This is a genomic window from Oscillibacter sp. (genome assembly GCF_032018205.1).
GTDB lineage: Bacteria > Bacillota > Clostridia > Oscillospirales > Oscillospiraceae > Oscillibacter.
On record NZ_DALZOY010000002.1, the window covers coordinates 203592 to 261262 of the forward strand.

Annotated in this window: 51 protein-coding genes and 5 tRNA genes (1 of these 56 only partly in view); 33 read left to right on the top strand and 23 right to left on the bottom strand. The window is 55.2% G+C overall.

Features of this window, described 5'->3' with window-relative positions:
* Positions 1-23: 23 nt before the first annotated feature.
* From RTU96_RS02415 to RTU96_RS02425, 3 genes are all read right to left on the bottom strand, one after another.
* Positions 24-2993 carry an ATP-binding protein gene (locus RTU96_RS02415; RefSeq protein WP_312634747.1) on the bottom strand — a complete coding sequence of 990 codons (2970 nt, stop codon included), beginning with the start codon at positions 2991-2993 and terminating at the stop codon, positions 24-26.
* Positions 2994-3065: 72 nt separating this feature from the next.
* Positions 3066-3698, bottom strand: a complete 633-nt coding sequence (locus RTU96_RS02420; protein ID WP_312634748.1) for a cytidylate kinase-like family protein — start codon at positions 3696-3698, stop codon at positions 3066-3068.
* A 25-nt stretch (positions 3699-3723) separates the two neighbouring features.
* On the bottom strand, positions 3724-4443 hold the full coding sequence (locus tag RTU96_RS02425) for a hypothetical protein (protein WP_312634749.1): 720 nt from the start codon (positions 4441-4443) through the stop codon (positions 3724-3726).
* A gap of 243 nt (positions 4444-4686) precedes the next feature.
* Between RTU96_RS02425 and RTU96_RS02430 the strand changes: the two genes are divergently transcribed.
* From RTU96_RS02430 to RTU96_RS02470, 9 genes are all read left to right on the top strand, one after another.
* Positions 4687-4977: a YerC/YecD family TrpR-related protein gene (locus RTU96_RS02430; RefSeq protein ID WP_293010008.1), complete on the top strand. Its 291-nt coding sequence runs from the start codon at positions 4687-4689 to the stop codon at positions 4975-4977.
* On the top strand, positions 4974-5768 hold the full coding sequence (locus RTU96_RS02435; protein WP_312634751.1) for a methyltransferase domain-containing protein: 795 nt from the start codon (positions 4974-4976) through the stop codon (positions 5766-5768). Before RTU96_RS02430 ends, RTU96_RS02435 begins: the two co-directional genes overlap by 4 nt.
* Positions 5765-6649 (top strand): Hsp33 family molecular chaperone HslO, encoded by an 885-nt coding sequence (gene hslO, locus RTU96_RS02440; RefSeq protein ID WP_312634752.1) that lies wholly within the window; start codon positions 5765-5767, stop codon positions 6647-6649. Before RTU96_RS02435 ends, hslO begins: the two co-directional genes overlap by 4 nt.
* Before the next feature lie 118 nt (positions 6650-6767).
* Positions 6768-6844 (top strand) — tRNA-Val (locus tag RTU96_RS02445).
* Positions 6845-6871: 27 nt separating this feature from the next.
* Positions 6872-6948: transfer RNA gene (locus tag RTU96_RS02450), tRNA-Asp, on the top strand.
* Between the two features lie 32 nt (positions 6949-6980).
* A tRNA-Phe gene (locus tag RTU96_RS02455) sits at positions 6981-7056 on the top strand.
* 3 nt (positions 7057-7059) lie between these two features.
* Positions 7060-7135, top strand: a tRNA-Gly gene (locus tag RTU96_RS02460).
* A gap of 101 nt (positions 7136-7236) precedes the next feature.
* Positions 7237-7310, top strand: a tRNA-Cys gene (locus RTU96_RS02465).
* Positions 7311-8158: 848 nt separating this feature from the next.
* Positions 8159-8983, top strand: coding sequence for an enoyl-CoA hydratase-related protein (locus RTU96_RS02470; RefSeq protein WP_312634753.1), 825 nt, complete (start codon positions 8159-8161; stop codon positions 8981-8983).
* Positions 8984-9796: 813 nt separating this feature from the next.
* Here RTU96_RS02470 and RTU96_RS02475 read toward each other — a convergent pair.
* A complete protein-coding gene (locus RTU96_RS02475; protein WP_312634754.1) occupies positions 9797-14962 on the bottom strand; it encodes a DUF3783 domain-containing protein in 5166 nt (1721 codons plus the stop codon).
* Between the two features lie 89 nt (positions 14963-15051).
* On the bottom strand, positions 15052-15444 hold the full coding sequence (locus RTU96_RS02480; RefSeq protein ID WP_312634755.1) for a hypothetical protein: 393 nt from the start codon (positions 15442-15444) through the stop codon (positions 15052-15054).
* Between the two features lie 469 nt (positions 15445-15913).
* Here RTU96_RS02480 and RTU96_RS02485 point away from each other — a divergent pair, with 469 nt between their 5' ends.
* Entirely contained in the window at positions 15914-17053 is a 1140-nt protein-coding gene (locus RTU96_RS02485) for a DUF4317 domain-containing protein (RefSeq protein ID WP_312634756.1), read from the top strand.
* 540 nt (positions 17054-17593) lie between these two features.
* Here the strand turns inward: RTU96_RS02485 and RTU96_RS02490 are convergent.
* Together RTU96_RS02490 and RTU96_RS02495 are read right to left on the bottom strand one after the other, a co-directional pair.
* Entirely contained in the window at positions 17594-17815 is a 222-nt protein-coding gene (locus RTU96_RS02490; RefSeq protein WP_312634757.1) for a hypothetical protein, read from the bottom strand.
* A 35-nt stretch (positions 17816-17850) separates the two neighbouring features.
* On the bottom strand, positions 17851-18432 hold the full coding sequence (locus tag RTU96_RS02495) for an SOS response-associated peptidase (RefSeq protein WP_312634758.1): 582 nt from the start codon (positions 18430-18432) through the stop codon (positions 17851-17853).
* A 272-nt stretch (positions 18433-18704) separates the two neighbouring features.
* Here RTU96_RS02495 and RTU96_RS02500 point away from each other — a divergent pair, with 272 nt between their 5' ends.
* Positions 18705-19064: a hypothetical protein gene (locus tag RTU96_RS02500; RefSeq protein WP_312634759.1), complete on the top strand. Its 360-nt coding sequence runs from the start codon at positions 18705-18707 to the stop codon at positions 19062-19064.
* Here RTU96_RS02500 and RTU96_RS02505 read toward each other — a convergent pair.
* Genes RTU96_RS02505 through RTU96_RS02515 form a run of 3 tightly spaced genes read right to left on the bottom strand, consistent with a single transcriptional unit; the run spans position 19058 to position 22383 of the window.
* Entirely contained in the window at positions 19058-19918 is an 861-nt protein-coding gene (locus tag RTU96_RS02505) for an isocitrate lyase/phosphoenolpyruvate mutase family protein (RefSeq protein ID WP_312634760.1), read from the bottom strand. The genes RTU96_RS02500 and RTU96_RS02505 overlap by 7 nt on opposite strands.
* Before the next feature lie 20 nt (positions 19919-19938).
* Positions 19939-21177: an SLC13 family permease gene (locus RTU96_RS02510; protein ID WP_312634761.1), complete on the bottom strand. Its 1239-nt coding sequence runs from the start codon at positions 21175-21177 to the stop codon at positions 19939-19941.
* 24 nt (positions 21178-21201) lie between these two features.
* Complete coding sequence (locus RTU96_RS02515) at positions 21202-22383, bottom strand: M20 family metallopeptidase (RefSeq protein ID WP_312634763.1); 1182 nt, start codon at positions 22381-22383, stop codon at positions 21202-21204.
* A 126-nt stretch (positions 22384-22509) separates the two neighbouring features.
* Between RTU96_RS02515 and RTU96_RS02520 the strand changes: the two genes are divergently transcribed.
* Positions 22510-23439 (top strand): LysR family transcriptional regulator, encoded by a 930-nt coding sequence (locus tag RTU96_RS02520; RefSeq protein ID WP_312634764.1) that lies wholly within the window; start codon positions 22510-22512, stop codon positions 23437-23439.
* A gap of 373 nt (positions 23440-23812) precedes the next feature.
* On the opposite strand, the gene RTU96_RS02530 is transcribed toward RTU96_RS02520, so the two are convergent.
* Positions 23813-24316 carry a pyridoxamine 5'-phosphate oxidase family protein gene (locus RTU96_RS02530; RefSeq protein ID WP_312634765.1) on the bottom strand — a complete coding sequence of 168 codons (504 nt, stop codon included), beginning with the start codon at positions 24314-24316 and terminating at the stop codon, positions 23813-23815.
* A gap of 289 nt (positions 24317-24605) precedes the next feature.
* Here RTU96_RS02530 and RTU96_RS02535 point away from each other — a divergent pair, with 289 nt between their 5' ends.
* Both RTU96_RS02535 and RTU96_RS02540 read left to right on the top strand, forming a co-directional pair.
* Complete coding sequence (locus RTU96_RS02535) at positions 24606-25748, top strand: glycerate kinase (RefSeq protein ID WP_312634766.1); 1143 nt, start codon at positions 24606-24608, stop codon at positions 25746-25748.
* 92 nt (positions 25749-25840) lie between these two features.
* On the top strand, positions 25841-26692 hold the full coding sequence (locus RTU96_RS02540; protein WP_312634768.1) for a DegV family protein: 852 nt from the start codon (positions 25841-25843) through the stop codon (positions 26690-26692).
* Positions 26693-27612: 920 nt separating this feature from the next.
* Here RTU96_RS02540 and fliB read toward each other — a convergent pair.
* Both fliB and RTU96_RS02550 read right to left on the bottom strand, forming a co-directional pair.
* Entirely contained in the window at positions 27613-28638 is a 1026-nt protein-coding gene (fliB, locus tag RTU96_RS02545) for a flagellin lysine-N-methylase (RefSeq protein ID WP_312634769.1), read from the bottom strand.
* Positions 28639-28656: 18 nt separating this feature from the next.
* On the bottom strand, positions 28657-29820 hold the full coding sequence (locus tag RTU96_RS02550) for a MalY/PatB family protein (protein WP_312634771.1): 1164 nt from the start codon (positions 29818-29820) through the stop codon (positions 28657-28659).
* Between the two features lie 401 nt (positions 29821-30221).
* Here RTU96_RS02550 and acpP point away from each other — a divergent pair, with 401 nt between their 5' ends.
* The 12 genes from acpP (at position 30222) to RTU96_RS02610 (ending at position 39905) form a co-directional block, all read left to right on the top strand.
* Positions 30222-30452: an acyl carrier protein gene (gene acpP, locus RTU96_RS02555; protein ID WP_293008302.1), complete on the top strand. Its 231-nt coding sequence runs from the start codon at positions 30222-30224 to the stop codon at positions 30450-30452.
* Positions 30453-30588: 136 nt separating this feature from the next.
* A complete protein-coding gene (locus tag RTU96_RS02560; RefSeq protein ID WP_312634772.1) occupies positions 30589-31005 on the top strand; it encodes a biotin/lipoyl-containing protein in 417 nt (138 codons plus the stop codon).
* A 2-nt stretch (positions 31006-31007) separates the two neighbouring features.
* Complete coding sequence (gene accC / locus RTU96_RS02565; RefSeq protein ID WP_312634773.1) at positions 31008-32396, top strand: acetyl-CoA carboxylase biotin carboxylase subunit; 1389 nt, start codon at positions 31008-31010, stop codon at positions 32394-32396.
* Positions 32393-33253, top strand: a complete 861-nt coding sequence (gene accD, locus RTU96_RS02570) for an acetyl-CoA carboxylase, carboxyltransferase subunit beta (protein WP_312634774.1) — start codon at positions 32393-32395, stop codon at positions 33251-33253. Before accC ends, accD begins: the two co-directional genes overlap by 4 nt.
* On the top strand, positions 33246-34061 hold the full coding sequence (locus RTU96_RS02575) for an acetyl-CoA carboxylase carboxyltransferase subunit alpha (protein WP_312634775.1): 816 nt from the start codon (positions 33246-33248) through the stop codon (positions 34059-34061). Before accD ends, RTU96_RS02575 begins: the two co-directional genes overlap by 8 nt.
* Positions 34058-35005, top strand: a complete 948-nt coding sequence (locus tag RTU96_RS02580) for a beta-ketoacyl-ACP synthase III (RefSeq protein ID WP_312634777.1) — start codon at positions 34058-34060, stop codon at positions 35003-35005. The genes RTU96_RS02575 and RTU96_RS02580 overlap by 4 nt, the downstream gene beginning before the upstream one ends.
* A gap of 36 nt (positions 35006-35041) precedes the next feature.
* Positions 35042-35974, top strand: coding sequence for a nitronate monooxygenase (locus RTU96_RS02585; RefSeq protein ID WP_312281473.1), 933 nt, complete (start codon positions 35042-35044; stop codon positions 35972-35974).
* Complete coding sequence (fabD, locus tag RTU96_RS02590) at positions 35971-36909, top strand: ACP S-malonyltransferase (RefSeq protein WP_312634779.1); 939 nt, start codon at positions 35971-35973, stop codon at positions 36907-36909. The genes RTU96_RS02585 and fabD overlap by 4 nt, the downstream gene beginning before the upstream one ends.
* Complete coding sequence (fabG, locus tag RTU96_RS02595) at positions 36906-37649, top strand: 3-oxoacyl-[acyl-carrier-protein] reductase (RefSeq protein WP_312634780.1); 744 nt, start codon at positions 36906-36908, stop codon at positions 37647-37649. The genes fabD and fabG overlap by 4 nt, the downstream gene beginning before the upstream one ends.
* A gap of 50 nt (positions 37650-37699) precedes the next feature.
* Positions 37700-38941, top strand: coding sequence for a beta-ketoacyl-ACP synthase II (gene fabF / locus RTU96_RS02600; protein ID WP_312634781.1), 1242 nt, complete (start codon positions 37700-37702; stop codon positions 38939-38941).
* Positions 38942-38944: 3 nt separating this feature from the next.
* Positions 38945-39379: a 3-hydroxyacyl-ACP dehydratase FabZ gene (fabZ, locus tag RTU96_RS02605; protein WP_312634783.1), complete on the top strand. Its 435-nt coding sequence runs from the start codon at positions 38945-38947 to the stop codon at positions 39377-39379.
* Positions 39380-39446: 67 nt separating this feature from the next.
* Complete coding sequence (locus RTU96_RS02610; protein ID WP_293009437.1) at positions 39447-39905, top strand: MarR family winged helix-turn-helix transcriptional regulator; 459 nt, start codon at positions 39447-39449, stop codon at positions 39903-39905.
* 62 nt (positions 39906-39967) lie between these two features.
* Here the strand turns inward: RTU96_RS02610 and gap are convergent, their stop codons facing one another.
* Entirely contained in the window at positions 39968-40981 is a 1014-nt protein-coding gene (gap, locus tag RTU96_RS02615) for a type I glyceraldehyde-3-phosphate dehydrogenase (RefSeq protein WP_293009436.1), read from the bottom strand.
* A gap of 395 nt (positions 40982-41376) precedes the next feature.
* On the opposite strand from gap, the gene RTU96_RS02620 reads away from it, so the two are divergent.
* Complete coding sequence (locus RTU96_RS02620) at positions 41377-42393, top strand: LacI family DNA-binding transcriptional regulator (RefSeq protein WP_312634784.1); 1017 nt, start codon at positions 41377-41379, stop codon at positions 42391-42393.
* Positions 42394-42519: 126 nt separating this feature from the next.
* Here RTU96_RS02620 and RTU96_RS02625 read toward each other — a convergent pair whose 3' ends face one another.
* The 3 genes from RTU96_RS02625 to RTU96_RS02635 all read right to left on the bottom strand — a co-directional run bounded on the left by RTU96_RS02625 (position 42520) and on the right by RTU96_RS02635 (position 45177).
* Positions 42520-43446, bottom strand: a complete 927-nt coding sequence (locus tag RTU96_RS02625; RefSeq protein WP_312634785.1) for a transketolase family protein — start codon at positions 43444-43446, stop codon at positions 42520-42522.
* Position 43447: 1 nt separating this feature from the next.
* On the bottom strand, positions 43448-44263 hold the full coding sequence (locus RTU96_RS02630; RefSeq protein WP_312634786.1) for a transketolase: 816 nt from the start codon (positions 44261-44263) through the stop codon (positions 43448-43450).
* A gap of 119 nt (positions 44264-44382) precedes the next feature.
* Positions 44383-45177 carry a hypothetical protein gene (locus RTU96_RS02635; protein WP_312634787.1) on the bottom strand — a complete coding sequence of 265 codons (795 nt, stop codon included), beginning with the start codon at positions 45175-45177 and terminating at the stop codon, positions 44383-44385.
* A 327-nt stretch (positions 45178-45504) separates the two neighbouring features.
* On the opposite strand from RTU96_RS02635, the gene fumC reads away from it, so the two are divergent.
* The gene (gene fumC / locus RTU96_RS02640; protein WP_312634788.1) at positions 45505-46863 is read left to right on the top strand and encodes a class II fumarate hydratase; all 1359 of its coding nucleotides are present in this window, start codon (positions 45505-45507) and stop codon (positions 46861-46863) included.
* Positions 46864-47055: 192 nt separating this feature from the next.
* Here fumC and RTU96_RS02645 read toward each other — a convergent pair whose 3' ends face one another.
* The 3 genes from RTU96_RS02645 to RTU96_RS02655 all read right to left on the bottom strand — a co-directional run bounded on the left by RTU96_RS02645 (position 47056) and on the right by RTU96_RS02655 (position 48683).
* Positions 47056-47610 carry a DUF5050 domain-containing protein gene (locus RTU96_RS02645; protein ID WP_312634789.1) on the bottom strand — a complete coding sequence of 185 codons (555 nt, stop codon included), beginning with the start codon at positions 47608-47610 and terminating at the stop codon, positions 47056-47058.
* A gap of 189 nt (positions 47611-47799) precedes the next feature.
* Positions 47800-48171 (bottom strand): ATP-binding cassette domain-containing protein, encoded by a 372-nt coding sequence (locus tag RTU96_RS02650; RefSeq protein WP_397356308.1) that lies wholly within the window; start codon positions 48169-48171, stop codon positions 47800-47802.
* A gap of 53 nt (positions 48172-48224) precedes the next feature.
* Positions 48225-48683, bottom strand: coding sequence for an iron chelate uptake ABC transporter family permease subunit (locus RTU96_RS02655; protein ID WP_312634836.1), 459 nt, complete (start codon positions 48681-48683; stop codon positions 48225-48227).
* Between RTU96_RS02655 and RTU96_RS02660 the strand changes: the two genes are divergently transcribed.
* The 4 genes from RTU96_RS02660 (at position 48672) to RTU96_RS02675 (ending at position 52085) form a co-directional block, all read left to right on the top strand.
* Positions 48672-49118 (top strand): ABC transporter transmembrane domain-containing protein, encoded by a 447-nt coding sequence (locus RTU96_RS02660; RefSeq protein WP_312634792.1) that lies wholly within the window; start codon positions 48672-48674, stop codon positions 49116-49118. The genes RTU96_RS02655 and RTU96_RS02660 overlap by 12 nt on opposite strands.
* Positions 49022-50011, top strand: a complete 990-nt coding sequence (locus tag RTU96_RS02665) for an ABC transporter ATP-binding protein (RefSeq protein ID WP_312634794.1) — start codon at positions 49022-49024, stop codon at positions 50009-50011. Before RTU96_RS02660 ends, RTU96_RS02665 begins: the two co-directional genes overlap by 97 nt.
* Positions 50012-50066: 55 nt before the next feature.
* Positions 50067-51293, top strand: coding sequence for an ABC transporter ATP-binding protein (locus RTU96_RS02670; protein WP_312634795.1), 1227 nt, complete (start codon positions 50067-50069; stop codon positions 51291-51293).
* A gap of 174 nt (positions 51294-51467) precedes the next feature.
* The gene (locus tag RTU96_RS02675; RefSeq protein WP_312634796.1) at positions 51468-52085 is read left to right on the top strand and encodes a lactate utilization protein; all 618 of its coding nucleotides are present in this window, start codon (positions 51468-51470) and stop codon (positions 52083-52085) included.
* 233 nt (positions 52086-52318) lie between these two features.
* On the opposite strand, the gene RTU96_RS02680 is transcribed toward RTU96_RS02675, so the two are convergent.
* Genes RTU96_RS02680 through RTU96_RS02690 form a run of 3 tightly spaced genes read right to left on the bottom strand, consistent with a single transcriptional unit; the run spans position 52319 to position 57091 of the window.
* Entirely contained in the window at positions 52319-54253 is a 1935-nt protein-coding gene (locus tag RTU96_RS02680) for a GHKL domain-containing protein (protein WP_312634797.1), read from the bottom strand.
* On the bottom strand, positions 54240-56375 hold the full coding sequence (locus RTU96_RS02685; protein WP_312634798.1) for a hypothetical protein: 2136 nt from the start codon (positions 56373-56375) through the stop codon (positions 54240-54242). Before RTU96_RS02685 ends, RTU96_RS02680 begins: the two co-directional genes overlap by 14 nt.
* On the bottom strand, positions 56372-57091 hold the full coding sequence (locus RTU96_RS02690) for a LytTR family DNA-binding domain-containing protein (RefSeq protein WP_312634801.1): 720 nt from the start codon (positions 57089-57091) through the stop codon (positions 56372-56374). Before RTU96_RS02690 ends, RTU96_RS02685 begins: the two co-directional genes overlap by 4 nt.
* Positions 57092-57366: 275 nt before the next feature.
* Between RTU96_RS02690 and RTU96_RS02695 the strand changes: the two genes are divergently transcribed.
* A protein-coding gene (locus RTU96_RS02695) for an S-layer homology domain-containing protein (protein WP_312634802.1) crosses the window boundary here: on the top strand, positions 57367-57671 show its start. 5698 nt of this gene lie beyond the right edge of the window; only the first 305 of its 6003 coding nucleotides appear in the window; it begins with the start codon at positions 57367-57369; the stop codon falls past the right edge of the window.

Consider the following 57671-nt stretch of genomic DNA (forward strand, 5'->3'; position numbering starts at 1 on the left):
GGGAGCGCGGCCGCGCCTCCGTCTTATTTTATAAATTCCCCCAGCACTTGCAGCAGTTCCTCCCGCCGCACAGGCTTTGAAAGATGGGCGTTCATCCCGGCAGCCCGGGTTTCCTGCCGGTCATGGGCAAAGGCGTTGGCAGTCATAGCGACGATGGGAATGCTCTGCGCGTCGCCCCGCCCTGAGGCGCGGATGGCCTTTGTCGCCTCGATTCCGTTCATCACCGGCATGCGAATGTCCATCAGAACCGCATCGTAATAGCCCGCTCCCCCGAACAGATAGCGCTCCAGCGCCACCTGGCCGTTTTCCGCGTGGTCCACCAGCATCCCCCCCATGGAAAGCATCCGCTTTGCGATCTCTGTGTTGACGGGGTGGTCCTCCACCAGCAAAACCCGCTTTCCCGTAAGGATCGTCCGGGGACCGCTCCGGGCGGTCGCTTCCTCGGCTTCCTCCGGCGGATGCCCCTTTGGCACGGTGATTCGCACGGTAAACTCGCTTCCCCGGCCCAGTTCGCTTTTGGCCGTGACGGTGCCGCCCATCTCCTCCACCAGATTTTTCACGATGGCAAGGCCCAGCCCCGTTCCAAGCTGGGGATGCTGATAGCCGTTGTTCTCCTGCTCAAAGGGCTCGAACACCCGACTGAGAAACTCTGGGCTCATGCCGCAGCCCTGATCCCGGAAGACAATGGTGCTGGAAATTTTATCGTCTCCGCAGGGAGTGTGACGTACCGTGCAGAAAATCTCCGAGCCGGGCCTTGAAAATTTCACGGCGTTGCTCAAAATATTGATGTACACCTGCTGGATGCGCAGCCGGTCTACCACCACATACGGCGTGATTCCGCTTGCGTCCAGATGAAAGCGAATGCCCTTCTCCTCCATGCGGGGCAAAATCAGCGCCCGAATATCCCCCAGCAGCGCCCCCGTGTTTACATTTTCGGGGTGCAGCTCGATGTGGCCCGACTCAATCCGACTCATGTCCAGAACGTCGTTAATCAGCCCCAGCAGGTATTCGCCGGATACCTGAATTTTATCCAGCATCCCCATCGCCTCGGAATCCAGCGCATTTTCCCGCGCCAGTTGGGTCAGCCCCAAAATGGCGTTCATGGGCGTGCGGATTTCGTGGCTCATGCGGGAGAGGAATTCGCTTTTCGCCTGATTGGCACGGCGGGCCTCCTCCAGCGCTGCGCGCAGCACCTCGCTGCGGCGGCGCTCTCTGACAAAAGCGTCGGTGGAGTCCGCCATGGTGCAGCAGATGATATTGCTCTCCCTGTCCAGCCAGACAAAGGAATAGCGCAGCCGCCGGATTTCTCCGGCGCTGCTGCGGCAGTCGGCATAGACGGTGTATTCCACGCTGTCGCTGAGCCGGGCCCGGATTTCACTGAAATGCAGGCGCTTCAGCGTCTCTTCCAAGTCCTCCCCCGCAAAGGAGTCCCGGACAACGCCAAGCAGGGCCGTCTCCGCTTCAAGAATCTCACGAATGGAATGGTCCTTGTCCTGCGATGCAAAAATCCGGGCGGTGTCCGCATTCAGGTCGATGCGCAGAATCATCAGGTATTCCCGGCGGATGACGGTATCCATAATCTGCTCCATGGACTTCTGGTCGTCGATGTCAAAGGAGTAAATGTTGGCCTCCACGTCGTCAGTCACGGGGTTTTCCGTGATGTCCACCCGCACGGTCAGCCAGCGGTATGCACCACCGATCCGGCAGTTGCGCTCGAAGGTCAGCATAGCAGTCCCCCGGGCATAGTCGTCCAGCAGGGCCGCGCGGTTAAAGAGCCGGCCAAATTCCTCGCACTGCTCCGGCGCGGCGGTACGTTTTTTCATCGCCGCGAACAGGGCGTCCGCGGTTCCGTCCAGCCCCTCCAAAAAATCCGGATACAGGGCAGGGCCCATCTTGCAGGTGTTTCTCGTCAAATTCAAACGTGCCGAAACCACCGCGTTGGACACAAGCGCTCGCATGCGCTGGTTTTGCCGCTCATACCGCTCGATCTCCCTGTGAAGCTGGGTGCACACCACGCCGGTGCAAAGCACCCGCGTCCGGATCCCCTCCGCGTCGTACAGGGAGGTCATCTTAATCTTAATCCATCGGATGTCCCCGCTCACCGTGCGCTCCCGCACCTCGCAGGAGGCAAAGGGCGCACCCTGATCAATGGCGTCTATCTCCTTTTGCAGTCTGGGAATGTCCTCCTCAAGCGTAATATTCTGCTCAAACCAGGACTGGGGATAGTTTTCCAGCACTCTCGGCACGCCAAACAGCACGCAGGCTCGTTTGCTGGTGCGCAGCGTGTGGAGTGCCGGGTCGTATATCCATGAATCCACGTCGGCATGGTCCATAGCCGCCTGAAGCATACGCTCGTTCTCCTCCAGATTCTCCTGAAGGCGTTTAAGCTCGTCCACGTCGCTGAATACGCCGTAATAAGTCCGCCCGTCGCCCTCCCGCGGGGCCGGGGAGGCTTTCAGCGCAATCCAGAAATAGTTTCCGTCCTGCCGCAGGATGCGGAAGGTCGCACGAATGGTTTCCCCGCCCTGCCGACAGCGGGCAAGCTGTTCCCGAAGGACCACCCGGTCGTCGGGATGGACGTTCAGCATCGGGTTGACGATTTCGCCCTCCTCCGGCTCGGAATAGCCCAGCATCTGATAAAAGCCCGTGTTGAAATGAAGCGTTTCAAAGCATACCTCTTCATCCACACGGAAAGAGCAGATGCCGCCGGGCACCAAATCCATCATGTTTTGAAGCTGCCCTTCCCGCTCCCGCGCCTCCCGAATCAGGGAACGCCTCCGATGGTTGTCCCACAGCAAAAAGGCAAGCCCCGCCGCCAGCAGCGCAACAAGTCCCACAAACACCAGCGCGTGGGGACGCCGGATGGCGGCCTGAAAAAAAGACTCGTCCGCCGCGCGGGCGGCGGGAGCGGAGAAAAAAAGCAGCACGGCAGTGAGCGATACTCCTATCGCTCTCCCCCCTGCCGCGCCGTGCCTTTTTAGTCTGCGTCCCATAACTTCTCCGCCTTTCCAAGGCCCGGCTTTCCGGCTCCCGGAGGTTCTCTCTTTGCCAAACCCTTGCAGCGTTTATTTTTGAAGGCCTGCCTCCACTTGAAGATAATAGTCCGTAATCATGTTCACCGACGGCTCAATGCCGATGGCGCTGGAGAGCACCAGATCAAAGCACTTCCGGTCGCCCCATTTTTCACCGGTGAAGTGGAAGTAGTAGTTGGCGCGGTTTTTGTCGGTTTTCAGCATCAGCGCCTCCGCCGCCTTCTGGTCCATCTCGTGCCGCTCCATCACCCGCCTGATGCGGCTGCGCATGGACGCCTGAACGAAGACGTTTACATGGGGTCCCTTTTCCTGAAGTACATAGTCCGCGCAGCGGCCCACAATCACCGCGCCGCCCTGTGCGGCGATGTCCCGGATGACCTCAGACTGGGACAAAAACAACTGATCCGCCGGAGGCAACAAATTCACGCTGCCCGACCGCATTCCCATGGAGAAGTTGGCCCCGGAAAAGGAATACAAAAAGCTGCTGACGGACTGCTCGTCAAGCCCCGCCAGATATTCCGGGCTGAGGCCGGATTTTTCCGCCGCCAGCACGATCAGCTCCTTGTCGTAATAAGGCAGCCCCAGCTTTTCAGCCGCCAGCTTACCAATTTGCCTGCCACCGCTGCCAAATTCCCGACCGATGGTCATTACCATTTTATGTTCCATATCCTTGCTCCTTCCGGCGGGGAACTCAAATCTTCCCCCGCGCCGTTTCCTCTTTTGTCTCCAGTATAATATCATGGAATCCGGGAAAAAAACAATCATTTTCACCGTAGGGCACGGAAAAAACCGAGACACCCTCTCCGGAAGGGGCCACGGCCAACGTCTGCCAGAACCAGAAAAGCTCCGTCTCGGAGAGATAGAAATGATCCGGATTGAAGCTGCGGCGCAAAAGCCGCCGCCATCCCTCCCGATACCGGGATGCTCCGGCCCGCTCCCGCCGCTCCATTTCCGTCTCCGCTTCCCGCAGCAGCACCTTTCGCCAGGGGTATTTTTTAGAAAAGCAGGCAGAAAGTGGAATCGGCGCGCCGGTGAGCAGATCCCAAGTGTCTCCGTGCCGTCTCCGTTCCATCCGCCCGCCGCACCGCTCCACGGATTCAGTGTACAGGCTCAACACGCCCCCACCGTTGCAGGTGATGCAGTAGGTGAGCCGCGCGGAGTCCTGCGGAATGGGTGCACTGTTCTCCATGGCCAACCGGCAGGCCTCCGCCGACTGGGGAAAGAGCCAGCGCTCACAATAGCGCAGATAGGCACGGGCGTAGAGCTGATAGTACCGCGCAAGCCTGCGGTCCGTCCGCTCTCCCTCTTCCACGGGCCGGGGGAGGGACAGCTCCGCTGTGAGCACGGGGATTCCGTCCACCGTCCACTCCCGCTGGGCAACAAACGGTTCCAGCTTTATCTGATCGCGCATGGCAGCCTCCTTCACAGGTTCAAGACGGCGAACGCTCCCCGCCGGCCGAAATGATTCATGCTCCAGCGTATGCCATTGGGTCTGGGGAGGTGACCTTATCATCAGTCCTAAGAGCCTTTGGAAGCGGGTTCGGGACGGAATTGAAAAAATCAGCGCCCCCCCTTTACTTTCATGCTGTAAAATAGTAAAATGAGCAATCAGAATGGCGGCAAAACGCCGCCTATGTTTGGAAAGGAGCCAGTCATGGTCAAGATTGGAAAAAAAGAAAAAAATGGAGAGCTGTATAAGGCAATTCTCCTGTTGAAAAACGAAGAGGAGTGCTACAACTTTTTTCAGGACCTGTGCACCGTTTCGGAGCTGCGGTCCATGGAGCAGCGCTTTGAGGTAGCCACGCTGCTGCATGAAGGGCTGATTTATAACGACATTTTGGAGCGCACCGGAGCATCCAGCGCCACCATCAGCCGGGTAAACCGGTCGTTGAGCTACGGTGCGGGCGGATACGAGGTAATTTTCGACCGCCAAAAGAAGAAATGAGCCGCTATCAGTCCTTGGCCGGGGCCTATGACGCTCTGATTGCCGATGGAGCCCACCGGAAGCGGGCGGCCTATCTTCACCGCCTGCTGCAAAAAGAACCGCAGCGCGTTGAAACGGTGCTGGACCTTGGCTGCGGCACCGGTACGGTCACCTGCCTTCTGGCGGCTATGGGCTATCGGGTGACCGGAGCGGACCTGTCGGAGGAAATGCTGACGGAGGCCGCCCGCAAGGCGGAGGCCCTGCCTGAGGACCGGCGTCCCCTGTTGATTTGCCAGTCCATGACTCGGCTGCGTCTTCCCGAACCGGTGGACGCCGCCGTGTCCACTCTGGACGCGCTGAACTATGTGACGGGCGACGCCGCCATGCGGGAGACGCTCCGCCGGGTGTTTAAATGGCTGCGCCCCGGCGGGCTGTTTGTGTTCGACGTAAACACGCCTTACAAGCTGCGGCGAATGGACGGAGAAATGTATACGGATGAAACAGAAGACTCCTTCTGCGTCTGGCGCACAGCCTTTTCTGAAAAAACCAGGGTCTGCACCTATGGGGTAGACCTGTTTTCTCTGCGTCCTGACGGAGCATGGGACCGCACGTGGGAGGAACATCGGGAACGGGCGTGGGATGAGGACGAGCTGCGCCTTCTTTTGGAAGGGGCGGGCTTCCGGGATATTCGTGTCACCGGCGACCTTCGTCAAACCGTCCCCCGCCCGGACGAGGATCGGGTAATTTTCCGCTGCCGCAAGCCTGAGGGCAGCCAAGCGCAATCACAAACGCGAAAAAGGAGCAACGCATGAGCGACAAAATTGTACGAGCAATCTCGGCGGACGGCTATATCAAGGCCTCCGCCATCTCCAGCCGGGTTTTGACGGAGCGGGCGCGGAATATCCACCGCACCCTGCCCGTAGCCACCGCAGCCTTGGGCCGCGCTCTGGCGGCGGCCTCCATGATGGGCAACGCCCTGAAGGAGGAAGGCGCCAGCGTGTCTCTGCAATTCCGGGGCGGCGGCCCACTGGGCCTTCTGATGGCCGTGTCGGACAACGAGGGCAACGTCCGGGGCACTGTGGACAACCCCGCGGTGGAACTGCCCCTTCGCCCCGACGGCAAGCTGAATGTGGGCGGTGCTGTTGGCAGCGAGGGAACGCTCACCGTCATTCGTGATTTGAATATGAAGGAGCCGTATGTAGGCAGCGTGGGCCTGATGGGCGGCGAGATCGCCGAGGATCTGGCGGCCTATTTCGTGGAATCCGAGCAGATTCCTTCAGCCTGCGGTCTGGGCGTGCTGGTTGACCGGGACCAGAGTGTGCTTGCCGCAGGGGGCTATCTTGTTCAATTACTGCCCGGCGCAGGCGAGGATACCGTTGCCCGGGTGGAAAGCGGCCTGATGGCCGCCGGAGCCGTTACGGCGCTTCTGGAGAAGTATCCAGAGCCTGCGGACCTGCTGCGGGCAGCGATACCGGAATTTGAGCTGCAAATTCTGGAGGAGCAGCCCGTGGAGTACCGCTGCACCTGTTCTCGAAAGCGGATGGAGCGGGCTTTGATCTCCATGGGCGCTGCGGAGCTGCGCAGCCTGATCGACGATCAGGGCGGCGCAGAGCTGACCTGCCGGTTCTGTGACAGTGTACAGGCCTTTACAAAGGCGGAGCTGGAGACGCTTCTGGCCTCCGCAAAGCGTTAAATATCCCATAATTTTACAATCTAAAAAATCTTTTTAAAAATTTTGTTATTTTTGGTTGACAGATCGAGGACCTTTTTGTATAATAACTTTTGCCGTCTGACGAGAGCGAGCGGCATTCGGGAGCATAGCTCAGCTGGTTAGAGCACCTGCCTTACAAGCAGGGGGTCACTGGTTCGAGTCCAGTTGTTCCCACCACCTCAAGCTCTCTGCAAAAGGTCCTATGGCCCGGTAGTTCAGTTGGTTAGAACGCTAGCCTGTCACGCTAGAGGTCGACGGTTCGAGCCCGTTCCGGGTCGCCATTTTTCCGCGGGAAGCGAAGCTTCCCGTATATGCCTTCGTAGCTCAGTCGGTAGAGCAGAGGACTGAAAATCCTCGTGTCATTGGTTCGATTCCGATCGAAGGCACCATTTGCGGGCATAGCTCATCTGGTAGAGCGCCACCTTGCCAAGGTGGAGGTAGCGAGTTCGAGCCTCGTTGCCCGCTCCAAAACTGAATGCCCACACCCTTGTGTGGGCATTCAGTTTTCCAGCAACCTTTAAATTTTGCTGGACTTTTTCCGGCATTTCGTATATACTATAAAATATCATGGTGACATAGCCAAGTGGTAAGGCAAGGGTCTGCAAAACCCTCATCCCCGGTTCAAATCCGGGTGTCACCTCCAGAAATGAAATTGAGACAAAGGTACAAAAATTTGTGCCTTTGTCTCAATTTGGTATTTATGAAAAAACAGCGAAGAAACCACCATAGTGACGGCGTATAGGACTGCACACGGATGCAGCCTCCCCGTCAAGTCCGTGCGGGGCCGTGAGGAAGTATCATTATCAATCGGCGTTTCATCGCAGCTTCTTAGGCTCCCACCCCGTGAGGGTGATCGTGGCCTCTGGAGGAATCGTTGCGCCTCGCTCGGCGTCGTTCCCAGTGCTGGCCGTCCTCTCGGTACAGCCCATCGATTGTCTTGTTCAAATTCTTCGCTATTATGGCCAAAGTCCGCTTACGTGACAAATCCCGGAAAGTTTTATAAAAACTTTCAAAAGAATTGTAGACAATAGTCGCTGCTACGGCTATTATCGAATAAAGCGCTTTGGATTTTTTCAAGGTGCGGTCTTATTTGAGGTAAAGGGTTCTCTCCGAAAGGAGAGGGCCTTTTGCTTCACCCATGCGGACGTGCGGGCCGTCAGGACGCGCTGGGACAGCCGCAGCGGCACCGAAAAGGCCGTGACCGGCTGGTCGGGGTATACGAGACCTCCCGAGCTTGTTCCGTTTTTTGCTGATACTGACTATTTTATGTTCTTTGCTCCGTTAAGGAAGAATAAAGGTTCTGAATTAGCAAATATTTCAGCTATTTGCTTGGAAATTAAGGATATATTAGGCTGATTTTCTGTCAATTCATAATATGGTTTTGTGATATAATAATTGCAAAACAGCTATTATATCGACAAAAGCACACATTGAATACTGCATACGCCATCTACAAGTATTGCGAATATTGAGAAGGGGTAAGATTATAATATGTCGGATTTAATTTATGAGGTAGAAAATCATTTAGCCCGCATTACACTAAATCGCCCGGAGCATCTCAACTGTTTCAGCGAGGAGATGATTCAACTTTGGGCAAACGCACTGGAGGACATCCGAGATCGGGATGATATTTACGTTGTTCTTCTATCGGGAAACGGAAAAGCGTTTTGCGCCGGAGGAGATGTAAAGGCCATGGCGACAGGAAATGGATTTTTTGAAAGCAATGAGGATATTACTTCCACCGCGCTTGCTAGAAAGAACTCTCTTTGGGACGGGATCCAGCGTATCCCACTGATTCTGGAGGAAATCGACAAACCAGTGATTGCAAAGGTTCATGGTGCGGCTGTGGGCGCGGGGTTGGATATGGCTCTGATGTGTGATATCCGAATTGCTTCGGAGAGTGCTTCGCTTTCCGAAAGCTATTTCAACGCAGGAATTGTACCCGGTGACGGCGGCGCTTACTTTTTACCTCGCCTTGTAGGGCGAGACAAGGCACTCGACTTGTTTTTAACAACACGGGTGCTTAAAGGCCCTGAAGCAGAGAGGATCGGTCTCGTCACACGCGTTGTACCCGATGACCAGTTAGATGATTATGTGGACCAATATGTTCAAAAACTATTGGACGGGCCTCAGCAGGCTATGCGCCTGACGAAACGAGCGATTGACCAGAGCTCGCAGAGTACTCTGCGAGCTTCACTGGATTTGGTCTCTTCTTTTATGGGAATCGTGACCGAGTTGGATGACTACCGGATACGGACGGCTGCCCTGGTTGAACGTTTAAATAGAAAATCCAAAGAAAAGACTGACCTGCAGTGAATGGAAGGCCGGGCATCGTAGGGTGCCCGGCTTGTTCTGTTTTTAGGGTGCTTATACATCAACTTGACGGCGCTTTCCCACTTAGCCGACGAATTTCCGAGAGCCGCCGCGGACGCAGTAGGGGGAGATCCTGAACCATTTCATAAGAGAGTGTGTCGTCACACAGATGGCGGTTGGGATTCTGAAAGAGTTGACGTTTTGCTTTCATGTTCTTATCTTCCTTCCATTTTTGCGTGCAGACTCTTACACAGGCTGCACGCGCTTTTTGCAGAACAAAGCACAGGAACCTAGCAAAATGCCCAGTTCCTGTGCTTATAAATCAAACAATTCATAAGGCAAAGTTCTTCTATGCTCTAGTCCTGACTCAATCCAAGACCCCCTATTACGATAAAAGGTATGTTAATCAAATTTGAAAGGAAGGTCGCAAATAGTTCGCCGTATTCAAGCTCCATATGTTTAATTTGGAAAATATGTTGTACCACGAGGGCGGTGTTGACCTCATACCCGCTAATATCTGGTTATCCTATAACGCTCCCGGTAGATACACAGTTGCCGAGACGCACGTAAATCCGCACTGCATGGTGCGGAGAATTTATCGTCATATGCCCATCGGATTCTCCCGACAGGCTCTTCTCACAAAGAGCAGCGCGATATGTGCCCTACACAATGGACGGTCGGAATGCCGATGAGCGAGTCTATATCAAAGGCTCCGTAAATGCGCAGGCGGACAGGATTTACCATCGGAGACAGCTTGCCCTGTATGCAGGATGGAGGGGAACCAACTCGGTTCCCCTCCATTCGCTCTAGATTGATTCAGTCGTCCATCGTTCTATAAAGGAATGTGACGGCCTGCGCTCTGGTGCAGAAATCGGCAGGCACAAACTGGCCATTGCTGCGGCCGGAGGCGATGCCCCGATCCATTGCCCAAGTCACCGCCTGCGCATAGTAAGCGTCAGCGCTCACATCTGAGAAGACAGCCCCGGAAACCGCCGGACTTCCCTCAGCACGCCAGAGGAACGTCACCACCTGCGCCCGATTGCTTACCGCATTCGGAGCAAATGTGGTCGCACTGAAGCCGCTGGTAATGCCCTTTTCTACGGCCCATAGAACCGCATGATAGTAATAGGCGTTTTCGCTGACATCCGTAAACGGATTTTCCGAGGCGGTGGGCACGGGAGAGCCACTTGCCCGCCACAAGAATGTGACGATCTGCGCACGGGTGCAGTTCTGGCCCGGAGCAAAGGTCGTTGCAGAGTTCCCGGCGGTAATCCCCTGCTCCACCGCCCACTGCACCGCATCGTAGTAGTATGCGGTACTCGCAACATCGGTGAAGGCCGCCGCTGTGCGGTAGCCCACCATATACTTAGAAAAATGGGGAGTGACAAATGTCACCATGCCAGACGTGCCGTCGTAGGAGGTCTCGCACGCTGTCAGGCTGCCGTTGTCAGCCAGATAGTAGACCGTCAGCGTCGCAGCCGTTTCGCCTTTCGCCAGAGTATACGGAATGCTTACGGACGCAGCCCCGCCGCCCAAATCATGAATTTCGGCGGCACTGCCGCTGGCGATGGAGATGTCAAACACCTTGCTGTCGCCCGTCGCCCTTTTCTGAACCGTGTTTAAATCGGAAATTGGCACAGGCTTCACGGAGACGGTCACGTCTGCCCCGCCCTGACGGGCAACTGCCATCAACGCGTTCCTGTCCAGAGTCACCTGCGCAACACCGGAAGTAATCGTCAGCGCCGCATCCTTGTGGCCGGCGAGCGTTTCCAGTGCGTCTGCCGGAATTGTAACAGACAGGCTGTCGGCTTTGGGCGGAGTATTTACCGCCACCTTCACCGCAGGCGCGGTGGAATTCTTCTGGGCCGCCGCCAAAGCACTGTTCACCGCACTGGTAACTGTTGCACTGCTTACTGTGACGTTGGCCGTTGTACCGGAGACGGTGGGTGTCACAGTTGCAGTGGCGGTGGTGGTATTTCCGCTGGTGGCGGTATTCACGGCAGGGGATCCGCTTCCCGAAGAATTGCCAGAGGAGCCGCCTCCGCCGGAACTGCCGCCGCTTGAAGCTTTTGTGGTGGCTGCGGAGAGCGTAAGTCTGTCGCTTTGACCCACGGGACTAATTGCATTGATCGTAATGGTATATTCGGTTTGCTCGGAGAGCGCATCAAATGCGGCGGAGGTTGCCGCCGCTTCCGGCGTCAGCGTCTTCAGCAGCGTCATGCCTTGATAGAGCGAAATGACGTAGCTATCGGGCATCGGGCAGTTGTCCGTGTTTTCGGGTACTATCCATCGAACTTCCAGACTGTTGGTCCCGGATTGAACCGTTGCCTTGGGCGCCTTGGGCACCTCCAGTTGGGCCTTGAGTGTGCCAAATTTCTGATCCGCGGTGATCATCACCGTGGTGCCAATCAGCTTACCCGGAGCAATGTCGGAGATCGACTGCGTGTCCGCTCCTGTGCTCCAAGCATAGTGATATTGCGTGCCTTCTTCTCCGCCCTTCACCTGTGCTGTCATCACATAGGTGCCATCTTCGGATTTTTCAACGGAAATGACCGCTGCGCCGGTGAGAACCGTCCTCTCTGTAATCAAGAGATACTGCTCCTGCAGCGCACGATTGGCGTTCGTCAGAGCTTCCAGCGTGGGTTCATAGCTGCTAAGAACCTGAATACCGGCGATGATAGCCTCCTGCAACGCCGTCCAATGCTCCTTTGCACCATAATCGGCTTCGCTCAGCGCCTGCGCCTGATCAACCATCGCATCCAGCGCCAGCAGCGCTTGGAACACCTCATGCTCCTCAGCAATGTCGTCAATCAGCTCGTGATATTGCATCTCGCGGTTGTATTCGGTAACCACGGCTTTGTGATCGATACGAAGGCCGTCTGCCTGCATCCCTGCCAAAAAGCGATCCAGCAGCGCATCAGACAAATTGCATATCAGCATGAACTCCGTGTCCACACCGCTGCCGGAATACGGCTTCTCGGCCGTTTCATATCCATCCAGTCCCGCAAGATATCCCACAGTCTGGTTCAATTCGGCATCCAAAACATCCAGCACCTCGATGCCCAAGCCGGACAAAATGCTTCTCAGCCGCATTCCCCGGGAAGTATTTTCGCCCAGATTGTAAAGTGCAATCTTTGGCCCCGCCATAGTGGTACCCTCGCTGACAATGGGCGCAGAAACGGAGAAATAGTCAACTTCCTCTTCCGCCCATTCGACATGCGGCAGACGGAGCTTGACGATCAGTCGATTCCCCGGAATGAGCGTCGTCCCCTCCCGCACCGGAATTTCCACTTTGCCCTTGGCAGTGTCGCCGGAACGGCTGCTGATTTGTCCAACCACAGTCGCTTTCGGGCTTTCCCACAGCTCGTCCTCTTCAAATTCCCTGTCCGTGTAGTTTGCGGGGAACTGATAGACTGTGGCCGTGCAATAGAAGTCGTTGCCCATGGTCAGATACTCGTCTGAATAATCAATGGTAACCGGAATGGTCTGTGCATCGGAAGGAATTGCGGCAGCTTCAAACGCCGAATAAGGCGTTCCCCAGTTTGGCGAGGGCTGAACAGCCACAATATTCGACAGTGTTTGCTGCTTGCCCGCCGTGACCATAAGCTGCAAATTTGCTCCGGCAGTTAAGCTTCCGGCTCCAAAATAAAGCGTGCGTTTGGCTGCGCTGAGAGGCAGCGTTCCAGTACCCAAAACCTTGGCAGTTTGGATATCCAGCGCACTTCCGGTAAACTGATACAGCGTATAGGAAGCCGCGCCCACCGAAACGTCAAACGTCACGCCCACGTTCACATGCGTCATCCCGGCGGTTATCTTGGTATCAAGAATTTTCGCGGTGGGCGCCGGAACCACGACTTCTCCCGAAACAATCATGGGGTCGGAGAGATAATCCACCGAGGGGTTAACGCCACCGTTCCGCATTACGACAAGGATTTTTTTACCCGGCGTAGGCGCGGGAGAAAGTGCAAGTGTGTTTTCCCCTATCTCCAAACTGCTCAGCACGGCAAAATGCAGGCTTGTATAATTGTTGAGTTTATCGCCTGCGTATTTTTCATTGGCATCCAGTTGGATGACCCGCAGAATCCCCGAAGTCGGAATGTTTGCCAGCGATACCGCAATGCTCGTTGTATCCGCCGTAATTTCCGAACTCTGCAAGGTCACGCTTGGAACCCCAGGCTGCACCGCGGCCGCAACGGTAAACGCGCCGCTGGTAAAGGTGATTGTCTCACCGCTTACATATGTAATGACAAGGCACACCTGATCCCCCACTGCCAGCGCTGCGGAAGTGAGGTCAAAGGCAATTTGCCCCGGGCTTTGTCCTGTCTTTGTTTTCAGTGGGGCTGCCGTATTCGCCACGCCGTTAACCACTTTGCAGAGCCTGACCACATTCAGGTTTGTGACGCCGCTATTGCGCGAGGTCACCTGAAAGACGGCCTGCGTGCTCTCCGGGGTGAGCTTGCCAACCAGAGAAACCGTTAAACCCGGGGCGGCTTCCACCGTCACCGGCTGGGACTGCGCAATAGCCGCTCCGCCATTGAGAACAAACGCCACCAACTGCTTGCCGGCAGTCAGGGAAACTCCTGGATTAGGAGCGATGGTATTCGTTCCTGTCACAGGGGCTGCTTTTACACCGTAAGGATCCCCGGAATCCGAGGTGAATTCCGTTACACCAGCCGGATAGCTTTTCAGCAGCAAAATGGAGCCGTCCGGCACAACGCCGCCTACGGTGACGGAAACGCTTGCCGCATTACTTTCGACGGGCCCGCTGACCGCGACCGTCAGCGTTTCTTGATCAGGTGCGGCAGAAACCAGAACCGAGTCGTCGGGGCGGTTAAAGACTGCCTCATAGTCGTTGCCCTTTGGCAAAAACAGTTCCTGATTCTGCGCCCAATAAACCACGGCGCGCACGCGATAGCCCTCACGCAGCGGCTCGTTGAGCTGAATTTCCTTTCCATTGAAGGCTTCAGTTATCTGCAAATTATTCTTCAGAGGAATTTGCTTGCTACTTTCAAAGTCAAAGGCGTCTCCATCGGGATACTGGGCCACCGCGCAAGTGATGCTGGTCTTCCCGTCCCTTACTGCCTGAAACAACCGCTCATCACCGGTCAGGCTGATGTGCAGCGAAGTAGCCCCCGCGTGAAGTACCGTTTCGTCAATTGTCACATTAGGATACGTATAATCTTCAAAGCCCTTTCCAGAGTCATCAACAATTTGGAGCGCCTGAGAGTTAATGGGACGATAATTGTCCTCTCCCACCGGCACGTTCAGGCAGGCAATAATTTTATACCCTACGGTCAGGGGCAGATTATTTCCGTTAAAGTCGCAGGTAACTGCATCGTCATTTTTCACCGTGCCCGACCACAGACTCTTGTTATAAGGCGCGTCCGGACTAAAGGTGGTGTTGCCCGCATACGCGTAGATTGTCAGGGTACACTGCTCAACAGTCTCATCCAGCGAGACTTTTACGTTTACGGAAGTCTCATCCTCCCGGAAGGGCTCCGTCCGCTCCGCCCCATCCTTTTGCAGGCTGACCCGGCAATTTGCCAAGATGGCGCTGGGATCTGTGACAACGGGACTCCCCGCAACAATGAGCGACTCGGAAACGTAATCAACAGGACTGTCACCGCTCCCATCCCGCAAAACGGCAACGATCTTTTTGCCCGCGACGGGGGACGTGGACAGCGTCAGTTCATTGTCGCCAACCTTGAGGTTGGTGATAATTCCCTGCGCCAGCCGATACGTTTCATTATTAAACAGATCAGAAGTATATTCCGCACCGCTGTTTAACTGAAAAACACGCAAAAGCCCAGTTGTCGGAACCTGGGTTAAATTCACGGTTAATGTGTTTGTCTGTGTGGTGATCTCCGTATCCTTGATGGAAACCACTGCCTGTGCCGCAAACGCCGGCGGTACTGCCAGGGAAAGCAGTATCACCAGTGCCAGCAGCAAGCTTATTCCTTGCCTGTGCATCTTCTGGGCCATGAAATATCCTCCTTAAACTCTTGGACGCATCGTCCCCTCAATCGCGGTTAGGTATTACTAACCGCGGAATTTTATTTATACAATAGTTTTCATAATTTGTCAATTGTCGAATGCACCAAGGGTGGAGCGGTCAATAACCGCAAAAGATGTGCAACCTCAAGATTTGCGGGCCAGAAGGCGTTATTTGTTTCTGATGTGTCGGATGCATACAAATTTGAAATGTCCTGCGCAACGATATAATTGTCCACATTAATGGAAAGCCGGAACATCATCATGTACGCAACGCTTGCCTCCAGTGTCTGCCGATACGCCACCTCCGCGTTTAGATTATCTATGTCTTCCAGAAAACTCCCGGCGCGGCAATTCAAAGAATCCGGAAGATAGCCTTGCAGTCTGGCGGCCACGGCATTGAGGCTGGCGGAGAGAGTTTCATCCGGCAGTGTGTCTTTACTACCAAGCACAGGGTGCAGCAGCTTACGCACTGACGTTTTTCCTTTCTCTTGTAAATCGAACATTCCGTGTCAGCGCACAATTAAGGCGGCCTCCGGAAACATTTTCTCGGAGGCCGCCTGTTGAGCTTGTAATGACCAGTGTTTTGCGCGAGGCCGAAATGACTGTGCGATTTCTCAAATCGGGAATTTTTACCTTATGCGAAGCTCGAAAGCCAATATTGAAAGTTGATTGAAAAGGCTTCCGAAAAAAGCGAAATGAGACCCGATAGCTGGAAGCTAAAGCTTTTTTGTGGCTTTACAGAAAATTTCCCCTCACTTCTCTGTTCTGTCCTCTCATACAGCGCTAACGCAAGATGGAAAAATATATTATGATGTCCTTGCGATATCAATATGTTTATCAGGGGTGTAGAACTCAAATCTCAAACGTGATATAATTTACTTCCCATTGCCATGACCTTGCCATGCCGATGGTTTATTATCAAAACTGTGAGGTCTCATTATGAATCAAAAAGAGTTAAATGAAATCCGCCGCCGTATGACTCCCAATAAAAGCAACATCAGCAAAATTTATGGCTGCTACGTCAATAGCAATAAAGCCATCATTTCATATCTGGAAGAATCTCTTGGAATTATGCCTCAACTGGAAATGGAACAGTATATGGTCTTTCTAAAGAAGGCTTTATCCGGAAGTCTCGGAAAAAATCTGGTCGATATCGTTTTTTCCACCCAGCAGGTGCACGACAGCGATGAACACCGTTTGCTTACAAGCCTGACGAACTCAGATCTCAAAGATGCCGCAGCCAGGGAACAATTCTATCAAAAAGTAATACAGTCGCTGGATATGGAGGACTGCAATTATCTGATTCTCCTTGCCAGCGATGCCTATGACGTGCCGTATCGCGGAAAAGATGATGAGATTCAGGTTGATGCTTCCGACACCGTTTTCAAATACATCATCTGCGCCGTCTGTCCTGTAAGAGATGGCAAACCAGAACTCGGGTACTTTTCCGGCGAAAATGAGTTCCATGGCTATGCGACGAAGCAAATTGTCGCACCGCCCGAACTTGGTTTTATGTTTCCAACATTTGATGCCCGTGCGGCAAATATTTATAATGCGCTTTTCTATTCCAAAAACACAGCACAGATTCACCATGAATTCATCGACGCTGTTTTCCATACGAAAGCTCCCATGTCTGCTGACGAGCAAAAAGAAACATTCCAAAGTGTGCTTGCTGATTCTCTGGCGGACGGTTGCAGTTATGATGTGATACAGGCTGTGCACGAGCAGATTCGTGAGCGCATTGAGCAGCACAAGGAGCGCAAAGACCCGGATTCCCTTGATATTACATCCCGTGAGGTTGGGCAAATCTTGCAAAGCAATGGAGTCCCGGAAGAGCAGATTCATACATTTCAAGAAAAGTGTGGAGAGGGATTCGGCGACGAAGCTGTGCTCAACCCGCGCAACATTATTGACAGCAGTAAATTTGAACTCGTCACACCGCAGGTCAAAATCTCTGTCGATCCGGAATATAGCTATATGGTGGAAACAAAAATGATTGACGGTAAAAAATACATTCTTATTCCAGCTGACGATGGTGTCGAGGTCAATGGCGTTAATGTAAAAATAGCAAGGGACTAAAAAAGGCCGACTACTCTTTGACACACTGGCAACATCACCCGAGATTACAGGTTATTGTCTCCATTTTCATTTTGTAAAGGTAATAGATTATAGATCTCAAAATTGCATCCAATCACATTTCTTACTTGTGGATATGCATTTGAATAAGAAGATTTATATCGAAATGAGCTAACGATTTTCTCCATATGTACTTGCTTATCCAGCTTGGGACGATCCGTTCTGGAACCGTTTGGCAGTGGTGGTCATACATGTACTGCTGCTGTTCGTAAAGCGTGCGGATCGTCTCAAGTCGGACTGCTTTTCGTGTGGAAAGGGTTCTGCCCAGAACAAGCTTTTCTTTCATGGGGGCAAGTTTTCACGTCAGATAACACAGCCGTTTTCCGACCGCTTTGCAGATTTTCTTCGCCGCTTTCTTAAGGCTGCGGCTGAACTGAAGATAATTCCGGCGGACTTGAGTGCGGTAAGTGTGGGGCGTGGGGCGTGGGGCGTGCGGCCATCAGCCGGATTATGCAGTTGATCCAACAGCTTTCTACTATTTTTTCAGGCCTCATTGAGCGGCGACGCGTCTTGAGGGGAGCGAATGTTAGAAGGCGCGCAGGCGGCGTCCACAATCATGGTGTCGCTGCTTCCTCCGCTTCCACAGTTGTCGTCATTGTCGTGATGGCGTACTCTTTTTCCTTTGGCAGATAGAATCATCTTGTAGATTTCGCCCAAGACCTCCTGCGTCAGACCCTTGCGAAAGTACACCATCAGGGAGGCCAAAGGGAGTCTATGATTGTATTCCAGAGGGCGCGCTCTTACCAAAGCGATGTTTGATTATCTTCCGCCGTGGCCAGAAGCTGCGGCGGTATCTTTTTAAGCATTCTTCGGAAGGTCGACGGTTGTATAAGCCACCCTCTAATTTCCTCCCTCCGCAGCACCACCGGCATCCGGGGATGAATCCTCCGCACGGACTCGTTGGCCTCGGTGGTCAGAATGCAGTAACGGCGCTCATCCTGCCGCTGATCGTAGATTCCCGCCATATAGAGCGCCTGTGCATCAGGCAAGCGGAACAGATACTTTCGCTTATCCGCGCTCCACTCGTAAAAGCCGCTGGCAGGGACGACGCAGCGGTGCGTTTGAACGCTGCCCCGAAACAGCGGCTTTTCCTCTGCACTTTCTGACCGGGCGTTGATAATCAGGGACTGCTGGGTCTGAAAGCCCCAGCGCATGAGGTCTGCTTCAACCCTGCCCTCCCGCTCCACCAAAACCGGAGCCTTCAGCGAAGGCCGGATTTCACCCGGCGTCCATGCATCTTTCCCGCAGCGGCGCCGGATCTCCTGAACAATTTCCCAAAGCCCCGCGCACTGCTCCGCCGTGAACTGATATCTCCCGCACATTCCAGCATCCTCCCTGTCCGTTTCCGCAAATTTTCTACGGGTATAGTATAGCACATTTAGCGCACCCATTTAGGCACGCAGAGAACATCTCTTGAGTTTTTAGAATATGCGCACCAGAGCGTTTTTTTAAGTAAAAGATATAAGCAAGTCTGCGCTTCACGCGTTAGCCGCTCTTTGTGCGGCTTGGCCTTAAAAAACGCTTAGTATAAAGGTATGTCACAAACAGCCATGGTCCGGTTCTGCAAGCTGGTGCGGAGATCGTCGGCGACACCATGCGCATCGCCCGGAATATCCGTCGGCACATTCAATTCGAGCGGGGCATCTCTGTTAACATCAGCGTATCGGGCAAGAAGATTACTGAAAAGCTTGGAAGCGACTACAAAAAGCCAAACGCCATCACCAGAATTGAACGGGAGAACTACAAGGGGATCGTCTATTCCTTACCGGTAGGTGATCTTCTCTACGTGGATCCGGTCACCGGGGAAAAGCTGCGCCGCGTGGGCATTCCCGCCAGAGGATATAGGAGAAAAGCGCCCATCTCAGGTGAGATGGGCGCAGAATCCATTATATTTTGGTGTTGTTGCCAGCATCTATATGCCTATTGCGAATTTGCTGCAAGTCAAATTTATTGATACATTTTAATGTACTCTTCGGTCAATGTTCCCAGCCCCATCATATTGTAGACCTCCACGGGATTAAACATTTTTTCGCGATCTTTAAGGGTGCTTTCCTGTTCAAATAGATTTGCAAACAGGTCATACATTGATTTTGCCGCCACAGCCATTGCCGAAACCGGGAAAAGCCCAATACGATAGCCCAGCGACTTGATATGCTCAACAGGAAGATTTGCAGCCGCACCCTTTTCATTCATGTTGACCAACAACTTGATTTTTGCATTGGAGGCCACGTATTCCAGCTCTTCCGCAGACTTAAGCCCGTCAACATAGGCGTAGTCCGCGCCGTACTCACCGGCGCTGTTGATTCTGCGGACCGCCTCGCTCAAGTTGCCCTTGGCAATGTTTGCAATGGTTCTGAAAATTATCACAAAGTCCTTGGATACGTTCTTTCTCACCGCCTGAATTTTGGGAACGGTCATCTCCCAACTGAGCATCTCCTTGCTTGTAGTCGGAACGGATTGGGGTAAAATCTGATCATCCACCTGCATTCCCGCCACGCCCAGAGATTCAAACATGCGCGCGGTATTTCCAACGTGAATCGCATTACCAAAGCCATTATCCGCATCAGAAATCAGGGGGATATCAACCGTCGACGTAATGCGTTGAATTGCATTTATAAACTCAGTCAAATTTAGAAAACCAATATCGGGGCGGCCCAAGCCCGCAATGGATAGTGCCCCGCCAGACAAGAAGAGGGCTTTTGCGCCAGTTTCTTCGGCCACTTTGGCTGACAGGCAGTCATAAATTCCGGGCACAATTAAAAATTGCTCTTGGTCAAGTACTTCCCGCAAAGCTTTTTTGTTGTCCATTTTTATCTCCTATCAAAACATTAATAAAATATCATGCACCCAGCCGTTGTGATGATCCAAAAGATAACAGCCAGCGGAGCTCCGACCTTGGCGTAGTCCTTGAACTCGTATCCGCCAGCCTCCCAAACCAACAGATTCGGGCCTGTCCCAAAGGGGGTGCAGAACGCGGCGGATGCTGCAACGGCAATGGCCATGACCACGCCTCTGGGGTCCATACCTGCTGACTGAGCAACCAAAATTCCCATAGGTACCAAGATTGCGGTCAGGGACGTGTTCATTAAAAACTGCGTGGTCACAATGGTCAGTCCCGTGACGGCCCCATAGACAAACACGGGAGAAGCCTGGGTTAAAAAGGGAGAAAGCTTGTCAATGATGAACTGTGCGGCTCCGGTTTGGATCAGAGCAGTGCTCAGCGGAAAAATCCCCGCAACCAAAAACAAGGTGGTGGTGCTAAATGACTTTACCGCCTCATCAACCGTGATACAGCCGAACAAAACGACTAAAATGGCGCCAAGTGCAGCAGCCAGATGCATGGCCAGCAACCCACTTGCCATGCAATAGATAATAAACACAAATACTGCAAAAACCAAGATCATCTTTTTGGGGTGTCTTTCGGCCAACTCAGAGACGCCGCCTTTTGAAATCGCCTTAGACGGAAGCAATCTCTTCCCGATAGTCGCCATGTAAATTAACCCAATTACAGTAATGGGAATCCCAAATTTCGCAAATTCAAAAAAGGAAAACTCAGCAATCCCTGCATCAGCCAAAAGGCCGTTGGCAACAATGTGAGGCGTGGTTCCAATCAATGTGATGGTTCCGCCCAGCGATGCGAAAAACGCCACCGACATCAAGACCTTTGACAGCGGAACTTTGGCCTTTTGTGCCAACGAGCTGACAATCGGAATCAGGCATCCGGTCGTTCCCGTGTCGTTGAGAAATGCCGACAGGCCGGCAGCCACCAGACCCGAGCTTAAGATAATACCGGTTTCACCCTTCCCAACAATGCCAATCAGCTTTTCACCGATGTAATCGGCCAGCCCGGTTTTAAAGATAGCCGCTCCAATTACCAAAAGGCTCATAAAAAAGATCACCGTAGTGTTTGCAAAGTCAGAAAATGCGGTCTTTGCATCAAGAATGCCCAAAAGCGCCAGCACCGTGGGAATGGCGGCGCCAATCAAAATGGGATGGATCGGCTTCCAAATTAGGAAAACAATTGCTGCAACGAAAACCACGCACGCAAGTATTGCCTGTGTTGTCATATTCTTTCTCCCCTTATTTCTTTATCAAAGTTGCAACAGTAGATCCGCGATACCTTGTGTCATAAACAGAATACCGGTTTTAATGCTTTTTTCGTCAAATAAAATGCTGGAATTGTGCAGCGGCAGCTTGGACCGGCTGTCTTCGTTGGCTGTGCCAAGCCGAATCAGCGCCCCCGGGATCTTTTCAAGATAAAACGAAAAGTCTTCACTGCCCATAGACGGAGTTTCAAGCCATTTCAGTTTTTCACCTCCTATTGACCGCTTTCCTGATTGTTCAAGCACCTCGATCACTCGGGAGTGGTTGACAACTGGGCCGCACACCTTTCCAAAAGTCAACTTTCCTGTGGCGCCAAAGCTTGCTGCCTGATTCTCAACAATCAGCTTGAGCTTTTCTTCAATTCGGTGGTCGGTTTCTACGCTGAGTGTTCTGACCGTGCCCTCAACCCGGGCAGTGCTGGGAATGATGTTAGGCGCAGTTCCAGCAATTAGCTTTCCAAATGTAATCACGGCGGAGTCGACCGGTGAAATATTTCTTGAAATAATCGACTGAATAGCCGTCATAACATAGGCCGAAATCAGAACTGGATCAATGCTCCGGTGTGGGTGGGCGGCGTGGCCTCCATTGCCGGTGATTTCAAAGGATACATTAGAGCTGGACGCCATCATCGCGCCTTTTTTTAGGCCAATGGTACCGGCAGGAAGATCGGGCCAGGTATGCATGGCAAGGATAAAATCAACTGGCGGATCTAAAAGCACTCCTTTTGTAATAGCCTGCTTTGCACCAGTGAAGTTTTCCTCTCCGCTTTGAAAAATCAAACGAACATTGCCTTTCAACTGGTCCTTGTATTGGCAAAGCATTTTTGCCGTGCCCAGCAAAACCGTTGTATGGATATCGTGGCCGCAAGCGTGCATACAGCCAGGGTGATTGGATGCAAAATCGAGCCCGGTTTTTTCATCAAGCGGCAATGCGTCTATGTCAGCTCGATAAGCAATGGTTTTGCCGGGCTGGCCTCCTTTGATCAACGCAGTGACTCCAACGTTTTCAAGAATATATTCCGGAGACAACCCACATTTTTCGAGATACTGAAAAATCAACTTGGATGTTATAACCTCGTGGTTGCTTAATTCGGGATTCTGATGAATCCGCCTTCTGATTGAAATCAATTCAGGCAGGATATCCTGAACAAAGTGCTCAATATTTTGCATTTATTTCCCCACCTTTCCATGTGATTGTTTACAAATTGATGCTAACATACCACTTTTTCTTAGTCAAAGACCGAAAAAGTAATGCACATTATAACATTTAATGTTATAATGTGCAGGGGTGATCGCATGGACGAAATGAAGTTGGATTATATAATGGAAATTGCTCGGCAAAAAAGCATTTCTAAAGCCGCGAAGAACCTCTTTATTGCGCAACCGTCGCTTAGTCGCTATGTTATCAATCTTGAAAAGCGGTTAGGCGTTAAGCTTTTCGATCGTTCGCACGCGCCGTTGGAGTTGACCGAAGCCGGCCATCTGATGGTTCAATATATTCAGCAATCAGAAGCACTGAAGGAAAACTTCTTTCACGAACTGGAAGAACACAAGGAATCCGCATGCACCGAAATCAAAATTGGTGTAGTTCCATGGCGTATTCCAGTGTTTCTACCGAAAATTGTTCCGGAATTTATGGGCAAGCACAACAACGTCACCGTTATAATTAAAGAGGGCGTTTCGCAGGACCTTGAAGCATTGGTAATTGAAGATCAAATCGATGCCTGTGTTGTCAACGGCCCGCAGAATAACCAGTTGCTGGAATATCGAGTTCTCAACTATGAAAAAATTGTGTTGGTAGTTCCACGTAATTCAGAAGTTGCCAAAAATAATTATGATTTTGTGAACGACATATACCGCCCTGTTGATCTTCGGTCCCTAAAAAACGAAGCATTTATTCTTTTAGTGGAAAAGTATCGTCTGGGTCTTCTCTCTCGGAAAATCTTTAAATCGCGGGGTATTATGCCTTCTCATATCACCTATGTTTCTAATATAAACACGGCGCTAAGCATGTCGGCGGTTGGCCTTGGATTAACCTTTATGCCCGAATCCGGAATTGAACGTCCATTTGATGGCTGTAAATCACCGCTCTATTTTTCCATTGGGGAACCCGAATTTGGCTTTCCTTTAATCATAGCCTTTAAAAAGGGGAAAAAATTGAACCAGCACTTAATGGAGTTTATTGATTTTGTTTGCAGCAACTATAATGAATACCGCCAGAGTTGATGGTTTTTCTCTAAGCCTTGAATTGTCAAGTCAAGTGCAACGCTTGATTGAAAAGGCTTCAAAGGGTACTTTCTAAGCCAAGCATTTGCGAAGTCTGTTATTCAGTGTTTAAATAGAGTCTGCAATATCATCTTCCGGGGATAATGCAATATCAAGGGATTTGGGCAGGTAGTCTCCGAGCAAGCCGTTTGTACCTCCCTGCCAAGGCGTATGAGGATTCGGAAAATAAAATGGCAGGTACTTAGTTGTCAGCCTGTCGGAAAATCCGCTTCTGTGTTCGTTGAGTCCGTATGAAAAAGGCACGGACCGTCAAATCGGTCCGTGCCTTTTTTCAATTTGCAGCTCCGCCCCCGCGATGCTGTTACCGTCACCGTCATACGTCCTGTCCCGGTCGCTTCCTCATCAGCTCGACTGCTTCTTTCCCTGTCATATGATGCACAGTCATCTCCATCACACAAAGGGGCTTCCACTCCCGGTCAATGGCGGACTTAAGTCTCTGGGCGCTGTTTTCCGGAGCGTATTTGACGGCCAGTTTTTTGATCGCCTCCAGCTTTTCGGCGTCGTCCTCCACAATTCGGAGCGCACCAAAGACAATTACACTTCTAAAATAGGAAGTGTATTCCTCCGGCACTACCTGATCCTGGTCCACCACGCAAAAGGATGCCTTTTCACAGCGGCGGATCGCGTCGACCTTATGTCCCGCCTTGGCTCCATGAAAGTAAATTTTAGAGCCATCATACACATAGCTCAGGGGAACAGCGTAAGGGTAGCCGTCGTCCCCGGACAGGGCGAGAACGCCTGCCGTTCCTCTATTCAGGACCGCAGCCGCGTCCTCCTCAGACAAAAGCTGCTTCTTTCTGCGCATTTCACGAAACATAGCTTCGCTCCTCCTGAAAACTGCCGAAAAGGGTGCACACCCCGTCCGCAAAATTTTGCAGCCCGGATCGCTGCATTTTTCCGGCAAACAATATTTTTATAAAGTATACGCCGCCTAAAGTTCAAAGTCAACGCTCTCCTCCCCTCGGTGCGGGGTCGCTGTTCATTGCCGGGCCGCGCGAATGCGACGCGCCGTCACCCAGCAAATTTTCTTAGACAGCACGGCAGGCCTATGGTACAATGTGAAACATAAATCATCCACTTTTAAGCCGGTTTTGGGAGGACGCGCCATGAAAAAAATCATTCTGGCCCCCGATTCCTTTAAAGGGACCATGACTTCCCGGGAGGTCTGCGGCGAGCTGACCGCCGCGATTCGCGAAATCTTTCCGGAGACAGAAATTGTCTCCCTTCCCGTGGCGGACGGGGGTGAGGGCAGCGTGGACGCATTTCTCACCGCCTGCGGCGGCGAGCGGGTTTCCGTAACGTGTACAGGCCCCAACGGGCAGCGCATTGAGGCGGAGTACGGGCTTTTACCGGACGGGACGGCGGTAGTGGAGATGTCCGCAGCCGCGGGCCTTCCTATGGCGAACCCGAAAAACCCGGAGCGCACCACCACCTTTGGCGTGGGAGAGCTGCTGCGCCACGCGGCAATCCGGAGCGCAAGGAAAATCATCATGTGCCTTGGCGGCAGCGCCACCAACGACGGCGGCTGCGGAGCCGCAGCGGCCTGCGGCGTTCGATTTTTTGACGAAGGGGGATCTTCCTTTACACCCGTGGGAGGAACGCTGCGGGACATTGCCCGGATCGACCTGTCCGGGTTGGACCAGACCCTTGCTGCCATTCCCATCGTAACCATGTGCGACATTGACAATCCCCTCTGCGGCCCGACGGGGGCGGCGGCGGTGTTTGGCCCCCAGAAGGGGGCGGATGAGTCCATGGTCCTGCAGCTGGACGAGGGGCTTGCCCACCTTGCCGATCTGTTGCATCGGGACTGCGGCGTGGAAGTGCGCAGTCTCCCCGGCGCAGGGGCGGCGGGCGGAATGGGCGCAGGAATGACCGCATTTTTTAAAAGCCGCCTGCAAATGGGCATCGAAACCGTGCTGGACACGGTGGGCTTTGAAGCCGCACTTGCCGGAGCCGACCTGGTAATGACCGGCGAGGGCTGCATGGACCGTCAAAGTCTCTGCGGAAAGGTTGCGGCGGGCGTGGCCCGGAGGGCCGCTCTTCGCGGCGTACCGGTGGTTGCTCTGGTTGGAGACGTGGGCGAGGGCGCGGAAGAAATCTACGCGCTGGGCGTTACGGCGGTTTTTTCCATCAACCGCGTGGCGGTTCCCTATGAGCAGGCGCGACTGCGGAGCCGCCGGGACCTGCGCGCCGCAGCGGGGGATATTCTGCGGCTGTGCCGCGCTCTTGAAATTCCGGGGCGGCTGTGATAATATTGATAAATCATTTACGGCAGACAGGCCGAAAATAACTTGACAGTTTTTCAGGAAATCAGACATCACGAAAAGGAGCAAGCCCGCCCATGATTAAAATTACCACGGACAGCACCTGCGACCTGCCGGTCGCCCTGCTGGGGGAAAACAATATCACGGTGGTGCCGCTGGGCATTGTAAAAGGCGAGCGTGTCTACCGGGACGGCGTGGACATCCATCCGGCGGACATTGCCGCCCATGTGGACGCCGGCGGCGACATCACCACCACCAGCGCGGTAAACACGGCGGATTACCACGAGCTGTTCAGCAATCTGCTGAAAGAATACGACGCGGTCATCCACATCAATCTGGGCGCCGGTTTTTCCAGCTGCCACCAAAACGCCAGAATTGTGGCGGAGGAGCTGCCCGGCGTCTATGTGGTGGATTCCGCAAACCTGACGGTAGGCATCGGCGAGCTTGCCCTGCGGGCGGCGCGGATGGCGCGGGAGGGCCGCGCTCCGGAGGAAATCGTTGCAGAGCTGGAAAGTCTGCGCGACCGGCTGGAGGTCAGCTTTGTGCTGGACCGGCTGGACTATATGAAAAAAGGCGGGCGGTGCAATTCCGTCACCGCCATCGGGGCAAATCTTTTGAAGCTGCACCCCTGTGTGGAAGTCATCGACGGGAAAATGTCCGTGACGAAAAAGTACCGCGGCTCCATCGAGCGGGTGGTAACGGAATACCTCCACGACCGGCTGGACGGGCGGACAGACATTGACACGGAGCGCGTCTGGCTGGTGGACACCGCCTTCTCCCCCGCTCTGGCGGACACGGCGAGAGAGGTGCTCCTCGCGGACGGACGCTTTGGCACCATTTTAGAAGGCAAGGCGGGCTGCACGATTTTTTCCCACTGCGGACCAAACACGCTGGGCATCGCGTTTTTCCACAAAAAGAACACCGACTGAAAAACCCCTGCCCCGGCGGACAAGCGTTCGCCGGGGCAGGGGTTTACTCCGGATGCGAGAATTTCCGCCGGGACTTTTCTTCCTGCGACCTTCTTCCGTTTTCCGGGCGCACTTTTTTATATTTTTACTTATCCGCGTTTTTTCCTAGATCCTTCCGGCGCGCTTGCTCCCCCGAATTCTCCTAGCGTGTCCCTCTCCCGCTCTGTGCCCTCTCCCCCTGCCCTGCTAAAAACGACCGCGAATGCTTATGGACAAAAAAACACGCCCCTTCCGGGACGGTAAATCATTATTAAAAAACTCAACCCCCCATCTGTCCAATGCAGATGGGGGGTTACTTCTGACTGGGGTTCTCTGCCATGTTGCTACCTCTTACTTTCGTAGATTCACGTTTGGAAGGCTGGGATACTGAGGCTTGCGCTGTGGGATACCGGAAAAAGCTTTGGGATGACCGGGAAACAGGAAAAACTCCCGGTGGCAGCCAATCCATAAAACATCAGGTGCACGCAGATAGTTGCCTTGGACATTGCCAAAACCGGATCTCGTGAGTCTCATTGAAATGAGCCGTGTCTCGTCTTTGGTTCCCTCCGGGGGTTCACTGGAGTCTGCCGGAAATTCGCCAAGGTTTTGCCGGGATGCTGAGAAAACGCTTGCCTTTGCAGGGAAAGAGTTGCTTGTCAAAACGGGTATGCGCTTGCGGTGACATTGCGGGATACTTCCAAACGCGACGGTAAGAAATGAGACTGAATTTCGCTGAGCCAGCTAGCCTATTGGACTCATTCCCTCCCGGTAACTATTAAATACCACATTAGCACGTAAAAGTCAAGCAGTTTTTGTGACTTTATACATTTTGCTATTATTTAATCATCCTTTTTTATTGAATTTCAACATATATCTGTGTGGAATTTAGACCCTATCTTTGATTATCCCTCCAATGTTTTGAAAAACGCGGAGGGCGACAGGGCAGGCTCGGCGCGAAACGTCAACAGCAGCGCATCTATGTTGTCTTCGTTGTGCTCAATCTCCCGGCAGTAAATCCGCAGGGCCTCGCCAAGGGGCAGAAGGCTTGCCGCCCGCTCCACTACCAAAACGCTCAGCAGAGCAAGCTGCACCCGTCCCAGCAAGTCCCCGTCGTTGACGGCCTTGAGGGTATAGCGAAATAGAAAGTAGGCCACAATTCGTTCCAGCAAAGCTTCCGGGACCGCTCCGGGCACAGCCTCCCTGCCCCGGCGCAGCAACGCCCGCCAATCATCTCCCAGAATTTCCAGCCCGGACAGTGCGTCCCATACCCGGGGAAAAATCCCCTCCCCGGCCATCTGACAGCCGGGAGCCGGGACCGTCCACGCCTGACAAAGCTCCGGGAGTAACGGGGCGTTGTCCTCGTCCAGGAAAATCTGTGCTTCCGCCGCCAAGGACAGCAGTTCCGCAAGGCGAAAATCAATCTTGCGGGAGGGGTCCTGTAAAATCTCGAAAAGCTTTTTCCGGACGGCCAGAAGAGGGTTCAGCCAGGGGTCGGGGTCCTCCCCCTCCTCGTCCGTTTCCGTCTCCGGAAACGTCAGCGGGGCGTGGGAGGAGAGTAGCAGGCGGCAGGCCTCCGGGCAGGAAGCCACAAGGCTTGTCTCCCGCAGCGGGCCGTAGTCCTCGATAAACCGAGGATGGCTGCGGCAAACCTCGCCGGTGCGCTCCGGCCCAAGGGCCCGGTGGATGGCGCAAAGACCGTCCATATCCCAGAAGGGGCAGCGGCCCGTGTCCGTCAGGGTAAAAAAGTCCTCTCCATCCTCGGTTTGCAGGGCCGCCCGGAGCCGCTCACCCAGCGGCCCCGGAAGGGTGCGGTAAAAGGCGGCGGAAGCTTCGTCCACCACCACCTCCCAGCCCTGACAGCAGGAGTGGGGGCACGCGCCCGCAAGGCACTGAAATTGTTTTAAATAATCTGGCGCCCGCAGTTGCATGCCGCCCGCTCCCTTTGATTAAAGATTTAACCCATCCACGGCGGCCTTCAGCCGCTCCATGGCCTGCTCCAGCACGGAGCGGGGGCAGGCAGCATTCAGGCGCATGAAACCGCTGAGGTTCCGTCCGAAGGAATCCCCGTCGTTCAGGCCCAGCCGCGCCTTGTGAATCATAAAGTCGTGCAGTTCCTGATTTGTAAGTCCCAGTGCGCGGCAGTCCAGCCACACGAGATAGGTGGCGTCCGGCACGGTGGGCCGAATCTGCGGAATATGTGCGGCGCAATAGTCATGAATGTAGTCAAAGTTGGCGCTGAGATACGGAAGAAGCTGGTCCAGCCACTCGTCGCCATGGGTGAATGCGGCTTCCATGGCCGAGAGGGAAAAGGCGTTGTTGCGGTGAATGTCCAAGCGGTGCCAGAAGCGGTCGAAGACCTGCTTCTTGTGCCGGTTGGGAAACACCACGGTGCTGGCCTGCAAGCCCGCCAGATTAAAGGTCTTGGTGCCGGAAATGCAGGTGATGACGTTTTCCGCGACGCTGGCGGTGACGATGTGCTTCTTCCCGTGGAAAATTAAATCGGAGTGAATCTCGTCGGACACCATGGGCACACGGTATTTTTCGCACAGCTCTCCCATCCGCCGCAGCTCCTCCGCCGTCCAGACGATTCCCAAGGGATTATGGGGGTTGCACAGGATAAAGAGGTCGCACCGGCCCAGTTTTTCCTCAAAGTCCGCCCAGTCAACGGTCCATTTTCCGTCCTTCTCCACAAGGGGGCTTTCCACCACGGTGCGCTCCCACGCCTCCGTCATATCATAAAACTCGGAATACACCGGCGTTTGAATCAACACGCTGCCCCCCGCCGGGGTGAATAGCTGTATGCAGGCGGAAAGCGTTTGCACCACGCCGAGACTGAAGCTCATCAGGCTCTGGTCGATGTCCCAGCCGTTGCGCCGCTTCTGCCAGCCGCGGATGGCGGCAAAATAGCTGTCCGGTCGGGCGGTATAGCCCCAGATACCCTCCTCCGCCCGGGCCTTCAGCGCATCGATAATGGGCTGGGCGGTGCGAAAGTCCATGTCCGCGATCCACAGGGGAATCACGTCCTCTGTGCCGAACTTTTTCAGCCGCTCGTCGTATTTGGCGGAGCGGTTGCCGGAGCGGTCGATGATCGTGTCGAAATCATAGTTCATAAATAGCCTCACTTTCCAGAATCACCAATGAATTTATTCGCGCAGGGCGTGAGCCGTCCACATAAAGGAAACCATCCGCCCCAGAGCCGTGCCGTGGGTCCTCCACAGCGTAAATGACGCATCGGACACATTCTGCGGCTTTGCGCGGCTTAAAAAGCAATGCCAAATGCAAAGCAAAGCAGCCGCCTTGCGGTTATTTTACCACGCTTCCGTCCCCCGCGCAATCCCGGCTGTTCTCCCCTCGCTGGGAGCTTTTGCTAATCCTTTTTATGGTGCAAGCGGCAAAATTCCGCATTTTTTCCTATTGACAAACCCGGCTCCTGCGTTTAGAATTACCTCGAATTAGTTCAATTTTTTTGACTAAATAAACTTAACTATAAGAATTTAAGGAGATATTGACAATGGATTTTGAAAAGGTACGGGACGTAATCGTGGAAACACTGGCCTGCGAGGCCGATCAGGTGACGATGGAGGCCACTCTGGCGGAGGACTTGGGCGCAGATTCCCTGGCCTCCGTGGAGCTGGTGATGGCGCTGGAGGAGGCCACAGGCGTGGCCATCGACGACGCGGAGCTTCCCAACCTGAAAACTGTGGGCGATATCGTGAAGTATCTGGAAGCTCACAAGGCCTGATTGCCGCACATCGACCGAAAGGGAACCGCTGCGGTTCCCTTTCGCGCTATAAAGGTTTTTTGCGCGCCCCCTGCGGGCCGTCAAAAGGCGCGCGCCATTGGTGAATGCCCGGGGCGCGAATAAAGGAAGGAGAATCATGACCAACTCCGAGATTTTTGAATTGATGGACCGCTTCGAAAAAAGCGGCATTTTGACCATGCGTGTCTGCGTTGGCGGCGATGAGCTGGAACTGAGCCGGGCAGGCTCTGCACCGGCGACGGCCGCCGTATCCGTTTCCGTGCCCTCCGCCGCATCCGCTCCCAAAGCGCAGGAGGAGCCGGTGATCCGCGCCCCGCTGGTGGGAACGTTTTACGCCGCCTCCGCCCCGGACCATCCTCCTCTTGTGAAGCAGGGCGACCGCGTGAGCAAGGGACAGACCGTGTGTCTCATTGAGGCCATGAAAATGATGAGCGAGGTGACTGCCCCCTGCGACTGCGTGATTGAAGAGGTGCTGGTGCAAAACGGCGACCTGCTGGGCTTTGACGCGCCCATCTTCCGCTATCGGGAGGCGTAACCATGTTCAGGCGCATTTTAATTGCCAACCGGGGCGAAATTGCACTGCGGGTGCTGCGGGCCTGCCGGGAGATGGAAATTGAAACGGTGGCGGTGTATTCCACCGCCGACGCGGACGCACTTCATGTCCAGCTTGCCACTCGGAGCGTTTGCATCGGCCCTCCCAAGGCCGCCGACAGCTATCTCAATCAGGCGGCGCTTTTGACCGCCGCCAAGGCCACGGGCTGCGACGCGGTACATCCGGGCTACGGCTTTTTATCGGAAAACGCCGACTTTGCTGACGCCTGTGCCACTGCCGGGCTGAAATTTATCGGCCCCTCCGGCGATTCCATCCGCAAAGCGGGAAGCAAGGCCGCAGCCTGCGCGCTGATGAAGACGGCAGGCGTTCCCACGGTTCCCGGCTCCGGCGGCCCGTTGGCTGATGTGGACGCTGCTCTGAAAGTCGCCGGACAGGTGGGCTATCCCGTGCTGCTGAAGGCCAGCGCCGGCGGCGGCGGGCGGGGCATCCGCAAGGTGGAAGCCCCCGAAGAGCTGCCCGCCGCGTTTCACGAGGCCGTGGCGGAGGCTGTGGCCTGCTTTGGCGACGGAACCATGTATCTTGAAAAATTTGTGGTGAATCCCCGGCACATCGAGTTTCAGATTTTGGCAGACAGTCAGGGAAACACCATCCACCTTTTTGACCGGGACTGCTCCATTCAGCGCCGGAACCAAAAGCTGATTGAAGAGGCCCCTGCCCGGTGCCTCACGCCGGAGCTGCGCCGGGAGATGGGCGCGGCGGCGGTCCGCGCCGCCCGTGCCGTGGGCTATGAAAACGCCGGGACGGTGGAGTTCCTTCTGGCGGAGGACGGGCGGTTTTACTTCTGTGAGATGAACACCCGCATTCAGGTGGAGCATGGCATTACGGAGCTTGTCACCGGGGTGGACCTTGTGCGCCAGCAAATCCGCATCGCGGCAGGGCTTTCTCTGGGCTTTACACAGGAAGACATCCATCTGACCGGCCACGCCATCGAATGCCGCGTAAACGCGGAGGACCCCGCCGCCGATTTCCGCCCCTGCCCCGGCACAGCGTCTTTTGTCCACTTCCCCGGGGGAATGGGCGTGCGGATTGACTCGGGGCTTTACAGCGGCTATGCCCTGCCGCCCTATTACGATTCTCTGGCGGCAAAGGTTCTGGTCCACGCCCCCACCCGGCTGGAGGCCATCCGCCGGATGCGCCGCGCGCTGGAGGAACTGACCGTGGAGGGCTTTGCCACCAATGCGGGGTTGAGCCATCTGATTTTGTACCATCCTGATTTTGTCCGGGGAACCTGCACCACCGCATTTTTGGAAGCTCATTTACAGGAGTTGGTGGATTGGGACCGCAGGGCGGTGGAAAGTGAGGCAGGCAAATGACTTCGATTTTTGCCCAGCGGCGGCAAAAGCTGCTGGCGATGAAGGCCTTTCGGGACGGGCAAACCCACGCGCCAACCGCCGACACGGCCTGCCCCGGCTGCGGCCAGACCATGGGCGCGGGGGCGCTGTCCCAAACCCAATACGTCTGCCCCCATTGCGGCTATCATATGCCGCTGGGGAGCTACTACCGGCTCAGCACGATTCTGGACGCCGGCTCCTTCCGAGAGCTGAACCCCCGCCTGACCTCCACGGACCCCCTACGTTTTCCCGACTATGCCGCAAAGCTGGAGGCCACCCGGAAGAAGACCGGACTAAACGAAGCCGTGGTCACTGCCTTGGGAGCCGTGGACGGACAAAAATGCGTCATCGGGGTTTTGGACGCACGGTTTTTCCTTGGCAGCATGAGCGCCGCCGTAGGAGAGAAAATCACCCGCGCCATCGAGTTTGCCGCAAAGAGCAGGCTTCCCCTGATTCTCTTCTCCGCCAGTGGTGGGGCAAGAATGCAGGAAGGGATTCTCTCCTTGATGCAGATGGCGAAAACCAGCGCCGCGCTGGCCCGGTTTGATGAAAAGGGGGGCTTTTTCCTCTCGGTTCTCACAAATCCCACCACCGGCGGCGTCACCGCCAGCTTCGCAAGCCTTGGCGACGTGATTCTGGCGGAGCCGGGCGCCTTGATCGGCTTTGCCGGTCCCCGGGTCATTGAGCAGACCATCGGACAAACGCTGCCGGTGGGCTTCCAGCGGGCGGAGTTCCAACTGAAGCACGGCTTTGTGGACGCGGTGGTCCCCCGCAGCGAGCTGCGGAGCACGATTTCCCGCCTGCTGGCGCTCCATGGGAAAGGAGGCCGCAATGAGTGAGCCTATGACCGCCGCCGAGCGGGTGGCGATTGCCCGCCATCATCAGCGGCCCAATGCACCTGAGATTTTTGACTTTTTGTTTACGGACCTGTTTATCCAGCAGGGTGACCGTCTGGCGGGCGAGGACGAAAGCATTTTGGGCGGAATCGCCCGATTCCACGGGCGACCCGTCACGGTGATTGCCACCCGCAAGGGCCGCACGCTGGATGAAAACATCAAATATAATTTCGGGATGCCCTCCCCGGAGGGCTATCGCAAGGCACTGCGCCTGATGCGCCAGGCCCAAAAGTTCCGCCGCCCGATTTTCACGTTTATCGACACACCGGGGGCTTACCCCGGTATGGAAGCGGAAGAACGGGGGCAGGGCGAGGCCATCGCCCGGAACCTGATGGAGATGAGCCGTCTTACCGTGCCCATCATTGCCACCATCACCGGCGAGGGCAACAGCGGCGGCGCGCTGGCCTTGGGCGTTGGGGACCGAGTACTGATGCTGGAAAACGCAGTGTACTCCATTCTCTCTCCTGAGGGATTTGCAACCATCCTGTGGAAGGATGCCTCCCGCCATGGGCAGGCCTGCGAGCTGATGCGGCTCACCGCCCCGGACCTGAAGCGGCTGGGAATCATCGACGAGATCGTTCCCGAACCGACGGGGGGCGCACATCTCGCCCCGGACATCGCCCTGCGCGAACTGGACGAAGCGCTTGCCCGGAACTTAAAGTCCTTTTCCCGCCAGAGCGGGGAGGCGCTGGCTGCGGGACGGTATCGGAAATTTAGACAGATGGGGACACCCCCGAAGGAGGATCAATGAGCGGAATTAAAATTTGCGGCGCGGGACACTACACCCCGCCGAAGCTGGTCAGCAATGCCGACCTTGAGAAAATTGTAGACACCAACGACGAATGGATTACGTCCCGCACTGGCATCAAGACCCGCCACCACTGCGTTGAGGAAACCCATTCCGACATGTGCCGCCACGCAGCGCAGACGGCGCTGGAGCGGGCGGGAATCAAGCCGGAGGAAATCGGCGTGTGCATCGTGGCCACGTTTTCCTCGGACTTCCTCTCCCCCAACGCCGCAAGCCTTTTGCAGCGGGATTTGGGTCTTTTAAACGACACGGTCTGCTTTGACATCAACGCCGCGTGCAGCGGTTTCCTCTTCGCCATCCACACGGCGGAGTGCCTGCTGGCGGCATCGCCCCGGAAATATGGGCTGGTGCTGGGGGCGGAGATGCTCAGCCGCTTTATCAACTGGGAGGACCGGGGCACCTGCGTCCTCTTTGGCGATGCAGCGGCCGCCGCCGTGGTGGAATGGAATGAGGAATACGAATCCCTCGGCGCGGTGCTCCACTGCGAGGGCGACAGCGAAATGCTGGGCGTCACCGGCTCGGGCCACAAGGCCCCGCCGCAGATTTTCATGCAGGGCCAGCAGGTGTTCAAATTCGCGGTGAACGCCGTGCCCTCCTGCATGGATCAGGTGCTGAAGCGCAGCGGAAAAACAATTGACGATGTGGACTTTTTCGTGTTCCATCAGGCCAACACCCGCATCATTGATCTGGCTGTGAGGAAGTATCACATTCCGGAGGAGAAGTACTACAAAAACATTGAGAAGTACGGCAACACTTCCGCCGCCAGCATTCCGATGGTGCTCAGCGAGCTGACGGAGCTTGGCAAGGTTGGCCCCGGAAGCCGGGTGATGCTGGTGGGCTTTGGCGGCGGACGCGCGTGGGGCGCGGCGCTGGCGGAATTTAAATGAGAGGACGGACCCGCGCCTGCGGGGAAGCGACGTGATATGAGATTAAACGAGTTTCTGGGAACAGAGTTCCCCATTATTCAGGGCGGCATGGCCAATATCGCCACCGGCGAATTTGCCGCCGCCTGTGCCAATGCGGGCGCCCTTGGCATGATTGCCACCGGCGGCTGGGACGGCGAGCGTCTCCGGCAGGAGATTCGCCGGGCAAGAGAGCTGACAGACAAGCCCTTCGGCGTGAACCTGATGCTGATGAGCCCCCATGCCGACGACATTGCAAGAGTGATTCTGGAAGAAAACGTCCGGGTGGTGACCACCGGGGCGGGCAACCCCGGTAAGTATATTCCCGCATGGAAGGAAGCGGGCATCAAGGTGATGCCCGTAGTGGCGGCGGCAGTGCTGGCAAAGCGGCTGGAGCGCTACGGCGTGGACGCGTTCATTGCCGAGGGCACCGAGTCCGGCGGGCATGTAGGCGAGATGACCACCATGGCGCTGGTTCCGCAGGTCATCGACGCGGTAAACGTCCCCGTCATCGCCGCAGGCGGCATTGCCGACGGACGGCAGCTTGCGGCGGCCTACGCGCTGGGCGCGATTGGCGTTCAGGTGGGCACCTGCCTGCTTGCAAGTGAGGAATGCCCCATTCACGACGGATATAAGCAGGCAATTCTCAAGGCGAAGGACTCCGACACCGTGGTGACGGGCCGCAGCATCGGCGGGCCGGTACGGGTTTTGAAAAACAAGATGGCCCGGACCTATCTGGAGCTTGAAAAGCGCAACGCCACACTTGAAGAGCTGGAAACCGTGACGCTGGGCGGCCTGCGTCGGGCAGTGCTGGAAGGTGACGTAGAAAACGGCAGCGTCATGACCGGTCAAGTGGCCGGAATGCTCCACGAAATCCGCCCCCTGCGGGAAATTTTTGAGGAGCTTGCGACGGCTGGCGACGCCCGCATCCGGGAATTGGCGGCAAGCCTATGAAGCTGGGATTTTTATACGCCGGGCAGGGCGCCCAGCACCCCGGCATGGGCGCGGACCTATACGAAAAGTATCCGGCCTTTCGTTCCGCTTTGGACGGGGCGGACACGGGCTTTGACTTAAAGGCTGTGTCCTTTGCGGACCCGAACGGACTTTTGAACGAGACGCAATACACCCAGCCCTGCATGGTGGCCTTCGCGGTGGGACTGACGGACGTTTTGGCGGAAAAGGGCATTGTTCCCGCCGCCGCCGCGGGCCTGTCCCTCGGCGAATATTCCGCGCTGTACGCCGCAGGCGTGCTGGACGGAAAAACAGCCGTGGACATGGTTGCCTTTCGCGGCAAAGCCATGACCGACGCGGCAAAGGGCGTAGACTCCGCCATGATGGCCGTGTTGGGGGCGGACCGAGAAACGGTGGCCGCCGCCTGCAAGGCCGCGTCAAGCCTTGGAGTTGTGGAACCCTGCAACTTTAACTGCCCCGGGCAAATCGTCATCGGCGGTGAGCGGGCGGCGGTTGAAAAGGCGGCATCTGCCGCCAAGGAGCTGGGTGCGAAGCGCTGCATGCCCCTGAACGTCAGCGGCCCGTTTCACACATCCCTCTTAAAGCCCGCCGGGGACGCGCTGCGGGAATATTTCAAAACCGTGGACTTTCAGGAGCCGAAGATCCCCGTCCTGCACAACTGTCTGGGCGGTGAGCGTCAGGGTGGAGATTCCATTCCCGCTCTGCTGGAACGGCAGGTTCAGTCCGCCGTGTACATGGAGGACTGCATCCGCGCCATGGCGGCGCTGGGGGTGGATGCCGTGGTGGAAATCGGCCCCGGCAAGGCCCTGACCGGGTTTGTAAAGAAAACACTTCCCGGCTTCCCCGTGTTCAGCGTGGAAACAGCGGAGGATGTTGAGAAGCTGCCGGAGCTTTTGAAAGAGGTGGAGCGCGGATGAATTTTGCAGGTAAAACAGCTGTGGTCACCGGCGGAAGCCGGGGGCTGGGCCGGGCCGTGTGCCGAAAGCTTGCTCAGGGCGGAGCCAACGTGATCTTTTCCTACGCGGGAAACACCGCCGCCGCACAGGAGACGCTTGCAGAGCTTGAGAGCATGGGCGCAAATGTCCGTGCCGTGCAAGGCAGCGTGGCGGACAGCGAGGCGGTAAAAGCCCTAATGGATACGGCTGTCAAGGAGTTCGGCGGCATCCACATCCTTATAAACAACGCCGGTATTACCCGAGACGGACTGGTGATGCTGATGAAGGAAGAGGACTTCGACGCAGTCATTGACACGAACCTGAAAGGGACGTTTCTTTGCATGAAGGCCGCCAGCCGCATTATGCTCCGGCAGAAATACGGCCGCATTGTAAACTTAAGCTCCGTGGTGGGTCTTCATGGCAACGCCGGACAGGTGAATTACGCCGCCAGTAAGGCGGGCGTGATCGGCATGACCAAGTCCCTTGCCAAGGAGCTGGCCGCCAAGGGCGTCACGGTGAACGCCGTCGCCCCGGGCTTTATCACCACCGACATGACCGACGGCCTGCCTGAGGCGGCAAAGTCCGCCCTGTTGGCCTCCATCCCCATGGCGCGCTTAGGTGCGCCGGAGGACGTGGCTGAAGCCGTGGCCTTCCTCGCCGGGGACGGAGCCGGGTATATCACCGGGCAGGTTTTGGGCGTGGACGGCGGCATGGGCATGTAAAGCGGCGGGGGCCAAGGCTCCCATCCGCATAAAGCAATAAGGAGACAGGTATGGATAAAAGACGAGTTGTGATTACCGGCCTTGGCGCCGTCACGCCCATCGGACACTCCGCCCCCGAAACGTGGCAAGCAGTGCGAAATGGAGTGTGCGGCGTGGCCCCTATCACCGCCTATGACGCATCCGGACAAAAGGTCACTCTGGCGGCGGAGGTCAAGAACTATCAGTCGGATGATTTTCTGGATAAAAAAGAAGCGAAGCACATGGCCCGCTTCACCCAGTTTGCGGTTATTTCCGCGCGGGAAGCGCTGAAAGACGCCGGCTTTGACCCCGAAAAAGCAGACATGGACCGCTGCGGCGTGATCGTGTCCAGCGGCATCGGCGCGCTGCAAAACACCGAGGACGAGCACAGCCGGTATCTGGAAAAAGGCATTGACAGGGTGTCCCCCTTCTATATCCCCATGACCATCTGCAACATGGCGGCGGGGCAAGTCGCCATCGACGCGGGCTTTCGGGGCATGTGCTCCTGCCCCGTGACGGCCTGCGCGGGCGGCACCAACGCTGTGGGCGACGCATTCCACTACATCCGGGACGGGTACGCCGACGCAATGCTCTGCGGCGGCAGCGAGTCCGCCGTCACGCCGCTGGCCATCGGCGGGTTCACCACCATGAAGGCCCTGACCCAGAGCGCCGACCCCAACCGCGCCTCCATTCCCTTTGACGCAGAGCGCAGCGGCTTTGTCTTGGGCGAGGGAGCGGCCATTCTGCTGCTGGAGGAGCTGGACCACGCACTGGCCCGGGGCGCGAAGATTTACGCGGAGTTTGTGGGCTATGGCTCCACCTGCGACGCGTATCACATGACCGCTCCCCTGCCGGGCGGCGAAGGCGGCGCAAAAGCCATGGCGCTGGCCCTTTCCGACGCAGGGGCGCGGCCCGAGGACGTGGACTATATCAATGCCCACGGCACCTCCACGCCCTTAAACGATGCGGGGGAAACCGCCGCTATCAAAACCGTGTTCGGCGAGCACGCAAAAAAGCTTGCCATCAGCTCCACAAAGTCCATGACCGGCCACATGCTGGGCGCGGCCGGGGCGGCAGAGGCCCTGTTCTCCGCGCTGGCGCTGAAGGAAGGGTATCTCCCCGCCACCATCAATTATCAGGTAAGCGATCCCGCCTGCGATCTGGACGTGGTTCCGAATGTGGGCCGGAACGCCGAATTGCGGTACGCCCTGTCTAACTCTCTGGGTTTTGGCGGGCACAACGGCAGCATTCTTTTGAAGAAATGGGAGGACTGATCCATGGGCTTGCAGTATAACTCCGACCAAATCGCCCAGATTCTCCCCCACCGTTATCCCTTTGCCCTTGTGGACCGCATTGTGGATGGCGAGGCGGGAAAGTGGGCCAAGGGGATTAAGTGCGTCACGGTGAACGAGCCGTTTTTTCAGGGGCACTTTCCTCAAAAGCACGTGATGCCCGGCGTTTTGATGATCGAGGCCATGGCGCAGGTAGGGGGCGTTGCCGTGCTGGCTCTGCCGGAAAACCGGGGGAAAATTGCCCTGATGGGGGCTGTGAAAAACGCCCGCTTCAAGCGGCAGATAACCCCCGGCGACGTGTTGGAGATCACCTGCACCCTGACAAAGCAGCGCGGCCCGGTTGGAATCGGCGAGGCGGAGGTTCGGGTGGACGGCGTGTTGGCCGCCACAGCGGAGCTGACCTTTGCCATCGGGCAGTGAAAACCGCGTTTGAATCCCAGTCGTAACGCCCTAAAGGGCATAAATTCTAAAAAGGGTGGTTTTTGCCGTGCTGGATCAGCTTTTTTTTGAGGTGTATAGCAAATTTAAGCTGCATTTTTATCAGGAGATTTTGACCGGGTTTCAGTCCCGTGAGGCCAGCCTGTCCACCATAGAAACCTTTTGTATGGAATCCATTCAGGCGCTGAAAAGTCCCACCATCAACGAGTTTGCATCGTTTCTGCATATCTCCCCCTCCAATGCCGCCTACAAGGTCAACAGTTTGGTGAAAAAGGGGTATGTGGACCGGGTGCAGTCTCCGGAGGACCGACGGGAGTTTCACCTGCGGGTGACGCAGAAGTATATTGATTACTACAACATCAGCTCCTCCTATGTGCGGGAGGTGACAGAGCGGATGCAGCGGCGCTTTCCCCCTCACGACTGCGCAAAGCTGGAGGAGATGTTACGCATCATCAGCGGCGAGCTGATGCCGGAGGTGGTGCTGCCAGAGATTCCCGCCATCGAATAAAGCATCACAAAAACCCGGGAGCGCTCATAAGAGCGCTCCCGGGTTTCATTCTTTTAAAATTCTTACTTGTGGTCCACCGAGGCCATATAGCTGGCCAGCTCCACCATCTTGGTGGAATAGCCGAACTCGTTGTCATACCAGGAGACAACCTTGACAAAAGTGTCCGTCAGGGCAATGCCCGCCTTGGCGTCGAAAATAGAGGTGCGGGAATCCCCCAGGAAGTCCGAAGAAACGACCTCGTCCTCGGTATAGCCCAAAACGCCCTTCAGCTCCCCCTCGGAGGCTGTCTTCATGGCCTTGCAGACCTCTTCATAGGTGGCGGGCTTTTCCAGATTCACAGTCAGATCCACCACGGACACGTCCAGCGTGGGAACACGCATGGACATACCGGTAAGCTTGCCGTTCAGGTCGGGAATCACCTTACCCACGGCCTTTGCCGCGCCGGTGGTGGAGGGAATGATGTTTCCGCAGCCCGCCCGGCCACCGCGCCAATCCTTCATGGAAGCGCCGTCCAGAATCTTCTGGGTGGGGGTGACGGAGTGAACGGTGGTCATCAGTCCGTCCTTGATGCCAAAGCTCTCGTGGAGCACCTTGGCAATGGGGGCAAGGCAGTTGGTGGTGCAGGAGGCGTTGGACACAAACTGCATATCGGAGGTGTACTTTTTGTTGTTCACGCCCATGACAAACATGGGGGTGTCATCCTTAGAGGGAGCGCCCATAATCACGTGCTTTGCGCCAGCGTCGATGTGGCCCTGGCACTTCTCCTTTGTCAGGTGCTGCCCGGTGCACTCGCAGACATACTCCGCCCCCGCGTCACCCCAGGGAATGCTGCCCACTTCCTTCTCCGCGTACACGGCAATGCGCCGCCCATTGACAATCAGTGCGCCGTCCTCATGGGACACCTCGCCCTGAAACCGGCCATGGACCGTGTCATAGCGCAGCATATAGGCCATATAGTCAGGGGTCATGAACGGATCATTCACCGCCACAACCTCCACATCGTCCCGGGCCTGAGCAACGCGGAAAACCAGACGGCCGATACGACCAAAGCCATTAATTCCAATTTGAACCTTCATAAGGAAACGTCTCCTTTCAAATTCGGCTGCTGAAAACCGATTGCGCAACCGTTTTTGTTAATCGTTTACATTTGAATAGTATCACAACTCGCTTGCCTTTGCAACTGTCAAAACCATAAGATTTTTTATAGTTACTTGTATAAATCCAATAATTTTTAAAAAATTTGCACAATTTTGCGTTTAAAATCGCCCCAGGGCCTTGACGTTGCAACAGAAGGAGCATATACTAAACACTAATTAAAGGATTACGTAATGCCGACACAGCTTGCGCAACCCCCACAGTCCGTGAAACGTGGCGTTTGAGCTGTGGCGGCGCGACGTGCCAGCGCTTAACCGTTCCCGTCTCCGGGTATTGGGACAAGCGAAACTACGTGAGAAAGGAGCGGTTCTCCACGATGAAAGTGACCATCAGCGATGTGGCAAAGCTTGCCGGCGTATCCACGGCCACCGTCTCCCACACCATCAACAACACGCGTTACGTCTCGGAGGAGACGAGGGAAAAGGTTTACGCAGCCATCTCCCGTCTGGGCTATACACCGGATGCCTCCGCCCGGAGCTTCCGCACCGGAAAGCGGAAAACCATCGGCTTTATTGTGCCGGACATCTCCAACAAATTTTTCGCCACCATGATCGAATCGGTGGAAAATTATCTGGCCGCCGCCGGGTATCACCTGATTATTGCCAACACCAAGGAGGACATGGACCGCGAGGAACGGAACATTCGCTTGCTGTCCGCCGGTCTTGTGGACGGGTTGCTCATTGCCAGCACCATGGACAGCTTTTCTCGGCTGGACAGCCTGATTCCCGCGGGCTTCCCCGTGGTGCTGGTGGACCGGGTATTTGGCGAGAAGAAATTCACCTCCGTCTGCGTGTCTAATTTCCAGCCCATCTACCGCAGCGTATGCCGTCTGGTGGGCAAAGGCGACCGGCGCATCGGCATCATCGGCGGCCTGCCCCGCCTGTCCTCCACGCAGGAGCGCGTCTCTGCCTATCAACAGGCCATTTCAGACTGCGGTCTGGAGGCGGAAGCGTCGCTGATCCGCTACGGAGACTCCATGGAAAACAGCGCCCACGGCTGCCTTGACGAGCTTTTGGAGCAGCATTGCGACGCGGTGATCGTCACCAACGGCCTGATGGCTTCGGAGTCTATCATCCACTTGCACCGCAAGGGCGTGCAGCTTGCCAGGGACATTGACCTTGTGAGCTTCGTGGATTATGAATCGGACTTTTACGAGCTTTACGCCAACCAGATTGACTCCATTGTCCAGCCTGTGGACGAGTTGGGGAACATCGCCGGGGAGGAGATTTTGAAGCGGGTGGAAGACCCGGACGCGCCGATTTTTGAAAAGGTGCTCACTTCCGCTTATCGCCCCTATGATGTGCCAAAGTCCAAAAATGATTCGGACGGCTAAAGAGATCAAACCGTTCTCCTGATAATCTCTTAAAAATTTTTTATTTAATTTTAAAGGATTCGTTGATTGCCTGTACAAGATAGTAAAAAGCGCGCCGCGCTTTTCAATTGATATGGCCCAAAGGCTTTACAGGGCAGCCTTGATGTCCTCCGCAATCTGACCGGCGGTAAGCCGGTATTCCCGCAAAACGTCCTCCGCCTTGCCGGACTGGCCGAAGCGGTCGTTGACGCCCAGCTTCTTGAACTTGCAGGCAACCTTGCCCATCAGCACATCCGCCACCGCGTCTCCCAGACCACCGATGACGCTGTGTTCCTCCACGGTGATCACCGCGCCGCACTTTTGTGCGTATTCCGTGACGCAAGCCGCGTCGATGGGCTTAATGGTGTGGACATTGACCACGCTGACGCGGATGCCGTCGGCCTCCAGAAGCTTTGCGGCCTCCAGACATTCGGACACCATCAGCCCGCAGGTAAAGATGGCCGCGTCAGTCCCCTCCCGCATGACGTTTGCCTTGCCGATTTCAAAGGGATAGTCTTCCTCGAACACCGGAGAAGCCAGCCGCGCCAGCCGGAGATAGGCGGGGCCTTCCTGCTCCGCCAGCGCAAAGACGGCCTTTTTCGCCTCCTTCGCGTCGGCGGGAACAATCACCGTCATGCCGGGAATCACCCGCATCAAAGCCAAATCCTCAATGGCTTGATGACTTCCGCCGTCCTCTCCCACGGAGACGCCCGCGTGGGTCATGCAAAGCTTCACATTGAAATGGGGGTAGGCCACCGAATTGCGCACCTGCTCATAAGCGCGGCCCGCGCCGAACATGGCGAAGGTGGAGCAAAAGGGAATCAGCCCCATGGTGGACATTCCCGCGGACACCGACACGAGGTTGCTCTCGGCGATACCCATATTGTAGTGGCGGTCAGGGTAAACCTTTTGAAACTTTGCGGTCTGGGTGGCGTTGGCCAAATCCGCGTCCAGAACCACCACCTTGTCGTTCTGCGCGCCCAGCTCAATCAGCGCCTCGCCGTATGCGGCGCGGGTTGCGATTTTCTCTGCCATCTTACATTCCCTCCAGTTCCGCGAGGGCCGCGGCCCGCTGCTCTTCATTGGGGGCCTTGCCGTGCCAGCCCACCTGATTTTCCATGAAGGACACGCCCTTGCCCTTCAAGGTGTGTGCAAGAATGCACCGGGGCTTGCCAGGGACAGTGGGGCGGGCCAGCGCCTCCACCACGGCGGCAATATCGTTGCCGTCTGCCAGCTCGATAAGGTCGAAGCCGAAAGCCCGCAGCTTGGCGGGCAAATCACCAAGGCTCATGACCTGCTCGTTGGAGCCGTCAATCTGAAGACCGTTGTTGTCAAACAAAATGGTGAGATTGTCCAGCTTGTAGTGGGCGGCGGACATAAACGCCTCCCATAGCTGGCCCTCCTGCGCCTCTCCGTCGCCGCACATGGCAAAGACCTTGGTGTCTTTTTTCAGGTGCTTTGCGCCCAGCGCCATACCCACCGCGATGGACACGCCCTGCCCCAAAGAGCCGGTGGACGCGTCCACTCCGGGAACCTTTTTCACGTCGGGATGCCCCTGAAGAATGGCATGGAGCTGGCGGAAGCTTTTAAAGTCCTCCTTGGGGAAAAAGCCCAGCTCGCCCAGCACTCCGTAGTAGCAGGGGGAGGCGTGGCCCTTGCTCAGGACGAAGCGGTCCCGGTCCGGGTTGTGGGGATGTTTGGGGTCCACCCGCATCTGGGTGCAAAACGCGGCGCTCATCAGCTCCACCGCGGAGAGCGAGCCACCGGGATGTCCGCTGCCCGCGTCGGCGGTCATGTTGATGATGTCCCTCCGGACCGCGGCGCAGAATTTTTCCAGCTCTTGCGTCGTCATATTCTTCCTCCGTATTCCCAATGAATTTGGGTTGTATTCCTAAGTTTCTACGGTATCACAACTGTCTCTGCGTGTCAAGAAAGACCCCGATTGAATTGCAAACGGAAACGAGCTGCTCTTTATTCCGAGGTACTATCATTCTCCAGCGGCTTATAACTCGCCGCTGCCTCCTTGAACATCTCAAGCGCCCCCTGCATATCGGAGGTATCGCCTTTATCCGTAAGCATCACGGCAGAAACATTTGCCGAAAGTTCCTCTGCGTTTCCAAGAAACGCGTCCACCTTACGCACATAAGCGTCATCCGTTGTCTCATTTCCGTCAACGCGGTACCGATAGCTCTTTTCATCAGGAAACGCAGGGTCTGCTTCCTCCTCCACAAAGACAAGCTCCTTCAGTGAAAGCAGATCTCCTTGAACAAAGCTGATATAGGCTTCATAGGCATAACCTTCTGTACTGTTTGAAGAAATGCAATAATATGCAAGCTGCCCCGACTCCGTTTTAATCAGATGAAACATATTTGCATCGCTGCCAAAAATGCTGATAGGTGTGAACCCGCCGTTAAACATGGACGCGGCTGATACGCAAACAACCTGACCATTTGCATCGATATCAAAGATATTAATACCGTTTGATGCACCTGACCCCGGATCAAACAAAATCAGTTCTGGAGTACCGTCCACGTCCAAATCCGCAAGCCCTGCACCATTAACCGCAATGTTCAGCGCCTCGGGAAGCTCTTCCTCATTGGTCAAAAAGGCAGTATACGCGGATTCCCAAGTAGCCTGCCCGACCAATTCCTGCCCTGCGGAGCTGGACAAGGATTCGGAATCTAGGGGCGGGAAAGCGCTCGTCCCGCTTTGACCGCATCCCGAAAGCGCGAAAGCAATCATGGTTACAGTAAATATTTTTTTCACCAGAAAAACCCTCCATAGTTTATGTCACACAACGCATTGACACATTACTTTTGTTACCAATTGTACCACAAGCACAGCGCACCCTGCGACATAATTACATCAACGGCATCTGCCATATAAGTCCGGCCTAATAATCGTCCAGCATTATTGTATCACAAATTATCAGCAAACTCCACGGCCTTGCCGCAGGGCACCGCATTTCGAGGCGCATCAGTCTCTCCCCTGCCGTCCGTCCTCTTTCCTCCGCCAAACCTTTCTCACAGGGGCTTGCGGGTTAGGCCACAGGCCGCTATAATGAGAAAAACATCAAAAACAGGGGGACGCAGGATGGAAACGAGACGCGAGCGCGACACCATGGGGGAAATTTTGGTTTCGGCGGAACGCCGCTGGGGCGCCCAGACCCAGCGGAGCCTTGAAAACTTTAAAATCGGCACGGAAAAAATGCCCCGGGAAATTATTGTGGCTTTTGCATATTTAAAGGAAGCCTGCGCCAAGGCCAACGCGGGCTTCGGCAAGCTGACGGCTGCGCAGGCAGAAATCATCTCTTCCGTGTGCGGCGAAATCCGCGCCGGACGGTGGGATGAGGAATTTCCTCTGGCGGTATGGCAGACGGGGTCCGGCACCCAGACCAATATGAATGTCAACGAGGTGATTTCCCATTTAGCGACGGAGCGGGGAACGGTCCTCCACCCCAACGACCATGTGAACGCCTCCCAGTCCAGCAACGACACGTTCCCCTCCGCCCTGCACATCGCGGCGGTGCTGGCCGCGGAAGCGGGCGTGCTGCCCGCCGCAAAACGGCTGAGCGGGACCCTTGCCCGGCTGGAGCGGGAAAACGAAGACATTATCAAAATAGGACGCACCCATTTGCAGGACGCAACCCCCCTGCGGTTCTCTCAGGAAATTTCCGGCTGGCGGGAGCTGGTGGACGCGCCCTGCCGGATGCTGAAAACGGCTCTTTCAGAGCTTCGCCGCCTTGCCATCGGCGGCACCGCCGTGGGCACGGGGCTGAACGCGCCCCAAGGGTTTGACACCAAGGTCTGCGCCTGTCTCTCAGAGCTGAGCGGCACGGAATTTGTCCCGGACGAAAACAAATTCCACGCCTTGACCTCTAAAGACGCGCTGGTGTTTGCCCACGGGGCGCTGAAGGCCCTTGCGGCAAATCTCATGAAAATTGCCAACGACGTGCGGTGGTATTCCTCCGGCCCCCGCTGCGGACTGGGGGAGCTTCATATCCCCGAAAACGAACCGGGCAGCTCCATCATGCCCGGAAAGGTAAACCCCACACAGTGCGAGGCAGTGACGATGGTGGCCGTGCAGGTGATGGGGAACGACGCGGCAATCGGCTTTGCCGCGTCTCAGGGAAATTTCCAGCTAAACGTATTTCTGCCGGTGTGCGCCCAGAATTTTTTGCAGTCCGCCCGCTTGCTGGCGGACGCAATGGACTCCTTCCGGGTCCACTGTATGGAAGGCCTCACCGCCGACCGGGAGCGGATGGAGCAGAATCTCCGCAGCTCCTTGATGCTGGTGACCTGTCTTACGCCGCAAATCGGCTATGAAAAGGCGGCGGAGTGCGCCAAGCAGGCCCTTCGGGACGGGACGACGCTGAAAGAGGCCGCCCTTTCTCTGGGTCTGTTGAGTGAGGCGGAATTTGATGACGCCGTGCGCCCCGAGAAAATGGTCTAAGCTGCTTTCTCTCCTTTTCTGTGAGCACTTCCCTCCAATCGCAGATATTCACAAAAACATGCTAACCCTCCGGTCTGCCAGGCAAACCGGAGGGTTAGTCTTATTTGTTAGATAAATTCGCAAATTTCCCCCAGCCGTCCCCGGGATGAATGCGGTGGGCGGCTGTGTCGCAGTGCGGTTCATTTAATACGGTTAATCCACAAGCTGTGTCAGCGTGTTTTTATCAAGGTCCAGCCTGTAATAGGACGGAGGATTCGACCTTCCATCCTCCTCCTGCTTCAACTGAACGCATGTATATAAAATATAACCGTCCTGATAGTTCGCGGTGACAGAGGTACTGCCGTTAATTTCGTGATATATGTCCAGATTCGCATTATACACCTGAAACGCGTCGGTACTGCACACCTTTGTTATCTGGGAACCGTCCAGCCTCACCTTGTCAATTTCGTCCAGATTGGGAAGATAATATACCCACTCCTCCGCCACGCAGGCCGCCGCTGCCACGTCTTTCACAAGCACCTGCGCTTCGGAACCGTCTTTTTTCCGAACGCAAAGCTGATGCGCATCGTCAATATACGCTGTCCACTCACTCTGGTCGGACGAAGCTTCGGTCCCGGTCTGCGAGGTGGAAGACGCATCTTCTTCCCCGCCGATGTTTAAGCTGCTCTCCCCTCCGCTGGAAGCGGCTTGAGAACTCGCCCCGCTCTCTCCATTCGGCGCGTTACAGCCTGTCATTAAAATCAGCATTGTCAAAAGACATGCAAAGACGCTTATCTTTACATTCATAATAAATACACCCCCTGCATAGTTCATCCTACACCCCGGGGCGTGGTTATGCAACCCTCCGAAAAAAGCGAGGGGTCAAACAATATGACGCTTTTACCCCACAGTAAATGCATGTGGAGCATGCAGGCGGTAAGTCGGCTGCTCCAACCCCTAATAAATGGCGATTGGCCCCGTAGGGCCGTCAATGATGTTGATTTGCGTCTCAAAAATATCCGTCAGAAGTTCTGCGTTCATAATTTCCGCCACCGTTCCAAACGCAGCAATTTTCCCATTCTTCATCGCGCAAATTTTGTCTGAATACTTGGCCACAAAATTGATATCATGCATCACCGTCAAAATCGTTCTTCCGAATTCATCGGCGGCATATCTCAAATGCTTCATCATTTGAACGGAACGCGCCACGTCAAGATTGTTGAGCGGCTCATCCAGAAGCCGTCCAATCATTAAAAGCGCCGTGGATTTCCCCGCGCCATTCGGGCCGATCAAGGAGGTCAGCCCGGCTTTGGGTATCTGAATATTCAAAGGCCCTATTTTTACCTCGTCCGTATACGCTTTTTTAGCATTGAGAATATTGATCATAGGGTTTCCTTCCTTAACAATACAATGAGAAACGCGATTCCCCCAAACAGTTCGATAATAACGGAGACGACCCCCTGTGCTCTGAACACATGATACATAAAAAAATATGGCCCCGCTAATATGAGAAAGCCAATTGCAAGCGACATTGGAAACACATATCTGTGGTCATAGATCGGGGCCGCCTGATACGTCATGGTGACAACCAAAAATTCGTAAAAGGTTAATGGCCCCACTAAAGCGGTTGAAACCGACATGAGAACAGAAAGCAATATCAGCGTATAGATTACGCCAAATTGATGATTCACGCCCAGCGAGGTGCTGGCGTTTCTGCCCAGAGACAATACATTTAGTTTTTTGGAATAAGCAAGGATCAGCCATACGGTCATGCCTACCATTGGAATTGCAATGGGAAAATAAGCGACCTCTGCAAATCGGCCGCCGAAATGATGAATCAGGGCATTTTGGGCAGCTCCTTTGAAACGCTTCTGAACACAGGAATGACAATGGCCATCGGCTCTTTTGTCGCCGGGCTGTGCGCTGTGATCGGTGGCTGCAACTGCGCAACGCTGACCGCCAGAATCGGCAAGGACATGCGGGTGGCACTTTACGAAAGCTCGCTGAAGCTGTCCGTTCATGAGTTCCGCCAATTCGGCACGGCTTCTATCACCACGCGCACTGTTTCAGACATCACTAATATTCAGACCGCCTTCATCAGCTTTATGCAGATGGTGGTGCCGGTCCCCGCGATCTGCGTGATTGCTTTGGTGCTCTCCTTCCGGTTGGACGCATCGTTTTGCTCATCGCGGTGTTCTGGCTCAGCGGAGGAAGAATTGCCGCAGGACATTTTCAGATTGGAGATATTACCGCAGTCATCGAATACGCCTATCTGATTTTGTTCTTCATTATGATGGCGCAAATGGTCATTTTAACGCTTCCGCGCGCGTTGGAGTGCTGCAACCGCATCCAGAATGTGCTGGACTATTCACCGGAAATCTCCGCCCCCGCGTCTGCGCAGCCGGGCAGCACCGAACGCAGCCGAAGTGATGTGCTGGTCTTCCAAAACGTATCGTTCCAATTCCCGGACGCGGAAAAGGATACGCTAAGCAATTTAAGCTTTACATGCCGCCGGGGCGAGACAACGGCGATCATTGGCGGAACCGGCAGCGGAAAATCCACCATCGCCTCTGTGATTTTGCGGTTTCACGATGTAACAGAAGGCGCAATTTTTCTCAACGGCCATGATATCCGGCAAATGCGCCAGACGGATTTGCTCCATCAGCTCGCCTATGCGCAGCAAAAAGCAATTCTTTTTTCAGGAACGATTGCTGAAAACCTCCGTTATGGTAAGCCTGACGCAACAGAGGAGGAGCTGCTGCACCCCGTCGGGGTTGCGCAGCTTGACGCATTGATCCGGTCTCTCCCCGATGGGTTAAATTCCTTTGTCGCTCAGGGAGGTACGAACTTCTCCGGCGGGCAGCGGCAGCGCCTTTCCATTGCGCGGGCACTGGTTTTAAAGCCGGAGCTTTATCTCTTCGACGACAGCTTCTCCGCTCTGGATTTTAAAACCGATGCCGCCCTGCGCAAGGCCCTGACTCCGGAGACAAAGGACGCGGCCGTATTGATCATCGCGCAGCGCGTCAGCTCCATCCGCCACACACAGCAGATTATCGTACTGAACGAAGGGACCATCGTCGGCATCGGAACCCATGAGCAATTGATTAAAAGCTGCTCGGTTTATCTTGAAATCTATGAATCTCAGACCAGGGAGGTGCAGGAAGCATGAAAAAAGTCAAGATAAAGCCAAATCCTCAGACTTATCCGGTTCAGATAGCGAAGCCTTGAAAGACGCCGGAAGCACCTTGCTGCGCCTTGCGCGCAGACTGAAGGGGCAGCGTGTCCGCCTTTCCGTGATTATGGCCTCTATCCTGATTTACACCGTCCTAACAATTGGGGCCCCGCTTTACAGCGCGCAGGTTGTCGACATGCTGTGGACCAGCATTCAGGCCGCCACGGCGCAAGGCCTTCCGTTTTCCATTACTTGGAACAATATGGGGTCTGCGCTGATCCGCCTCACCGTTATGTACGTGGGTACCAGTATCGTGGAGGAGTATTATACAGGAAGAAACGTCATCAAGGCCTATAACCATGAGCAGGAGAGTTTGCATCAGGCTGCGCTCGCCGCAGAAAAAAACCGCAGCGTTTCCCAAAAGGCGGATTTCCTGACACATTGCATCAACCCGGTCATCCGGCTGCTGACCCGCCCTTCCCATGTGGTCATCACCGTGATTGCAGGCGGGGCCATCCTCAACGGAACCATGTCGGTCGGCTTGGTGCAGGCGTTTTTTCAATACGTGAATCAGACGGCGGAGCCTCTGACAGAGGGTGCCTTCATGATCAATTCCCTTCAGTCCGCGCTGGACTCCGTCAAACGCACTTTTGACTTTCTGGACAGTCCGGAGGAACGCCCGAACCCCTTGCACCCCGCCATTTTGGAGCACGCAGACGGATTGGTTTCTTTTGAACATGTCAGCTTTGGTTACGGGAAAAGCAATCCGTTAATGGAGGACATCAGCTTCCGTGCACAGCCCGGGCAAAAAATTGCCATTGTCGGGAGTACCGGCTCCGGAAAAACCACCCTTGTCAATCTGCTTATGCGGTTTTATGAGGTGGATGACGGCACCATTATGGTGGACGGTGTTGCTGCCGCCGAAATGACGCGCCGCAGTCTACGCCAAAATTCCGACATTGTCTTGCAGGACACATGGCTGTTTGGCGGCACAATTGCGGAAAACATTGCTTACGAAAAGCCGCAGGCCACAAGAGAAGAAATTGTGGCTGCGGCAAAGGCAGCGAAAATAGATTATCTGATTCGCACCATGCCCAAAGGGTATGATACGGTTCTGGACAACGACGCGGCCAGCCTTTCCATCGGACAGCGGCAGCTTCTGACCATTGCCCGCGTGTTTTTATGTGATCCGCCCATTCTGATTTTGGACGAGGCCACCTCCAGCGTTGATACGCGGACAGAGATGGAGATTTGCCGGGCAATCATCACGAGCTGCTGAAGCAAAAAGGCTCCTATGCAAGTTTATATGACAGTCAATTTGACTGAGCCTGCGGGCAAAATGATGACAGCGCCATACATACAAAACGCCGGAAGAATGTCGGCCGCTTGTTTTGCCTGCATCCGCATGATAAAATAATTAAAACCTGTATGACTTACGAGGGATAAGGCGGATATGGAAGAAAGAATTGAGAAAACAATCTCCAGCTTGCGGCGAAACAACATGGCCGGGTACTTTGTTCAGGACCGGGAGGAATTGCTTTTGCTGCTTACAAAACTGATTCAGCCGGGCGAGACAGTCGGGTGCGGAGATTCCGCAACCTTGGAAGAAACAGGCGTCTTTGATTTCATCCGCAACGGAAGATACACCTTTTACGATAAGCACAGCAGCAGCTTAACCTCGGCGGAAAAGCGCGCTATTTATCTTCGGAACTTTGACGCCGATACCTTTCTGACCGGTACCAACGCCGTTACGGTTGATGGGAAGCTGTTCAACATTGACGGAAACGGAAGCCGGGTGGCGCCTATGCTGTACGGCCCGAAGCAGGTAATCGCCGTTGTGGGCATCAATAAGCTCACAAATAGCGTTCAGGATGCAATTGACCGCACACGGCAGGTTGCCGCTCCCCTGGATGCGAAACGGCTTGGCAAGGATACGCCCTGCACAAAGCTTGGACGGTGCATTGATTGCAGGCACGCCCAAAGAATCTGCAACGATTTTGTCTTGATTGCAGGTCAATTTGTGAAAGACAGAATCAAAGTGATCATTGTCAATCAAGTATTGGGATATTGATATCTCTGTTGACCGAGACATTGAAAACACCGGGAATCAAGGATTTCGGAGTCCGAAATCCTTGATTCCCGGTGTTTTATCGTTCATTGCACTCTTTTTCCACGCTGAGACAAGCGTATTTTCCCGCCCCTTTACGGAATGTCCACGGGGTTAGAAATTCAAGGAACCTCATAAACCGCAAGCAATATCTTAAAAATTGTCAGCTACGGAGAAAAATGGGTCTGCACCGCATTTTACGCCATCAACGTGATCTTGCTTTCAAAGTTCTGCTTGTCCTCATTCCAGTGAAACTCCGCCTTGCCGCCATACTTCCCGGCGATGGTTTCTATCGACAGCAGCCCATATCCGATTCGCCCGCCGCTCTTGGAGGAGAGAAACCGCCCGCCAAGCTGCCGGATATTCCCAGCGGTGTTCCACACACGGATGTGCAGCGCATCTGCCCCCGTGCGGATCACCGCAACCCAAATCGCTCTTTGTCCGCTTTGCATCCGCTGGCACGCCTCCACAGCATTCTCCATGAGGTTGGCGTACAGGCAGCACAAATCGGAATCGGTCATGCCGGTATGGCCGGGATTTGCCACGGCGTTCAGATCGCAGCGAATATCCAACAGAATATGGTTCTGCCGTGCCACCGTCTGATAATGGCAGGTCAGCGTGTTGATCACGTCGATGGGGCAATACTCCGGCAGTTCCCCCTCCGTGGAGGCGGCTCGGTATTCTTTGATGTATTCCTCCAGCCTGTCGTACTGGTGACTGCTTACATACTGATCTATGAGGGTAAGATGATGGCGCAAATCGTGGCGCATGGTTTTGACCTGCGTCATTTCCTGTCTGAGCACCTCCAAATGGGAGAGCTGGCTTTGGTACAGCCGCCCCATGCTGCCAGCCCGCTCGGCCATCACAGCGCTTTCCCGATACCGGGTGGCCACCTCCTGCCCTGTCACCACACCGATGCAAAGCACAAGGGTGAAGCTTGCAAGCTCGATAAACCAGCCCGTGAGAATAGGTTCATGCACTGGAAGCAGCCGGTCCGCAAGAAGAGCGCAGACGAAAATTACCACACCGTAAAGCAGGGGCGTAATCCGCGCCGCGCCCGTTCGGATGGCATACCAAACTGCGGCGGCGATCAATCCGGCCGTCATCCATTCATAAGCCGAAATCAGCCACGAATAGGCCAGCAGCAGGTTCAGATTGCCGAACGGCAGCAGCAAATGTACCAGCACAGAGGCCGCGCACATCAGTCCTCCGAAGCCCACAAAGGGAAGCCCCCACTTTTTTGGCAGACCGCTTACCCCCACAGCCACCAGCATCGTAACGCCGAGCATGGCACAGAAGGAAACATTCTCAAGGGCATAGTGGAGCCGCCCCAAGGTAAACAGCGTTCCGGTAATCGGATAGCTTACATAGCCCACAAAGAACAAGCACAGAAGTCCGAATAGCAGCGCCAGTGAACTTTTGCGGCCCAGCAAGCCCACCATCACCGACAGAAGACCGATGGTGAGCGCCACTGCGCACACGATACTTCTAAACACAAGCCTTGTGCTCAGAAGCCCGGACACAGCCTCCGGCTGACCAAAAGCGGGAGGATACACCATACCGCCGTACAGATGGGAATAATCGGACACCGCAAACAACAGTTCAATGCTACCGCCCGCTTCAATGCTGACGGTGCGGTTGCCGGTTGCCGCCCGGTATCCCTCCCGCTCCGGCTCCCCCATCTGCATGACCTGTTCGCCGTTGATGTAGAGGCGGTAGGCTGAAAAGATTTCGGGCAGCTCCAGCAGATAGGCGTCCGTCTGCTCCGGCAGCCTGATCGTCAGTCGGTAGCTGGCGCTGCCGTGAGGTGAGCCGCCGTTCCATGCTTCAAAGCCGCCGAAGCGCCCGATGAACAGATACTGGTCCGGGGCAGGCGGGGTCCCGCGAAAGTCTGCGGGCGTAAGCAGTCGGCTTGCATAATATTCCCAGCCGTCCACCAAGAAAAGAACAGGATGCTGTGCAAGCGCTTCCCCGTCCAGCGCGAGAATGCCATCCCTTGCTTTGGGGCCTGCCGCCGTGTATTTATTGTCGTATTGGTAAACTGTCAGAAAAACAGCGGCGGCCAGTGCAAAAGTCATTACTACTTTCAGCGCCATCCAGATGCGGAACCCTACTGCCCTATGGGTCTTCACGCCGCCACCTCCCAAGTCTGCCAAACCGGAAAACCATCAGTGCACCGAAACACAAGCTCGCTGAGGCAAGGAAGAAAACCGTCAGTGCTTTTGCCGAAAATCCCAGCTCCGGCGCAGACTGCTCCGGGTCGAAGGAACTTTCAGCGTCCCCAATGGCAGGCGCTTCTTCCTCCTCTGCGGGATCGGTATCCCGTTCAGTCTCCATGGGTACGGGTTGTGTTTGCAGGGCTTCAGTCTGCTCTTCAGCCGGAACCGGTTGCGCGGGAGTTGCCGCTGTCGGATTTCCCGCAGAAACAGTCTCCGTATCCAGAGATGCCGTGCCGGTGGGAATCACCGTGTCGGTATGTGCATCCGATCTGCTGCTTATCAAGCCGCTGACTTCCGTAGCACTTTCGTTGTGACCGTTTGACGCTTCATCGGTTTTCGGCAGATTGTCATTGCCGCCGCCAGACTGACCTCCATCGCCGCCATCCGATTCCTCACCGCTTCCGGGTACATTCCCATTGCCGCCGCCATCGTCGCTGCCGCCGTTGCCGCCATTGGGAGGATTCACGCCGCCCCGGTCTGTTCCCGTGCGGTCTCCGCCGTTCCCGCCGATAAAGACGCCATCCCTTTCATCCAAGATAGCAATGTTGGATTCTCCCACGCCGGTCACTTCAAGCTGAAACCACACGGAATGCTCCAGTGTGTCATAGGTGAAATTCACGGAGCTGCCATTCCACAGGACATCCTGCGCGTGCGTGGCGTTCTGCCATGTTTCGCCCTCGTCGTCCGAGCGCCACAGGATCACGCCTTCCTCCATAGGATCGTAGTCCTCCCAGAAGTTCAAAACCGCGTACCGGGCGCCGTTTTCCATTTCCCGCACGGCAATTCGGCTGATGCAGGGCAGCGCAGGATCCCGCACCTCCACCGTCAGCGTAATCGGCACATCATCAAATATTCCAAGGCCGTACATATCCGGGTCGACGGCACCGTGCAACAGCGTTGTTCCTAAATTCCCGGTGTCAATTTCGTAATTTTCGTCCCAGTAAACGGGAAACGGCCGTGAAATTACGCCGCCTTCTTCATCTATGAGAAAAACATTTGATTTGTTCAGCATTTCAATGGTGCCAAAAAGGCTGCCATATTGCTCCAGCGGCAGATAAAGACGTGAGAAGGACTCCTCCATGGCGCGGCGGTTGACGCTTTGCACCCCCGAGGGTGCGGGAGACATGGCGCAGGAATCCAGCGACAGATTCTTTCCCGCTGCCGCAACCGCACCGTCACCCTCAGCAGTCAGCTTGCAATAGAAAAGGTCGGCTCCGTTTGGCGCGTATACCGCCGCGCTGTTTTCGCCGGAAATCTCCACCTTATAGCACCATGCCTCCATGGGAACATCCATCCAAAGTCCGACGGCCCCCTCGCCATAGGCGCGAAGCACGCCCTGCCAGAGCAGGCTGTCCATGTCAAAGTCCTTATCATCGGCATTTGATATCCGCAGCGCCGTGCCGCCCCTGCCGTTCCGGCCGGTGGCCGTCACATTCATCTGCAACAGGGTATTGTTCCAACTGGGATCGTAAGGATAGCCGCCGTCCCCCCGCTGCACATTCACCACCGGCACATTGACGCCCTCGCCGGTAATGAAAACATTGTAGGTTGGCAGCATACCGCCGTCAAACACAAGGCCAAACATGCCGGTATCAATCGTAATTTCTCCGACGATCCCGTATATCCCCATATCCCGCGTGATGGTCACATGGTCGGACAGAGATACCGTTCCGCCCGTTTCCTGATGCTGTTCTATCCATTCCGCCAGCATCTCCTCGCTGTTGGCAGTCCCGCTTTCCTCCGGTACGTCAGGTGACTCCAGCGCAGCATTGCTCTGGCTCCGAAGGAAATTGTCGGGTTCTACCGGTTCCTCCTGACTTTTCTGGTCCGGTTCGGCAGGCGCTTCCGGCTCGGTAGGTTTCTCCACTCCCGAATCGGCGGGGAAATGCGTCTCTCTTGCATCCGGCTCACTGTACTGGCCAGAAGACTGCAAAGCAGCCTCCTCAGTTGGAACCGCAAGGGCATAAACGCTTTGGCAAAGCATCAGGCAAACCGCCACCGCCACGGGCAAGGCCCGTCCTTTCCACCCGCTCATGACGGCACCTCAAACAGACGGTCGGAAAGAAAATCGGCATAGGCGTCCCGCAGCTCGGCCCGCCCCCGCTGACGCAGTGGGACAAGGCTGCCGTCCCGCATCCGAAAATCATCCTGCCCGATGGCCTCCACATGGTTCAGATTTACGATATAAGAGCGGTGGCAGCGCAGAAACGTACCCGTTACCATTTTTTCCAATTCATCGAGGGGCAAAGAGGCTTTGATCGTTCCTGCGGACGTATGTATAAAAACCTCTTTCCCGTACACCTCCATAAACTGAATCTTATTGAGCGGAATTTTTTGTTTCATGCGATTGGACACCACCTCAATAAACCGGCCATTTTTCAAAAAAACATCTCGGCATCTGACAAAGGCACGATCAATCTCCTCGCGCTTGATGGGCTTCACCACATAGTCGTTTGTACCAAGAGAAAACGAGTCTAAGGCGTGATCTCTACTCGTGGTAATAAACACCAGAGAAAAATCGCAGCCTGTCTCTCGAAGCCTTTGGGCAGTTTCCAGTCCGTTCATGCCGCCCATGTAAATATCCAGAAATACAGCGTCAAAGGGACAGGCGGCAAAAGCCTCTTCAAGCGCTTCCCCGCTGGAAAAGGTATAAAGCTCCCCGGCAAAACCGTTTTTCTCAAAGTGCTCGCGCAGCAACGCACAAATCAACTCTGCATCGTGAACACTGTCGTCGCAAATAGCAACTCTCATCCCCTCACCTACCGATAATTATTTTTTTAATTATATCATTTTTCTAAAACAGAGACAAGATTTTTAAAAAAGCTGTAATTCGCGCGGTTTGGCCTTCGTTCAGGCCGTATCTATACAAAAGCGTTGCAAAAATTGCTACACTGTATACTGCGAAAGCAGCAAAAAAGCAGAATGCTTTCGTGTCTTGGCGCTGAAAAGCACGACCCCTCTCCGGAGAATCAATGTGCGGGGATGTCCGTGCGCAAATGAGAAACGATGTGCAGGAGGAGAATGGTATGAAAGCCGGCAAACGCTTGATAAGCTTATTATTGCTTATCGCAATCATTTTAACGGGGATTCCTACATATGCATTCGCGCAGGAAGCGGATGTCCCCGATTCAGGCACCCAAATTATTGAAGAAGTCTCAACCGAATTGCCCTTTGCCGATGTTAATGCGGGCGATTGGTTCTATGAAGCCGTTAAATATGCCTACGAAAACGGCATATTCAGCGGTACTGGTGCGGATTCCTTCAACCCGAACGGCGGGATGACCCGCGCGATGTTTGTCACCGCGCTGGGCCGTTTCGCGGGAATTGACCC

Excerpts from the sequence above, each read along its gene's own strand:
- RTU96_RS02415 (WP_312634747.1), bottom strand. The coding sequence starts at position 2,993 with ATGGGACGCAGACTAAAAAGGCACGGCGCGGCAGGGGGGAGAGCGATA.
- RTU96_RS02420 (WP_312634748.1), bottom strand. The coding sequence starts at position 3,698 with ATGGAACATAAAATGGTAATGACCATCGGTCGGGAATTTGGCAGCGGT.
- RTU96_RS02425 (WP_312634749.1), bottom strand. The coding sequence starts at position 4,443 with ATGCGCGATCAGATAAAGCTGGAACCGTTTGTTGCCCAGCGGGAGTGG.
- RTU96_RS02430 (WP_293010008.1), top strand. The coding sequence starts at position 4,687 with ATGGTCAAGATTGGAAAAAAAGAAAAAAATGGAGAGCTGTATAAGGCA.
- RTU96_RS02435 (WP_312634751.1), top strand. The coding sequence starts at position 4,974 with ATGAGCCGCTATCAGTCCTTGGCCGGGGCCTATGACGCTCTGATTGCC.
- hslO (WP_312634752.1), top strand. The coding sequence starts at position 5,765 with ATGAGCGACAAAATTGTACGAGCAATCTCGGCGGACGGCTATATCAAG.
- RTU96_RS02470 (WP_312634753.1), top strand. The coding sequence starts at position 8,159 with ATGTCGGATTTAATTTATGAGGTAGAAAATCATTTAGCCCGCATTACA.
- RTU96_RS02475 (WP_312634754.1), bottom strand. The coding sequence starts at position 14,962 with ATGGCCCAGAAGATGCACAGGCAAGGAATAAGCTTGCTGCTGGCACTG.
- RTU96_RS02485 (WP_312634756.1), top strand. The coding sequence starts at position 15,914 with ATGAATCAAAAAGAGTTAAATGAAATCCGCCGCCGTATGACTCCCAAT.
- RTU96_RS02495 (WP_312634758.1), bottom strand. The coding sequence starts at position 18,432 with ATGTGCGGGAGATATCAGTTCACGGCGGAGCAGTGCGCGGGGCTTTGG.
- RTU96_RS02500 (WP_312634759.1), top strand. The coding sequence starts at position 18,705 with ATGCGCATCGCCCGGAATATCCGTCGGCACATTCAATTCGAGCGGGGC.
- RTU96_RS02505 (WP_312634760.1), bottom strand. The coding sequence starts at position 19,918 with ATGGACAACAAAAAAGCTTTGCGGGAAGTACTTGACCAAGAGCAATTT.
- RTU96_RS02510 (WP_312634761.1), bottom strand. The coding sequence starts at position 21,177 with ATGACAACACAGGCAATACTTGCGTGCGTGGTTTTCGTTGCAGCAATT.
- RTU96_RS02515 (WP_312634763.1), bottom strand. The coding sequence starts at position 22,383 with ATGCAAAATATTGAGCACTTTGTTCAGGATATCCTGCCTGAATTGATT.
- RTU96_RS02520 (WP_312634764.1), top strand. The coding sequence starts at position 22,510 with ATGGACGAAATGAAGTTGGATTATATAATGGAAATTGCTCGGCAAAAA.
- RTU96_RS02530 (WP_312634765.1), bottom strand. The coding sequence starts at position 24,316 with ATGTTTCGTGAAATGCGCAGAAAGAAGCAGCTTTTGTCTGAGGAGGAC.
- RTU96_RS02535 (WP_312634766.1), top strand. The coding sequence starts at position 24,606 with ATGAAAAAAATCATTCTGGCCCCCGATTCCTTTAAAGGGACCATGACT.
- RTU96_RS02540 (WP_312634768.1), top strand. The coding sequence starts at position 25,841 with ATGATTAAAATTACCACGGACAGCACCTGCGACCTGCCGGTCGCCCTG.
- fliB (WP_312634769.1), bottom strand. The coding sequence starts at position 28,638 with ATGCAACTGCGGGCGCCAGATTATTTAAAACAATTTCAGTGCCTTGCG.
- RTU96_RS02550 (WP_312634771.1), bottom strand. The coding sequence starts at position 29,820 with ATGAACTATGATTTCGACACGATCATCGACCGCTCCGGCAACCGCTCC.
- acpP (WP_293008302.1), top strand. The coding sequence starts at position 30,222 with ATGGATTTTGAAAAGGTACGGGACGTAATCGTGGAAACACTGGCCTGC.
- RTU96_RS02560 (WP_312634772.1), top strand. The coding sequence starts at position 30,589 with ATGACCAACTCCGAGATTTTTGAATTGATGGACCGCTTCGAAAAAAGC.
- accC (WP_312634773.1), top strand. The coding sequence starts at position 31,008 with ATGTTCAGGCGCATTTTAATTGCCAACCGGGGCGAAATTGCACTGCGG.
- accD (WP_312634774.1), top strand. The coding sequence starts at position 32,393 with ATGACTTCGATTTTTGCCCAGCGGCGGCAAAAGCTGCTGGCGATGAAG.
- RTU96_RS02575 (WP_312634775.1), top strand. The coding sequence starts at position 33,246 with ATGAGTGAGCCTATGACCGCCGCCGAGCGGGTGGCGATTGCCCGCCAT.
- RTU96_RS02580 (WP_312634777.1), top strand. The coding sequence starts at position 34,058 with ATGAGCGGAATTAAAATTTGCGGCGCGGGACACTACACCCCGCCGAAG.
- RTU96_RS02585 (WP_312281473.1), top strand. The coding sequence starts at position 35,042 with ATGAGATTAAACGAGTTTCTGGGAACAGAGTTCCCCATTATTCAGGGC.
- fabD (WP_312634779.1), top strand. The coding sequence starts at position 35,971 with ATGAAGCTGGGATTTTTATACGCCGGGCAGGGCGCCCAGCACCCCGGC.
- fabG (WP_312634780.1), top strand. The coding sequence starts at position 36,906 with ATGAATTTTGCAGGTAAAACAGCTGTGGTCACCGGCGGAAGCCGGGGG.
- fabF (WP_312634781.1), top strand. The coding sequence starts at position 37,700 with ATGGATAAAAGACGAGTTGTGATTACCGGCCTTGGCGCCGTCACGCCC.
- fabZ (WP_312634783.1), top strand. The coding sequence starts at position 38,945 with ATGGGCTTGCAGTATAACTCCGACCAAATCGCCCAGATTCTCCCCCAC.
- gap (WP_293009436.1), bottom strand. The coding sequence starts at position 40,981 with ATGAAGGTTCAAATTGGAATTAATGGCTTTGGTCGTATCGGCCGTCTG.
- RTU96_RS02620 (WP_312634784.1), top strand. The coding sequence starts at position 41,377 with ATGAAAGTGACCATCAGCGATGTGGCAAAGCTTGCCGGCGTATCCACG.
- RTU96_RS02625 (WP_312634785.1), bottom strand. The coding sequence starts at position 43,446 with ATGGCAGAGAAAATCGCAACCCGCGCCGCATACGGCGAGGCGCTGATT.
- RTU96_RS02630 (WP_312634786.1), bottom strand. The coding sequence starts at position 44,263 with ATGACGACGCAAGAGCTGGAAAAATTCTGCGCCGCGGTCCGGAGGGAC.
- fumC (WP_312634788.1), top strand. The coding sequence starts at position 45,505 with ATGGAAACGAGACGCGAGCGCGACACCATGGGGGAAATTTTGGTTTCG.
- RTU96_RS02645 (WP_312634789.1), bottom strand. The coding sequence starts at position 47,610 with ATGCTGATTTTAATGACAGGCTGTAACGCGCCGAATGGAGAGAGCGGG.
- RTU96_RS02660 (WP_312634792.1), top strand. The coding sequence starts at position 48,672 with ATGATGAATCAGGGCATTTTGGGCAGCTCCTTTGAAACGCTTCTGAAC.
- RTU96_RS02675 (WP_312634796.1), top strand. The coding sequence starts at position 51,468 with ATGGAAGAAAGAATTGAGAAAACAATCTCCAGCTTGCGGCGAAACAAC.
- RTU96_RS02685 (WP_312634798.1), bottom strand. The coding sequence starts at position 56,375 with ATGAGCGGGTGGAAAGGACGGGCCTTGCCCGTGGCGGTGGCGGTTTGC.
- RTU96_RS02690 (WP_312634801.1), bottom strand. The coding sequence starts at position 57,091 with ATGAGAGTTGCTATTTGCGACGACAGTGTTCACGATGCAGAGTTGATT.